Below are 57,671 nucleotides of genomic sequence, written 5' to 3' on the forward strand. Positions count from 1 at the left end.
AGCGTGTGCTCGCCGTCGAGGACGAGGCGGTACTTCGCGTACGCGCCCGGCGACTTCACCGAGAACGCCCGGGTCTGACGGTCCCAGGCGAAGGACTCGCCGGAGCGCCGGTCCAGGGTCCGCCAGGTGGTGCCGTCGGACGAGCCCTGGAGCGTCCAGCCGGCCGGTGCCTTCGTCCGGTCCGCCGACGAGGTCAGGGTGTACTGGACCGCCTCGACGCCCTCGCCGGACACCGGCAGCTCCACCGAGGTCACCGCCGCGTCCGTCGCCGACGTGTCGTCGAAGAGCGCCCCGTCACCGGACAGGGCGTCCGCGCGCGGCGTCGGCACCCGGTCGTCCTGGGTGATCGACACCGGCGCCGCGTCCTTGCCGGTGCCCCACGCCGACGGCCTCGCGCCCATGTCGAACTCCAGGACGCCGCCCTTCGCGAGCAGCGCGTGGGGGAGCGAAGTGGAGTTCCAGCGCTTGCCGTTGACCTTCAGGCCCTGCACGTAGACGTTCTCCGTGCTGTTCTTCGGCGCCTTCACCACCAGCTCCCGCCCGTTCTCCAGGTGGACGGTCGCCTTCGTGAACAGCGGGGAGCCGACGGCGTACTCGCCGCTGCCCATCACCAGCGGGTAGAAGCCGAGCGAGGAGAAGAGGAACCAGGCCGACTGCTCGCCGTTGTCCTCGTCGCCGTGGTAGCCCTGCCCGATCTCGCTGCCGGTGTACAGGCGCTGGAGCACCTCGCGGACGTTCTTCTGCGTCTTGTACGGCTGCCCGGCCGCGTCGTACATGTACAGGGCGTGGTGGGCGACCTGGTTGGAGTGCCCGTACATGCCCATGCGGACGTCGCGCGCCTCGGTCATCTCGTGGATGACACCGCCGTAGGAGCCGACGAACTCCGGGGAGGCGGTCTCCGGGGTGGCGAGGTACTCGTCGAGCTTGTCGCCGAGGCCCTTGCGCCCGCCGTACAGGTTGGCCAGGCCCCGGCTGTCCTGCGGGGCGGTGAAGGCGTAGCCCCAGCCGTTGGTCTCCGTGTAGTCGTGGCCCCACACGCGCGGGTCGTACTTCGCGGAGTCCACGCGCCAGTTGCCCGCCGCGTCCTTGCCCTGGAAGAAGCCGGCCTTCGCGTCGAACATGTTGACGTAGTCCTGGGCGCGGTCGAGGAAGTACGCCGACTCCTCCCGGTACCGCTTCTCGCCGGTCTCCTCGTAGAGCTTCTCGCCCATCTTCGCGATGCCGTAGTCGTTGAGGTAGCCCTCCAGCGCCCACGACAGGCCCTCGTGCGTCTCGGTGCCGGTGTAGCCGAGGAACGGCGAGGTGGCCATGCCCTTGCGGCCCACGCCCGAGGACGGGGGCACCACGGTGGCGTTCTTGACGGCCGCGTCGTACGCCGCCTTCGCGTCGAAGTCGACGCCCTTGACGTAGGCGTCCGCGAACGCCACGTCCGAGGAGGTGCCGGTCATCAGGTCCGCGTAGCCGGGGGAGGACCAGCGGGAGGTCCAGCCGCCGTCCTTGTAGTGCTGCACGAAGCCGTCGACCAGCTCACCGGCCCTGGACGGGGTCAGGAACGAGTACGCGGGCCAGGTGGTCCGGTAGGTGTCCCAGAAGCCGTTGTTGACGTACACCTTGCCGTCCACGATCTTCGCGCCGGTGTGCGTCGGGGTGTCCGCCGCCGGCATCCTCTGGAACGGCGAGGCGTACTTGTACGTGCCGCCGACCTTCTCGTGGCCCGAGTTCGGGTACAGGTACAGCCGGTAGAGGCTGGAGTACAGGGTGGTCAGCTGGTCCCGCGTGGCGCCCTCCACCTCGACCTTGCCGAGGATCCGGTCCCACTGCTTCTGCGCGTTCTTCCGGACCTTGTCGAAGGAGGTGTGCCTCGGGATCTCCTGGCGCAGGTTGTCCTTCGCCTGGTCGACGCCGATCAGCGAGGTGGCCAGGCGCAGCGTGACCGTGCGGTCCTCGCCGGCGTCGAAGCGCAGGTGGCCCCTGACGCCGGCCGAGTCGCCGCCGGTGACCTTCCTGTCGAACTCGCCGTACACGAACAGCCGGGTGGCGCCCGTGGACAGGCCGGACTTCACGTCCGAGTAGCCGGTGAAGGTGCCCGTCTCCTCGTCCAGGGTCAGACCGGCCTGGTCGGTGACGTTGTCGAAGATCACGCTCGCGTCGTCACCGGGGTAGGTGAAGCGCATGATCGCCGCGTGGTCGGTCGGCGCCATCTCGGCCTCGAGCCCGTTCTCGAACTGCACCCCGTAGTAGTACGGCCGGGCGGTCTCGTTCTCGTGCCGGAAGGCCAGCTCGCGCGCCTCCCGGCCGGTGTCGGGGGTGCCGGAGGCGGCGGAGGGCATCACCTGGAAGGTCTGCCGGTCGCCCATCCACGGGCTCGGCTCGTGACTCGCGCTGAACGCCTGGAGCGTCGGCAGGTTGTCCGCGTTGTTGCCGCGCGCGTAGTCGTACAGCCAGCTCAGCGAGCCCGCGTTGGTCACCGGCGTCCAGAAGTTGAAGCCGTGCGGTACGGCGGTCGCCGGGATGTTGTTGCCGCGCGAGAAGCCGCCGCTGGAGTTGGTGCCGCGGGTGGTCAGCGCGTAGTCGGACAGGTGGGCCTCGGGACGTTCGGGCTTCACGGACCTGATGGCCACGTCGTCCAGCCAGCCGCGGAACTTCGCCGGGCCCTTGGGGGAGTCGTACGCCACCAGGATCCGGTCGACGGTCTTGCCGGCCGCGACGGTGCCGATGCCCGACTCCACGGCGTTCCACTGGTTGACGTAGAGCACCTTCGCGGCGCCCTGTCCGGTCGGCGTCAGCGCGAACCCGTGCTGGTCGGTGGCTCCCAGGTCGCTCAGGTAGGTGCCGTCGGTGAAGGCCAGGTCGACGGAGACGTTCGTGGCGTCGTAGTCGAGGTCGCCGTCCGCCATCGACGGGAAGATCTTGTACGACAGCTCGGTGCGGCGGTCGACCTTCACGTCGACGTCGAAGACCTTGTTGTACGAGTACGCCCGGCCGTCCGCGGTGTGCCGGCCGGCGTACCTGAGGGCGCGCTTGCCGGTGAAGCCGGCGCCCGCCCTGGCGGTCGGCGAGCCGCTCGGGCCGCGGTCGACGAGCGAGAGCATGTCCTGGGGGACGGGCGTGTCGCTGTCACCGGTGGACAGCTGCACGTCGGCGAGCTGGAGGATGTCCCCGCCGTTGTTCCTCGTGACCTCCAGCCGGAAGTGCCGGTACTCGGCCGCCTCGGCGAGATCGTAGGTCTTCGTCCGGAACCGCTCGCCGAAGGACTGCCCGGAACGGCTGTCGAGGGTCCGCCAGGTCGTGCCGTCCGCCGAGCCCTTCAGCGTCCAGTCGGCCGGGTCGCGTTCGTCGTGGTCGTTGGCCGAGGTGAGCGCGTACCTGGTGATGCGCACCGGCTCGTCCAGGTCGAACTCGGCCCAGCCGGTCCTGGCGAAGGTCAGCCACTTGGTGCTCGGCTCACCGTCGACGAGGTTCTCCTTCACCTCGCCGCCGCCGGTGTTCTCGTCGCTCGCCCGTACGCCGGTGACGCGGTCGGTGACGTTGCCCGGGATGCCCGTGCCGTACCCGCCGTCGACGCCCGCGGCGCGCCTGCTGCCGTCCGGGGCGGTCTCCACCGTGTTGAGCCAGTCCGGAACCGGGTCGTCCGCCTCGAACGAGGACGTGAATTCCCGGGTGGGAGCGGCGGGGGCCGCGGGCAGCGCGACCGCGGCCCCCTGCGCACCCGCCGCCATGACGAAGGCGGTCGTCAGCACGACCGCCGGACCCCATCTGTGCCGAACTCCGTACCGCATGTCCCAGCACCCTTCCCGCGCTCCCCGGAAGCGCTTTCCGAGGAAACGGACAACGTTGTCAGATTCGCAGCGCAAGGAACAGTAGCGCGTGAAGAGGCCAGTGGTGTCAAGGGTGTTGGCTATGGCGTCCGGGTCCGTCGCCCGTGGGATTTCCTTCAGGGGGCACGCGGTCCGCCCGTATTTCCGCCAGGTCTCAACTCGGAAAAGACGTGCCGGGAACCATGCATTCGATCTTGCTCCGTCGACCGGAAGTGGACTATACCTGTCGGCCACCGGGGGATCCGTGGGGGGAACCGCGAAAGCACACCGCCAAGGCGCCCGTACAGCAGTACCCGCACTTCCTGCACGACCCAGCGTGACCCGATCGCGGTGCCGGGGAGGATCCGGTTCACCGCCTGAGTCCTGGAGAAGGCGAGGACTTGAGCATGGGATCCACTTCCGCCGAGAACAACCGAACGGGCGTCGGCCGCCGCGATCTGATCAAGCGGTCCGCCGCGCTCGGCCTGATCTCCGTTCCGGCCATGGGCTTCCTGTCCGCGTGCGCGAGCGGCGGCGGGGACGACCAGAAGAAGGCCGAGTCCGGCAAGAAGACCGCCAAGAACCCCCTGGCCGTCAACGAGACCGCCCAGATGGAATTCGTCCTCTTCGACGGCGGTTTCGGCAAGGAGTACGCCGAGGACGCCGTCAAGGTCTATGAGAAGAACTTCCCCAAGGCCAAGGTGAAGTTCGCCGCCACGCAGAAGATCCAGTCCACGTTGCAGCCGCGCTTCAACGGCGGCAACCCGCCCGACCTCGTCGACAACTCCGGCGCCGAGCAGATGGACATGGGCGTACTGGTCGGCAAGAACCAGCTCGCCGACCTCACCCCGCTGCTGGACGCCCCCTCCTACGACGACCCGAACAAGAAGGTCCGCGACACGCTGCGCCCCGGCATCGTGGAGATGGGCCAGTTCGACGGCGAGAAGGTCTGGATCCTCTACTACGCCTACACGGTCTACGGCAACTGGTACTCCCAGAAGGCCCTGGACTCGCTCGACGCCGAGTACCCGAAGACCTGGGACGAGATGCTCGCCCTCTGTGAGAAGGCGAAGAAGAAGAACATGGCCGGCTGGACGTACGCCGGCAAGTACCCGTACTACCTGCCCTTCTCGATGTACCCGATGATCGCCAAGGTCGGCGGCGTCGAGGTGCTCGACGCCATCGACAACCTCGAGCCGAACGCCTGGAAGCACCCCGCGGTCAAGACCGTCTTCGAGGCCTACTACGAGCTCTACAAGAAGGGTTACGTCCTCAAGGGCACCCCGGGCCTGGACCACATCCAGTCGCAGACCGCCTGGGCCAAGGGCGACGCCCTGTTCATCCCGAACGGCTCCTGGGTGGAGAACGAGTCCGCGAAGGTCATCCCCGCCGACTTCCAGCTCTCCGTCTCGGCCCCGCCCGGCATCGACTCCTCCGACAAGATGCCGTTCGGCACCATCTGGGCCTCCGGCGGCGAGCCCTTCATCGTCCCGGCCAAGGCGGCCAACGGCGCCGGCGGCATGGAGCAGCTGCGCATCATGCTCGGCGAGGAGTCCTCGAAGAACTTCACGTCCAAGGTGAAGTCGCTGACCGCGTACAACGGCGGCACCGAGGGCATCGAGCTCACCCCGGGCCTCAAGTCCGGTGTGGCGGCGCTGGAACTGGCCGGCGAGAACGTGGTGAACCCGCGCCTGCAGGACTGGTACGTGCAGCTCCAGAAGGAGAAGATCGGCGTCGGCGGACTCGGCGAGATGATGGCCGGCCGCATCACCCCGGCCGAGGCCATCAAGAAGATCCAGGGCTACGCCGACGAGGCCGCCAAGGACGATTCGATCAAGCACTACAAGCACCAGTGAGGGCGTGTCACCAGGGCCCGGCCGGCCTCCCGTCGCCGGCCGGGCCCCGGCGGCGCCACCCGCGCGCAGATCGGGGTCGGTAGCAATGCAGCACGGCAAGTACCGGTTCATCGTGGGGTTCCTGGCGGTTCCCCTGGGGCTGTACGCGCTCTTCGTCGTCTGGCCGTTCATCCAGTCCATCTACTACTCGTTCACGGACTGGACGGGACTGAGTCCCGAGTTCGAGATGGTCGGCTTCGACAACTACTCGCGGATGCTCGACGACGACATCTTCTGGAAGTCGTTGCAGCACAGTGTGATGTTCGCCCTGCTGGTGCCGCTGGTCACCCTCGGCCTGGCGCTCTTCTTCTCGTTCATGATCAACGTGGGCGGACGCCACCGGCGCGGCGGACCGGTGATCACCGGTGTCCGCGGCTCCGGCTTCTACAAGATCGTCTACTTCTTCCCCCAGGTCCTGTCCATCGCGATCGTGGCCCTGCTGTTCGCGTTCGCGTACAACCCGGACAGCGGCGCGATCAACTCGCTGCTGCGCGGCATCGGCCTGGAGTCGATCCAGCCGCTGTGGCTGGGCGACCCGGACCTGGCGCTGTGGTGCGTGATGGCGGTGCTCGTCTGGTCCACGGTCGGTTTCTTCGTGGTCCTGTTCTCCGCGGGCATGGCGTCCATCCCGGCGGAGCTGTACGAGGCCGCGCTGCTGGACGGCGCCAACCGCGCGACGACCTTCTTCAAGGTCACCCTGCCGCTGCTGTGGGACACCGTGCAGTCCGGCTGGGTCTACATGGGCATCCTCGCGCTCGGCGCCGAGTCGTTCGCGGTCGTACAGATCATGACGACCGGCCCCGGCGGCCCCGACTACTCGACCACCGTCATGGTCCTGTACGTGTACCAGAAGGCGTTCCGTGACGGTCAGGCCGCCTACGCCACCACGATCGGCGTCGCCCTGCTCGTCGTCACGCTGGCCTTCGCCGCCGTCGTGATGCGGCTGGGCCGGCGCGAGCGGCTGGAGTTCTGATCATGAAGACGACCGAGACCCCCGCCCCCGTACCGGCCGAGTCCGGCCCCGTCGTCCGCAAGACCGAGGCCCCGCCCGGCGGACTCACCAAGGGGAAGAAGGAGGGCACCACCCTCAACGTCTTCTCCCACGGCGTCCTCGTCATCTGGGCGATCATGGTCGGGATGCCGCTGGTGTGGGCGGTGATGACCTCCTTCAAGGACGACGCCTCGATCTTCGGCTCGCCCTGGTCGCTGCCCGACAAGCTGAACTTCGACAACTGGTCGCGGGCCTGGTCCCAGGCCCACATGGGCGACTACTTCCTCAACACCGTCCTGGTGGTCGGCGGCTCGCTCGTCGGCACCCTGGTGCTCGGCTCCATGGCCGCCTACGTGCTGGCCCGGTTCGACTTCCCGGGCAACCGGTTCGTCTACTACTTGTTCATCGGCGGCATGAGCTTCCCGATCATGCTCGCGCTGGTCCCGCTGTTCTACGTGGTGGACAACATGGGGCTGCTGAACACCATCCACGGGCTGATCCTGGTCTACATCGCGTACTCGCTGCCCTTCACGGTGTTCTTCCTGACCGGGTTCTTCCGGACCCTGCCGAGCTCGGTGGCGGAGGCGGCGTTCGTGGACGGGGCCTCCCACACCCGGACGTTCTTCCAGATCATGCTGCCGATGGCCAAGCCCGGCCTGATCAGCGTGGGGATCTTCAACTTCCTGGGGCAGTGGAACCAGTACATGCTGCCCACGGTGCTGAACACCGACCCGGACAAGCACGTCCTCACCCAGGGCCTGGTCCAACTGGCGGTCAGCCAGGGCTACAAGGGCGACTGGTCGGGGCTGTTCGCGGGCCTGGTGATGGCGATGCTGCCGGTGCTGGCCGCGTACATCGTCTTCCAGCGCCAGGTGGTCCAGGGGCTCACGGCGGGCGCCCTGAAGTAACCCCCTCCCGCCCCTCGCGCATGCCGCTCCCGGAGTCCCGGGGGCGGCATACGCGTGCGTGTGCGGGGCACCCGGATGCGGTTCAACCTCTTGACGGGAGGCGACCCGAACGGCTCAGCTTAGAGTTCACTAGTTGGACATGGACGGGGCCTCATCGAAGCGGCCCCGCGCGCAGGAGGTCGTCGTGGAGACTCCCGGGTCGCAGTCGTCGCTGCACCGAGCCAACCTGGAACGGGTCGTACGAGCGGTACGGCTCGCCGGGTCGCTCACGCAGGCGGAGATCGCGAGGACGACGGGCCTGTCCGCGGCGACGGTCTCCAACATCGTCCGGGAACTGAAGGACGGCGGGACCGTCGAGGTCACACCCACCTCGGCGGGCGGCCGCCGGGCCCGCAGCGTCTCGCTGAGCGGGGACGCCGGCATCGTCATCGGCGTCGACTTCGGGCACACGCATTTGCGCGTCGCGGTCGGGAACCTCGCCCACCAGGTGCTCGCCGAGGAGTCCGAGCCGCTGGACGTCGACGCGTCCGCGGCCCAGGGCTTCGACCGGGCGGAACAGCTGGTCAGCAGGCTGATCGAGGCCACCGGCGTCGACCGGTCCAAGATCGCCGGCGTGGGCCTCGGCGTGCCCGGCCCGATCGACGTGGAGTCCGGGACCCTGGGCTCGACCGCCATCCTCCCCGGCTGGGGCGGCACCCGGCCCGCCGAGGAGCTGCGGGGGCGGCTCGGCGTGCCCGTGCACGTGGACAACGACGCCAACCTCGGCGCCCTGGGCGAGCTGGTCTGGGGCAGCGGCCGGGGCGTGCGCGACCTGGCGTACATCAAGGTCGCCAGCGGTGTCGGAGCCGGTCTGGTGATCAACGGCACGATCTACCGCGGGCCCGGTGGCACGGCGGGGGAGATCGGGCACATCACGCTGGACGAGGCCGGCCCCGTCTGCCGCTGCGGCAACCGGGGCTGCCTGGAGACCTTCGCGTCCGCACGCTACGTGCTCCCGCTGCTCCAGCCGAGCCACGGCACGGACCTGACGATGGAGGGCGTCGTGCGGCTGGCGCGGGACGGCGACCCGGGCTGCCGCCGGGTGGTCGCCGACGTCGGCCGCCACATCGGCAGCGGGGTCGCCAATCTCTGCAACCTGCTCAACCCCAGCCGCGTGGTCCTCGGCGGCGATCTCGCCGAGGCCGGTGAGCTGGTGCTCGGCCCGATAAGGGAGTCCGTCGGCCGCTACGCCATCCCCAGTGCGGCGCGCCAACTCTCCGTTCTCCCCGGGGCACTTGGGGGCCGTGCGGAGGTCCTCGGCGCGCTCGCCCTGGCCCTCAGCGAGATGGGTGATTCGACGCTTTTGGACGGAAGTGCGACCGGCGCCCTGCCCGTGGCGGCTCCTGCCTTCACTTAGAGAACGGATGGCACCGTTGCCATCTCGTTAAGGATTTACTTCTTGACGTCGCACGTGCGGCCGAGTTGACTTCCAGCCACCTCGGCCGCAACGACGCGGCCTCGTCAGGGAGGTTTCTGAAGTGAACACGCGTATGCGTCGTGCCGCCGTCGCCGTCGCCGCCACCGCGATGGCCGTCTCGCTCGCCGCTTGCGGCAGCGCCAAGGAGTCCGGCGACAAGACCGACTCGTCCGACTCCGCCGCCAAGAAGGGCGACGCGATCAAGATCGGTCTGCTCCTTCCCGAGAACCAGAACGCGCGGTACGAGAAGTTCGACAAGCCCTTGATCGAGAAGAAGGTCAAGGAGCTCACGAACAACAAGGGCGAGGTCGTCTACGCCAACGCCAAGCAGGACCCCACGCTGCAGTCGCAGCAGGTCGACACCATGGTGACCAACAAGGTCGACGTGCTGATCCTGGACGCGGTGGACTCCAAGGCCATCGCGGGCTCGGTCAAGAAGGCCAAGGACCAGGGCATCAAGGTCGTCGCCTACGACCGCCTCGCCGAGGGACCGATCGACGCCTACACCTCGTTCGACAACGTGACCGTCGGCAAGACGCAGGGCGAGGCCCTGCTGAAGGCGCTGGGCGACAAGGCCAAGGACGGCCAGATCGTCATGATGAACGGCTCCTCCACCGACCCGAACGCCAAGCAGTTCAAGGAGGGCGCCCACTCCGTCCTCGACGGCAAGGTCAAGATCGGCCGCGAGTACGACACCAAGGAGTGGAAGCCGGAGAACGCCAACGCCAACATGGAGGGCGCCATCTCCGCCCTCGGCAAGGACAAGATCGTCGGCGTCTACTCCGCCAACGACGGCATGGCGGGCGGCATCATCACCGCCCTGAAGGCCGCCGGCATCAGCAACGTCCCGGTCACCGGCCAGGACGCCGAACTCGCGGGCGTGCAGCGCATCCTCACCGGCGAGCAGTACATGAGCGTCTACAAGTCCTACCCGCAGGAGGCCACGGTCGCCGCCGAGATGGCCGTCGCCCTCGCGCAGGGCAAGGGCGTGGACTCCATCGCCAAGGACAAGGTCGACAGCGCCACCACCAAGGGCGTCCCGACGGTGCTCATCCCGGTCGTCTCGCTGACCAAGGACAACATCAAGGACACCGTCGTCAAGGAGGGTTACTACACCCTCGACGAGATCTGCTCGGGCAAGTACAAGGCCGCCTGCGACAAGGCCGGCCTGAAGTAGGCAGCCCCGCTCCCCGTACCGCCGCGAGCGCGTACGGGGCCGGCCGCACGCAGCTTCCTCCGGCGTCCCGCACTCATCAGCCCCGCAAGCTACGCGGGGCGCCGGACGGAACACCCCGCGGGTGTCTCCCGCCCCCCCACCCAGTCGTTCTGCACAACCTCCCGCCGGGTCAGGCGGCGAAGGAGATGGTTCACGTGTCCGCTACGCCCGTGCTGGCGTTGCGCGGGGTCTCCAAGCGATTCGGTGCCGTCCAGGCGCTCACCGACGTAGAGCTTGAGGTCCACGCCGGTGAGGTGGTCGCCCTGGTCGGCGACAACGGTGCCGGAAAGTCCACGCTGGTCAAGACGATCGCCGGCGTTCACCCCATCGATGAAGGCGCCATCGAGTGGGACGGCAAGCCCGTCTCCATCAACAAGCCGAACGACGCCCAGAACCTGGGCATCGCGACGGTCTACCAGGACCTCGCGCTGTGCGACAACATCGACGTCGTCGGCAACCTCTACCTCGGCCGGGAGCTGCGCAAGCGCGGCGTCCTGGACGAGGTGGAGATGGAGCGCCGCTCCCGAGAGCTGCTGGACACGCTGTCCATCCGCATCCCCAGCGTCCGCATCCCGATCGCCTCGCTCTCCGGCGGTCAGCGCCAGGTCGTGGCGATCGCCCGCTCCATGCTCGGCGAGCCCAAGCTGGTCATCCTCGACGAGCCCACCGCCGCCCTCGGCGTCGAGCAGACCGCCCAGGTCCTCGACCTGGTCGAGCGGCTGCGCGAGCGCGGCCACGCCGTCATCCTCATCAGCCACAACATGGCCGACGTCAAGGCGGTCGCCGACAAGGTCGCCGTCCTGCGCCTGGGCCGCAACAACGGCGTCTTCGAGGTCAAGTCGACCTCGCAGGAGGAGATCATCTCCGCCATCACGGGCGCCACGGACAACGCCGTGACCCGTCGTGCGGCGCGCACCAATGGGGAGATCAAGAAGTGAGCATCGACAAGACCTCCACCCCCGCCGGGGACCACGCGGTCGAGAACCCCGAGGCCGCCTCCGCCGCGGTCCCCACCGTCGACCCCCGACTGCTGGTGCGCGAACAGGGCTTCGCGGGCTACGTGGGCGAGTTCAAGCGGAAGATGAAGGCGGGCGACCTCGGGTCCCTCCCGGTCGTCGTCGGCCTGCTGATCATCTGGGCCATCTTCACCAGCCTGAACTCCAACTTCCTCACCGCCGGCAACTTCTCCGACATGTCGGTCGCCATGGTCGGCACCGGCATGATCGCCGTCGGCATCGTCTTCGTGCTGCTGCTGGGCGAGATCGACCTGTCGGTCGGCTCGGTCAGCGGTGTCGCCGGCGCCACCTTCGCGGTGCTGAGCGTCACGCACGGGATGAACGAGATACTGGCCCTGGTGCTGGCCGTCCTCACGGGCACCGTGGCCGGCGCGATCCACGGCTTCGTCTTCGCGAAGATCGGCGTCCCGGCCTTCGCCGTCACCCTGGCCGGCCTGCTGTTCTGGCAGGGCTTCATGCTGCAGATCCTCGGCAGCAACGGCACCATCAACCTGGACGCCGACGGTGTGGTCGCCAAGCTGACCAGCTACTACTTCAGCGACGTGGCCGCCGCCTACGGCCTGGCGATCGTCGTGACCGCGGGGTACTTCCTCACCGCGTTCTTCGACAACCGCCGCCGTGCCGCCGCCGGGGTGCCGTCCCGGCCGCTCAGCGAGATCATCGTCCGCACCGTGCTGCTGGCCGTGCTGGCCTTCGCCGTGGCGATCGTCTTCAACCAGTACAAGGGCCTGCCCCTGGCCGTGGTGATCTTCCTGGCGTTCCTGGCGCTCACGGACTTCGTGCTGCGCCGCACCGCCTACGGCCGCAAGATCTACGCGCTCGGCGGCAGCGTCGAGGCGTCCCGCAGGGCCGGCATCAACGTGGACCTGGTCCGCATCTCGGTCTTCGCGATCGCCGGCACCTTCGCGGCGATCGGCGGCCTGTTCGTCGCCTCGAAGATCGCCTCCGCCAACCAGGGCGCGGGCACCGGCGAGTTCCTGATGAACGTCATCGCCGCGGCCGTGATCGGCGGCACGTCCCTCTTCGGCGGCCGCGGCCGCACCTGGGACGCGCTGCTCGGTGTGATGGTCATCATCTCGATCCAGTACGGCCTCGCCCTGCAGGGCATCGCCTCTCCGGTCCAGTACATGATCACCGGTGGCGTCCTGCTGGCGACCGTCGTCATCGACGCGGTCACCCGCAAGACGCAGAAGACGGCCGGCCGCGCCTAGGGGTTTCTGTCCGGATCGGCCCGATCCGGACGGCGCTCCCCGACCGCACGGCCGTCCACGGTCCGCCCGCCCCACCCGGCTGAGCCACGGGTGGGGCGGGCGGACCGCTTTTCGCACGCGGTGCGTCAGCAGGCCCCGAGGTCCTGCCAGACACCCCACTGGCCGGTGGTGCCTGGCTCCTCGCCCGTCGTCCACCACTTGGCCTTCCAGGTGTGGCCCTTGTGCGACACCTGCTGCCCGCCCGTGTAGACCGTGGCCGAGGCCCACGGGGCCGCCGTGCACTGGCTTCCGCCGCCGGTGACGGTGAGGGCGTAGGCGGTGCTGTGGCTGCCGGACGGGCCGGTGCCGGTGACGGTGACGGAGTAGGTCCCCGAGACGGTCCCCGAGGTCGTGGCGAGGGTCAGCGTCGACGAGCCGCCGGCGGTGACGGAGGCGGGGCTGAGGGTCGCGGTGACCCCGGCCGGGACGCCGCTCACGCTGAGCCTGACCGTCTCCGCCTGTCCGGCCGTGACCGCGGTCTTCACCGTGGTGGTGGCCGATGCGCCCGCGGTCACCGTGCCGGAGGCCGGGGTGGCGGAGAGGGAGAAGCCGTTGCCCGGGGTGCTGCTGCCGCCGGTGAACGGCGCGAAAATGCGCGAGAAGTCCCAGGTGTTCTGCTGGATGCCGGAGCAGTTGTCCGCGGCGGCGCCGCCCGGGCAGCCGCCGTTGTCCCGCTGGAGCGCCCAGAAGGAGAGCGTGTCGATGCCCTTGGCGACGGCCCAGTCGTAGACCGTGCGGGCGTTGTCCAGGGTGAAGGTCTCCGCCGGGCCGAAGTCGTCGACGCCGATCATCTCGGTGACGCCGATCATGCCCCAGAGCTGGGCGTCGGTCCTGCCCGGGTAGAGCCGGGCGAGCTGGTCGTGCAGGCCCTGGGCCGCGGTCTGGGTGTCCCGGGCCATGTCGTGCTGCTGGTTGTCGTAGTAGTCGAAGGTCATGAGGTTCACGACGTCGACCCGGGTGCCGTTGCGCACGGCGTTCTCGAGGACCGCGAGACCGCCGGCGGCTAGTCCGCGGGTGGTCGTCGGCAGGGTGTAGGAGATCTCCACCTGGCGCCCCTGGGCCGCGGCCCGGTCCTGGACCAGCTTGATGGCCTTGTTGCGCCGGTCGATGCCGGCCGCGTTGTCCAGGGCGTCGACCTCGATGTCCATGTCGAGGCGGGAGACGTCGTAGGTGGTGATGACCTTCTCGTACGCGGCGGCGATCTGCTGGACGTCGGTGCAACTGTCGGCGATCTCGGTGCCGGTGGTGTCGGCCGTGTAACCGCCGAACGAGGGGATGACGTCGCCGCCGTTCGCCTGGATGGTCCTGATGTCGGCGCCGAAGGTCGCCGGGGCGACCGGCATCGAGGTGTCGCCGTTCCAGTACGGGGTGCAGGAGCCCTTGGCGGCGGTCTGGAGGAAGGCCATGGTCAGGTGCTTGGCACCCGACTGCGCGGCGAGGGCGGCGGGGCTCTCGCCGGTCCACGCCTCGAAGTACGGCGCGAAGACCCGGTCGGGCAGCGGGGTCGCCGCCTGGGCCGTGCCGGTGCCCGCCAGGGCGAGGCCCACCGCGGCCGCGGTGGTGACGGCCGCGGTGAGGGCCGCGCGGAAGGAACGCATGCGTCTCATGTCAGTCCCGGTGTGAGTGGGGGTGGATCGCCGATCCCCTTGCTGTGCTGGGGAGTTGCGGCTATCGGGATATCGCCCGGACAGCGGGGGGCGCAATGGTCTGGACCAAAATGGGACTAGACCAATCCTCTCGGCCGCCCGCCCCTCTCCCGCGCGACGTGGCCCCCGGGGGACTGGACCACCCCGGGTAAAGAGGTCATCAACCCCGGTCCGGCAAAACGGAAGGAACGGGAGAAAGCGCTCGTGGTGACGTAGAAGCCGCCGTCGTTGGGTACGGCCGTACGCGTGATGTACGACGCACCGCCCGGACACGTTCCGCCGGAGCGGAACATTAGACTCGACGAGCCCGGCAACAGCTCTACTTCAAGGAGGCACGGGTGCCGCTGCTGACCCGCATCACGGGACCGCGCGATCTGGACCGGCTCAGCCTGGAAGAGCTGGGCCGGCTGGCAGAGGAGATCCGGACCTTCCTCGTCGACGCCGTCTCCAAGACCGGCGGCCACCTCGGCCCCAACCTCGGCGTGGTGGAACTCACCATCGCCCTGCACCGCGTCTTCGAGTCCCCGATCGACAAGGTGCTCTGGGACACGGGCCACCAGTCCTACGTGCACAAGCTGCTCACCGGCCGTCAGGACTTCTCGAGGCTGAAGATGAAGGGCGGCCTGTCCGGCTACCCCTCGCAGGCCGAGTCCGAGCACGACGTCATCGAGAACAGCCACGCCTCCACCGTCCTCGGCTGGGCCGACGGCATCGCGAAGGCCAACCAGGTCCTGGGACACTACGACCGGCACGTCGTCGCGGTCATCGGTGACGGCGCGCTCACCGGCGGCATGGCCTGGGAGGCGCTGAACAACATCGCCACCGCCAAGGACCGCCCCCTCGTCATCGTCGTCAACGACAACGAGCGCTCCTACGCCCCCACCATCGGCGGCCTCGCCAACCACCTGGCGACCCTGCGCACCACCGACGGCTACGAGCGCTTCCTGGCCCGCACCAAGGAGGTCCTGGAGCGCACCCCGGTCGTCGGCCGCCCCCTCTACGACACCCTGCACGGCGCGAAGAAGGGCCTGAAGGACTTCATCGCCCCGCAGGGCATGTTCGAGGACCTGGGCCTGAAGTACGTCGGCCCCATCGACGGCCACGACATCGAGGCCCTGGAGTCCGCCCTCACCCGCGCCAAGCGCTTCGGCGGCCCCGTCATCGTGCACTGCCTCACCGAGAAGGGCCGCGGCTACCAGCCCGCCCTGGCGGACGAGGCCGACCGCTTCCACGCCGTCGGGAAGATCCACCCCGACACGGGCCTGCCCATCTCCACCTCCGGCGCCGACTGGACCTCCGTCTTCGGCGACGAGATGGTCAAGCTCGGCGAGGAGCGCGAGGACGTCGTCGCCATCACCGCGGCCATGCTCCAGCCGGTCGGCCTCGACAAGTTCGCCAAGGCCTTCCCCGACCGCGTCTACGACGTCGGCATCGCCGAGCAGCACGGCGCCGTCTCCGCGGCCGGCCTCGCGCACGGCGGCGTCCACCCCGTCTTCGCCGTGTACGCCACCTTCCTCAACCGCGCCTTCGACCAGGTGCTGATGGACGTCGCCCTGCACAAGTGCGGCGTGACCTTCGTCCTGGACCGGGCCGGTGTCACCGGCACCGACGGCGCCTCCCACAACGGCATGTGGGACATGTCGATCCTCCAGGTCGTCCCCGGCCTCAGGCTCGCCGCCCCGCGCGACGCCGACCAGGTCCGCGCCCAGCTGCGCGAGGCCGTCGAGGTGGACGACGCGCCGACCGTGGTCCGCTTCTCCAAGGGCGCCGTCGGCCCCGCCGTGCCCGCCGTCGGCCGCGTCGGCGGCATGGACGTGCTGCGCGCCCCCGGCACCGACACCCCGGACGTCCTGCTGGTCTCCGTCGGCGCCCTCGCGCCGATGTGCCTGGAGATCGCCGATCTGCTGAACAAGCAGGGCATCACCACCACCGTGGTCGACCCCCGCTGGGTCAAGCCCGTCGACGAGGCCATGGCCCCGCTCGCCGAGCGCCACCGCGTGGTCGTCACCGTCGAGGACAACTCGCGCGTCGGAGGCGTCGGCTCCGCCGTCGCCCAGGCCCTGCGCGACGCGGGCGTCGACGTACCGCTGCGCGACTTCGGCATCCCGCCGCGCTTCCTCGACCACGCCTCCCGCGCCGAGGTCCTGACCGAGATCGGGCTCACCGCGCCCGACATCGCCCGCCAGGTCACCGGCCTGGTGGCCAAGCTCGACGGCCGGTACGAGCGCACGGCCGCCGAGGCGGACCCGGTGGAGGCCGCGCGCGACTGACGTAGAGCCGGACGGGCAGGTTCTCCAGGCATTGCGGTGGTGAAACCTGCCCATCCGCGTGAATCCGCTCACGCCCGGGCATACGCACTACGCCCCTCACGATCATGTCGAGGACGGCAAGCGTCGGAGGTACCCGTGAGCAGCAGTCTCTTCAGGACCAAGAACATCGAGCAGTCCATCCAGGACACGGAGGAACCGGAGCACGCGCTCAAGAAATCCCTGTCCGCGCTGGATCTGACCGTCTTCGGCGTCGGTGTCATCATCGGCACCGGCATCTTCGTGCTGACCGGCACGGTCGCCAAGAACAACGCCGGACCCGCCGTCGCCCTGTCCTTCGTCGTCGCCGGTGTCGTGTGCGCGCTCGCCGCGCTGTGCTACGCGGAGTTCGCCTCCACGGTCCCGGTGGCCGGCTCCGCGTACACCTTCTCCTACGCCTCGCTCGGCGAACTGCCCGCCTGGATCATCGGCTGGGACCTGGTCCTGGAGTTCGCGCTCGGCACGGCGGTGGTCGCCGTCGGCTGGTCCGGCTACATCCGCTCCTTCATGGACAACGCCGGCTGGCGGTTCCCCGAGGTCCTCGGCGGCCGGGAGGGCGCCGACGGATTCGGTTTCGACATCCTCGCCGCCGCCCTGGTACTGGTGCTCACCGGCATCCTCGTCCTCGGCATGAAGCTGTCGGCCCGCATCACCACCATCGTCGTCGCCATCAAGGTGACCGTCGTCCTCATCGTGATCATCGCGGGCGCCTTCTTCGTCAGCGGCGCCAACTACGACCCGTTCGTCCCGGAGCCGCAGCCCGTCGAGGCGGGCGGGGGCCTGCACTCCCCGCTGATCCAGCTGATGTTCGGGTGGGCGCCGTCCAACTTCGGCGTGATGGGCATCTTCACCGCGGCGTCGGTCGTCTTCTTCGCCTTCATCGGCTTCGACATCGTCGCCACGGCCGCGGAGGAGACCAGGAACCCGCAGCGCGACATGCCCCGCGGCATCCTCGGCTCCCTGCTCATCTGCACCGTCCTGTACGTCGCCGTCTCGATCGTCGTCACCGGCATGCAGCACTACACGAAGCTGTCCGTCGACGCCCCGCTCGCCGACGCCTTCAAGGCGACCGGGCACCCCTTCTTCTCCGGCGTGATCAGTTTCGGCGCCGCCGTCGGCCTGACCACGGTGTGCATGATCCTGCTGCTCGGCCAGACCCGGGTGTTCTTCGCGATGAGCCGCGACGGACTGCTGCCGCGCTTCTTCTCCGTGGTGCACCCGAGGTTCCGGACCCCGTACCGGCCGACCATCCTGCTCGGCGTGATCATCGCGATCGTCGCGGGCTTCACCAGCCTCAGCGAGCTCGCCGAGCTGGTGAACATCGGCACCCTGTTCGCCTTCGTCGTCGTCGCGATCAGCGTGATCATCCTGCGCCGCACCCGCCCCGACCTGCCGCGTGCCTTCCGCACCCCGATGGTCCCGCTGCTGCCGATCGTGTCGGTGGCCGCCTCGCTGTGGCTGATGCTGAACCTGCCCGCCGAGACCTGGGTCCGGTTCGGCATCTGGATGGTGATCGGCTTCGTCGTCTACTTCCTCTACGGCCGCACCCACAGCCGCATGGCCCGCGGCGAGGACGCCCCGGCCGAGCGGTCCGGCGGCAGCACCCCGTAGCCACGCCGCGCACCGCACCGGCCCCGTACGCCCCTTGTCCCCGGGCGTGCGGGGCCGGACGGCGTACGGCCGGGCACGCGCGTCCGTACGCCCCGTCACGTCCCGCCGCGACCGTGCCGGGCGCCGGCCACCGGACGCGTCCGCCGCTCCCGCTCGCGGTACCGGCCCGCGCCGGCCGCCCGGGGCGGTCGTCAGGCCGGCCTGACCGTCCGGGGGCCCGCCACCTCCGCGCCCAGCTCCGTCACCCGGCGGCGCAGCTCGCGGTCCGCCGTCACCAGCAGGACGGGACGGTCGCCGGCCCGCGCGACCAGCTCGACCATGTGATCGTCCCCGCTGCCCGGCGCCGCCTCCACCCGTACGCCGGGCACGGAGTCCACACCACGGGCCGCGCCCTCGACGACGAGGACGATCTCCACCGGGCCGGGACGGCCCGGGACCCCGTCCGCCGCCAGCCGGTCGCGCAACCGCTCCGCGGCCCCGCGCCGGTCCCGCCACCATCCGTCGGGCACGGACCCCACGACGTTCGCGCCGTCGACGATCACGAGGAGGTGGCCGCTGTCGCTCATGGAGCCAGGGTCGCACGCGGCTCCACCCGGCCGGAGCGGGCCGGTCGACCGCATCATAAAATGATCAGGTGAATGGCGAGTGGCTCATACGCGGCCGGGACGGCCGACTCAGCGTCTACCTGGTCACCCAGGACGCTGTCCTGTGCCGTGCGGAACAGGTGCCCGGCGGTGCCTGGGACGCCCCGCGCAGGACGGGCGGGGACCAGCGGCTGCACCCGGGCCTGGCGGTCGGCCAGGGCGCCGACTCCTACGCACACCTGGTCGCCTGGCGGCCCACGACGCCCGGTGAGTCCGGACTGGTGCACTCCACCCACTTCCGGCCCCTGCTGGCCGCCCTGGACTGGGAGCCCGTCGGCCACCCGAACGGCAAGGGGGACCGCACCAGCAGGCCCGCCGTCGCGGTCGACGACCAGGGCCGCGCGCACGTCTTCGTGCGCAACGGCGGCGGCGGGCTCAGCGTGCGGGTCCAGAAGCAGAAGGGCGGCTGGGACCCGTGGCGCGACCTCAAGAGCGCCCAGCTCCAGGACGCGCCCGTCGCGGTGGCGGGCAGGACGGGACGCATCGAGGCGTACGCCTCCCGTCCCGGGAAGATCGTGCACTGGCGCCAGGACGAGCCCGGGGCCGGCTTCCGGATGGCGGACACGGTGGACGCCGAGGTCCGCCCGGGCACCCTGCGCGCCCTGGCCACCTCCGACGAGAACACCACGCTGTTCTTCACCGACACGTCCGGCACCCTCTGTGCCTGGCGCCCCGGGGCCGCTCCCGTGCCCCTGCTCCCCGCGGCGGGCCCCGGCCCGGTAGCGGCCGTCCGCTGCGAACTCGACGGCCGCGACTGCACGTTGCTGGCCCAGTGCACGCCCTCCGGCCGGGTCGCCTTCGCGGCGTACCCCGCCGAGCAGGAGTCGGCGGGCGCCTGGTGGACCGAGTCCGGGCCACGACTGCCCGCCGACGCCGAGGTCTCCCTCGCCCTGGACGCCGGCGACCGGGTGGTGGCGGCGGCCCTCTCCCCGTCGACGGGACAACTCCTGCTGACCCGCCGCAAGGACGAGCCGGGACTGGCGCTCACGGCGTGGCAGGCGGTCTGACGGAAGCGGAGCACCCGGCCCACCGCCTCCACCGCCTTCGGCGCGGAGGTCCTGTCGGTGCCCACGTGACCGAAGGGGGCGGGCCGCACGGATCGTCACCGTGCGGCCCGCCCCCTGTGCCAGGGGCGTTCCCTTACGCCGGAACGCTCGCCACGCCCGGCTCCAGGAACCGCTTCCCGTTCACCCGCTCCGACACGCCCTCGCGGTCCAGGTACGGCGTGATGCCGCCCAGGTGGAAGGGCCAGCCGGCGCCGGTGATCAGGCAGAGGTCGATGTCCTGGGCCTCGGCGACGACGCCCTCGTCGAGCATCAGGCCGATCTCCTGCGCCACCGCGTCCAGGACGCGGGTGCGGACCTGCTCCTCCGTCAGGACGGTGTCGCCCTGCCTCAGCAGCGCGGCGACCTCCGGGTCGAGCTCCGGCTTGCCGCTGTCGTAGACGTAGAAGCCGCGCTTGCCCGCCTCGACGACCGCCTTCAGGTTCGGGGAGACCGTGAAGCGGTCCGGGAACGCGCCGTGCAGCGTCTCGGAGACGTGCAGGCCGATCGCCGGGCCGACCAGCTCCAGCAGGACCAGCGGGGACATCGGCAGGCCGAGCGGCTCCACCGCCTTCTCCGCCACCTCGACCGGCGTGCCCTCGTCGATGACGTTCTGGATCTCGCCCATGAAGCGGGTCAGGATGCGGTTCACGACGAACGCCGGGGCGTCCTTGACGAGAACGGCCGTCTTCTTCAGCTTCTTGGCCACCGCGAACGCGGTCGCCAGCGAGGCGTCGTCGGTCTGCTCGCCGCGCACGATCTCCAGCAGCGGCAGGATCGCGACCGGGTTGAAGAAGTGGAAGCCGACGACCCGCTCGGGGTGCTGCAGCTTCGACGCCATCTCCGACACCGACAGGGAGGACGTGTTCGTCGCCAGGATCGCGTGCGCCGGGGCGACCGCCTCGACCTCCGCGAACACCTTCTGCTTGACGCCCATCTCCTCGAAGACCGCTTCGATGATGAAGTCGGCGTCCGCGAAGCCCTCGGCCTTGTCCAGGACACCCGTCACCAGGGCCTTCAGGCGGTTGGCCTTGTCCTGGTTGATACGGCCCTTGCCGAGCAGCTTGTCGATCTCGGCGTGGACGTAGCCCACGCCCTTGTCGACGCGCTCCTGGTCGATGTCTGTGAGGACGACCGGGACCTCCAGACGGCGCAGGAAGAGCAGAGCGAGCTGGGAGGCCATCAGGCCGGCGCCGACGACGCCCACCTTGGTGACCGGGCGGGCCAGCGACTTGTCCGGGGCGCCGGCGGGGCGCTTGCCGCGCTTCTGCACCAGGTTGAAGGCGTAGATGCCGGAGCGCAGTTCGCCGCCCATGATCAGGTCGGCCAGCGCCCGGTCCTCGGCGTCGTAGCCCTGCTGGAGGTCGCCGTTCTTGGCGGCGGCGATGATGTCCAGGGCGCGGTAGGCGGCCGGGGCGGCACCGTGCACCTTGCCGTCCGCGATGGAGCGGCCGCGCGCGACGGCCCGGTCCCAGGCCTCGCCGCGGTCGATCGCCGGACGCTCGACGGCGATCTCACCCTTGAGGACGGACGCCGTCCAGATCAGCGACTGCTCCAGGAAGTCCGCACCCTCGAAGATCGCGTCCGCGATCCCGAGCTCGTAGACCTGCCCGCCCTTGAGCTGCTTGTTCTGGTTGAGGCTGTTCTCGATGATGACCGAGACGGCCTTGTCGGCGCCGATCAGGTTCGGCAGCAGCGTGCAGCCGCCCCAGCCCGGGACCAGACCGAGGAAGACCTCGGGCAGCGAGAACGCGGGGAGCGCCGCCGACACCGTGCGGTAGGAGCAGTGCAGGCCGATCTCGACGCCGCCGCCCATGGCCGCGCCGTTGTAGTACGCGAAGGTCGGCACGGCCAGCGTCGCGAGGCGCTTGAAGACGTCGTGGCCGCCCTTGCCGATGGCCAGCGCGTCCTCGTGCCGCTTCAGCAGCTCGACGCCCTTGAGGTCGGCGCCGACCGCGAAGATGAACGGCTTGCCGGTGACGCCGACGCCGACGATGTCGCCGTCCGCGGCCTCCTTCTCGACCTGGTCGATCGCGGCGTCGATGTTCGCCAGCGACTGCGGGCCGAGGGTGGTCGGCTTGGTGTGGTCGTGACCGTTGTCCAGGGTGATCAGGGCGAAGCGCCCGGCGCCCAGGGGCAGGTCGAAGTGGCGCACGTGCGCCTGCGTGACGACCTCGCCGGGGAACAGCTCGGCCGCACCCTTCAGCAGCTCTGCGGTGGTGCTCACTTGTCCCCCTCGAAGTGCGGGTTCTCCCAGATGACCGTCGCGCCCATGCCGAAGCCGACGCACATGGTGGTCAGGCCGTAGCGGACGTGCGGCTGTTCCTCGAACTGGCGGGCCAGCTGCGTCATCAGACGGACGCCGGAGGAGGCCAGCGGGTGGCCGAAGGCGATGGCGCCGCCGTACTGGTTGACGCGCGCGTCGTCGTCGGCGATGCCGTAGTGCTCCAGGAACGCGAGGACCTGGACGGCGAAGGCCTCGTTGATCTCAAACAGGCCGATGTCCGAGATGGACAGGCCCGCCTGGGCGAGGGCCTTCTCCGTGGCCGGGATCGGGCCGTAGCCCATGACCTCCGGCTCGACGCCCGCGAAGGCGTACGAGACGAGGCGCATCTTGACCGGCAGGCCGTTCTCGCGGGCGAAGTCCTCGCTCGCGATGAGGGACGCGGTGGCGCCGTCGTTCAGACCGGCCGCGTTGCCCGCGGTGACCCGGCCGTGCACGCGGAACGGCGTCTTCAGACCGGCCAGGTTCTCCAGCGTGGTGCCCGGGCGCATCGGCTCGTCGGCGGTGACCAGGCCCCAGCCCGTCTCACCGCCCTCGGGGCTGGTGCGGCGCACCGAGATCGGCACCAGGTCGGCCTGGATCTGGCCGTTGGCGTACGCCTTGGCGGCCTTCTCCTGGGAGCGCACGGCGTACTCGTCGGCGCGCAGCTTGGTGATGCTCGGGTAGCGGTCGTGCAGGTTCTCGGCGGTCATGCCCATGAACAGGGCGGACTCGTCGACCAGCTTCTCGCTGACGAACCGCGGGTTCGGGTCGACGCCCTCGCCCATCGGGTGGCGGCCCATGTGCTCGACGCCGCCCGCGATGGCGACGTCGTACGCGCCGAAGGCGACCGAACCGGCCACCGTGGTGACGGCGGTCAGGGCGCCCGCGCACATGCGGTCGATGGAGTAGCCCGGGACCGAGGTGGGCAGGCCCGCGAGGATGCCGGCGGTGCGGCCGATGGTCAGGCCCTGGTCACCGATCTGCGTGGTCGCGGCGACGGCGACCTCGTCGATCTTCTTGGGGTCGAGACCGGGGTTGCGGCGCAGCAGCTCCCGGATCGCCTTCACGACCAGGTCGTCGGCGCGGGTCTCGTGGTAGATGCCCTTCGGGCCCGCCTTGCCGAACGGGGTGCGGACGCCGTCGACGAAGACGACGTCCCTGACGGTACGAGGCACGATGGCTCTCCTCCAGGGTGCGGGATGGCACTGCACTGCTGCGGCACGCTGAGCGTGCGCTCAGGCCCATGCTACTTATGAGTAACGTAGCTGCCCAGCCCCCCGGGCCCAAGCGGCGAAGGTCACACCCGCAGGCCGGGCGGACATCACCCCGTCGGCGGTACCCGCGGGGCGGGGCGCCGCCGGAACGGTCCCGCGCCCCCGCCCCCCGTCCGTCAGGCCTGCTCCGCCTCCCGGGCCAGGGCCGCCACCAGTACCGGCGTCACCTGTTCCACCTGCCAGGGCCGGGCGCCGTGGGCGGTGAGGGCCGCGGCCACGGAGTCCCGGTCGGCCGGCTTCGGCGGCTCCCAGCAGACCCTGCGCACGGTGTCCGGGGTGATCAGGTTCTCCTGCGGCATGTTCAGTTCCTCGGCCAGTGCCGACACCTCCGCCCGCGCCGCGGACAGCCGGGCGGCGGCCGCCGGGTCCTTGTCGGCCCAGGCGCGCGGCGGCGGGGGACCGGTCACCGGCTGGCCCGGCTGGGGCAGTTGCGACTCCGCGAGGCCCTTGGCCCGGTCGACCGCGGCCTGCCACTGCTCCAGCTGCCGGCGGTTCACCCTCCCGAAACCGCCGAGCGCCCCGAGCGCGTGCGCGTTGGCCGGCAGGGCGAGCGCGGCCTCCACGATGGCCGCGTCCCCGAGCACCTTGCCGGGGGAGACGTCCCGGCGCTGGGCGATCCGGTCCCGGGTCTGCCACAGCTCCCGGACGACGGCGAGCTGCCGGCGCCGGCGCACCTTGTGCATGCCGGACGTGCGGCGCCACGGGTCCTTGCGGGGCTCGGGCGGCGGGGCCGAGGCGATCGCGTCGAACTCCTGCCAGGCCCACTCCAGCTTGCCCTGCCGGTCCAGTTCCTTCTCCAGCGCGTCGCGCAGGTCGACGAGGAGCTCGACGTCGAGGGCGGCGTAGCGCAGCCACGGCTCGGGCAGCGGGCGGGTCGACCAGTCGACGGCCGAGTGGCCCTTCTCCAGGACGAAGCCCAGCACGTTCTCGACCATCGCGCCGAGGCCGACCCGGGGGAAACCGGCGAGCCGGCCGGCCAGCTCGGTGTCGAAGAGGCGGGTGGGGACCATCCCTATGTCCCGCAGGCAGGGCAGGTCCTGGGTGGCCGCGTGCAGCACCCACTCGGCTCCGGAGACCGCCGCGCCCAGCTCCGACAGGTCGGGGCAGGCCACGGGGTCGATGAGCGCGGTGCCCGCGCCCTGGCGGCGCAACTGCACCAGGTAGGCGCGCTGGCCGTAGCGGTAGCCGGAGGCGCGCTCGGCGTCGACGGCGACGGGGCCGCTGCCGGCGGCGAAGGCGGCGGTCACCTCGGCGAGGGCGGCCGCGTCGGCGATCACCGGCGGAACTCCCTCGCGCGGTTCGAGCAAGGGGGTCGGCGCCTGACCCGCAGAAGATCCGGCGTCGTCCGGAGGGGCGCCTCCGGTGGTTCGCAGGGAAGGGTCTGCTGCGGTTTCGTGGGCGTCGGTCACCGGTCAAGGGTATCGGTGTATGCCCGGTACCCGCCGACGGAACGTTCCGTCGGCGGATACCGGGGGATCGTGAACCGGACAGGCCGGTGAAAGACCGGGCTCATGGGGGAGGGGGTGGTCGGGGAGCGGACGGGGGTCGGGGCGGTCAGTGGATGATGCCGGTCCGCAGGGCCACCGCCACCATGCCGGCGCGGTCTCCCGTGCCGAGCTTGCGGGCGATGCGGGCCAGGTGGCTCTTGACGGTCAGGGCGGACAGGCCCATGGAGACGCCGATCGCCTTGTTCGACTGGCCCTCCGCGACCAGTCGCAGCACCTCGACCTCGCGGCCGGAGAGCTCGCGGTAGCCGCCCGGGTGGCTCGGGGCACCCGGGGGGCGGCGGTGCAGTCGGGCGGCGGCGCCCCCGATGGGGGCGGCACCGGGCCGGGTGGGGAGCCCGATGTTGGTGCGGGTGCCGGTGACGACGTAGCCCTTCACACCGCCGGCGAGGGCGTTGCGGACGGCGCCGATGTCGTCGGCGGCGGACAGGGCGAGCCCGTTGGGCCAGCCCGCGGCGCGGGTCTCGGACAGCAGGGTGAGGCCGGAGCCGTCGGGGAGGTGGACGTCTGCGACGCAGATGTCACGGGGGTTGCCGATGCGGGGACGAGCCTCCGCGACGGACGAGGCCTCGATGACATCGCGCACACCGAGCGCCCAGAGATGGCGGGTGACGGTGGAACGGACGCGCGGGTCGGCCACGACCACCATGGCGGTCGGCTTGTTCGGGCGGTAGGCGACCAGGCTTGCGGGCTGCTCGAGGAGAACGGACACCAGGCCTCCTGGGGTGAGGGACGGGGCCGGCTCCTGGGGGACGAAGCCGGGACGAACCGTGCTTTCAAGGTCACAGTCGTCTTCGGCACCGAACCCGTCCGCCTTTAGGGAATGATCACGATCTGGTGAGTAACAATCCGAGCAATTCGGACACGCGGTCGATCATTCGAAGATCGAACGGTTTCAATCTCTGTCGATACGAGGCCGAAAGTGGCCGTATCGACAAAGTGACCGAAGGGTCGGCGTGCGTCCACGGCGTGATCGGCCGACACCGGCTCCCGGCGGGACCGCGGACCTGGCGGAACCGTGGCCCTGGCGTGACTGCGGTCCTGGCGGAACCGTGCCCCTGGCGGGACTGCGGCCCTAGCGGGACTGCGGTCCGCGCCGCTGCGGCAGCGTGACGATCGACGCGTCGCCCGGACCGGCCGGCGGCAACCCCGCGACCTGGGCCAGCAGATCGCACCACGACGCGAGATGGGCGGCGGTGTCCGGCACCCCGCCCAGGCCCTCGCGGGGCGTCCAGGAGGCCCGGATCTCGATCTGCGAGGCGGGCGGACGCGCCGACAGCCCGCCGAAGTAGTGGGAACTCGCCCGGGTGACGGTGCCGCTGGGCTCGCCGTAGGTCAGGCCGCGCGCCTGGAGGGCGCCCGTGAGCCAGGACCAGCACACGTCCGGCAGCAGCGGATCCGCGGCCATCTCCGGCTCCAGCTCGGCGCGCACCAGGGTGACCAGCCGGAAGGTGCCCCGCCAGGCGTCGTGGCCGGCCGGATCGTGCAGCAGCACCAGCCGCCCGTCGGCCAGGTCCTCGTCACCGTCGACGACCGCGGCCTCCAGCGCGTACGCGTACGGCGCGAGCCGCTGCGGCGCACGCGTCGGCTCCACCTCGACCTGCGGCCGCAGCCGCGCGGTCCTGAGGGCGTCGACGGCGGCCGTGAACGGCGGCGGTGCCCCACCGCCCGGTTGCCGCGCGCCCCCCTCGGCGTCCTTCGGTTCGTCCATTCCGCCAGCGTCGTCCGACAGTCGTCCCTGAGCCGCAGCCATGCGGGGAAGATTAAGCGGAACGGCGTCCCGGCGCAGGGAGGAACACCCGCGTGCGGGCGCGATGTCCGGATCACGTGGTATCGCGGGGGCGCGCCGGGACCCCGGCGGGGGTGCGCGCGCCCCGGCCCCGCCCGCCCGCACCCGGGGGCGGGCGCGGGCCCGGGGACATGCGAGACTTGCCGCTGTGAGTGCCAACCAGAGCCCCGCGGGCAAGCAGCCGACCGCCACGTACGACTCCGCCTTCCTCAAGGCGTGCCGGCGTGAGCCGGTGCCGCACACGCCCGTGTGGTTCATGCGGCAGGCCGGCCGCTCACTGCCGGAGTACCGCAAGGTGCGCGAGGGCATCCCGATGCTCGAGTCCTGCATGCGGCCGGAACTGGTCACCGAGATCACCCTCCAGCCGGTGCGCCGGCACGGCGTGGACGCGGCGATCTTCTTCAGCGACATCGTGGTCCCGCTCAAGGCCATCGGCATCGACCTCGACATCAAGCCGGGCATCGGCCCGGTCGTCGAGAAGCCGGTCCGCACCCGCGAGGACCTGGCCCGGCTGCGCGACCTGACCCCCGAGGACGTCTCGTACGTCACCGAGGCGTACGGCCTGCTCACCCGCGAGCTCGGCGCCACCCCGCTGATCGGCTTCGCGGGCGCCCCGTTCACCCTCGCGAGCTACCTCGTGGAGGGCGGCCCGTCCCGCAACCACGAGCACACCAAGGCCCTCATGTACGGCGACCCCGAGCTGTGGGCCGACCTGCTGGACCGGCTCGCCGACATCACGGCCGCCTTCCTCACGGTGCAGATCGAGGCGGGCGCGAGCGCCGTCCAGCTCTTCGACTCCTGGGTCGGCGCCCTCGCCCCCGCGGACTACCGCCGCTTCGTGCAGCCCGCCTCCCGCAAGGTGTTCGAGGCCGTCGCCGGGTACGGCGTGCCGCGCATCCACTTCGGTGTGGGCACCGGCGAGCTGCTCGGCGACATGGGCGAGGCCGGCGCGGACGTCGTCGGCGTCGACTGGCGCGTCCCGCTGGACGAGGCCGCCCGCCGCGTCGGCCCCGGCAAGGCGCTCCAGGGGAACCTGGACCCCGCCGTCCTCTTCTCCTCCCGAGAGGCGGTCGAGGCCAAGACCCGCGAGGTCCTCGACGCGGCGGCGGGCCTGGAGGGCCACGTCTTCAACCTCGGCCACGGCGTCCTGCCGTCCACCGACCCGGACGCGCTGACCCGGCTCGTGGAGTACGTCCACACCCGAACCGCCCGCTGACCCCCGCGCACCACCCGCGCGGCGCGCGCCGCGCGGGTCAGGCGGCGAGCAGCACGGCGACGACCTGGGCGGCGAGCAGTCCCCCGTAGAAGCAGACCGGGGTGGGCGAGAACGCCGCCTTCACCGCTCCCGCGCGTTCCCGGCCCGGCTCCACGTCCATCGCGAACGGCTCCACGGCCACCTCCGGACGCCGCACCCGGTCGTACAGGCGCCGGTACAGGCGCTCCCGGTACATGAAGTAGCCGTCGAGGAGCCAGAACGCCAGGACCGGCGCCAGACTGACCGCCGCGACGGCCCGGTCGTCGGCGCGGACGGCGAACGCGAGCAGCGCGCCGGTGACCGTCAGCGACCAGCCCTTGATCAGGAACGAGTTGTTGCCCATCCGGGCCACGACCATCTGGATCAGCTCGAGATGCTTGATCCGGCCTTCGTCCAGCACCGGGCCGTCCCCCGCCGCCATCGGTTCCCCCAAGCCGTCGACCAGTCCGGCCCGGAGCATACCCGCCCCCGCGGGGGCGGCGGTCGAGGTCTCCTTCGCGCCCACCGGCATGCAGGCCGCCGCCGACACTGCCGGAAACCGGCAATGCGCGCACGGGGGCCGCCCGGGCAGCATGGACCGCGGGGAGCACATCGGATGGTTCCGGTGCCGGTCACACGGGTGGCCGACGCCGGAACCCGGGGGGAGGCCGGGCGATGCGGACGGTGATCACGGCCGCCACCGGCCCGCCCACCCTCGTGCTGACCGCGGCCCTCGTCGTGGTCGTGTGCTTCTGGCTGCTGGTCGCCGCGGGAGCGGCCCGCGCCGACGCCTTCGACACGGACCTGGATCTGCGCGCATGGCGCATGGACGGGGTGCCCGTGTCGGTCGCGCTGTCCCTGCTGACGTCGCTCGCCTGGTGCGCGGGCGTCGGCGCCGCCGTCCTGCCGGCCCTCGTCCTGCCGCCGGGGCCCGGCACCGGACTGCCGCGCCTGCTCCTCCCCTTCGCGGCCCCGTTCGCCGCCTGGCCGGCCACCCGGCTGCTCGTACGCCGGCTGCGCCCGCCCCGCCCCGCCGCACCCGCCCCGGAACGTTCCGGCGGCAGGCGCCCGGACCCCCGCCGGGAAACCGCGCGCGACGCCGTGTCCGGGGCGTACGGCCGTACGGAGGGCGCGCACCGCGCGGACCGGGCCGCCGGAGCGGGGCCTCCCGCGGCGCCCGGGTCCCGCTACCAGCCCGGTCGCGCCCGTCTGCCGAACAGCAGTCCGCGCGGCTCCGGCGGGGGCGGAGTACCGGGCCGCAGCGGCCAGGCGAGCAGCATGCCGGCCAGGAAGCCGACGACATGGGCCATGTACGCCACGGTGCCCGCGTCGGTGACGGCCCCGCCGGACGAGTAGACCGCCTGGAGCCCGAACCAGAAGCCCAGCACGATCCAGGCCGGCAGACGCAGCGGCAGGAAGATCAGGAAGGGGACGAGGACCCAGACGCGGGCCTTGGGGTACAGCACCAGATAGGCGCCGAGCACCCCGGCGATCGCGCCCGACGCGCCGATCAGCGGAGCGGTCGAGTCCGCGTCGAAGAGGGCGAAGCCGTAGGTCGCCGCGTAGCCGCACACGCCGTAGAACAGCAGGTAGCGCAGGTAGCGCAGGTGGCCCATGCGGTCCTCGACGTTGTTGCCGAAGATCCACAGGAAGAGCATGTTGCCCAGCAGGTGCAGCCAGCCCCCATGCAGGAACATCGCCGTCAGGACGCTCAGCTCGGGGGACTTGTCGTAGTCCGGCGGGCCGATCACGCAGCCCGGCCCCCGCGGGCCCACCCCGGTCTCGCCGGTCGGCACCAGCCGGGGCAGCCGGTGCTGCAGCAACTCCTGGGGCACCGCCGCGTAGTGGTCCAGGAACGCCTGGAGATGGCACATCTGCGCGAGACCGCCCCCGCCCGTCACCGAACCGGTCATGCCGGGGGTGAACAGGAAGACCAGGACGTTCGCGAGGATCAGGGCATACGTCACCCAGGGCGTACGGCGCGCCGGGTTCACGTCATGGACGGGGATGACCACGGGTCACTACTGCCCGCTCGACGGGCGGTGAATCGGTACGCCCCCCGAACACCCCCGTCCGTGGGCGCGCACGTCCTCCCGACCGCCCCGGCGCCGGCGACCGCCCCGGCGTCCGTGCCGTCCCCGCCCTCGCGCTCCCCGGCCGAGCGGGCGCGGCAGGCCGGCGGCCGGACCGACGGCGCGGTGCGACCCGGGGCCGTCAACGGCGCTGTTCCACCGCCCTCGCCGCCTTGCGGGCCGCCACCAGCACGGGGTCCCACACCGGGGAGAACGGCGGCGCGTACCCCAGGTCCAGGGACGTCATCTGCTCCACCGTCATCCCGGCGGTGAGGGCCACCGCGGCGATGTCGACCCGCTTGCCCGCGCCCTCGCGGCCGACGATCTGCACGCCGAGCAGCCGACCGGTGCGCCGCTCGGCGAGCATCTTCACCGTCATGGGGGAGGCGCCCGGGTAGTACCCGGCGCGGCTGGTGGACTCGACGGTGACCGAGACGAACCGCAGTCCCGCCCGCAGCGCGTCCTTCTCGCGCAGCCCGGTCCGCGCGATCTCCAGGTCGCAGACCTTGCTGACCGCCGTGCCGACCACGCCCGGGAAGGTGGCGTAACCCCCGCCCGCGTTGGTGCCGATGACCTGCCCGTGCTTGTTGGCGTGCGTGCCCAGCGGGATGTGCCGCTCCTGCCCGGAGACCAGGTCGAGCACCTCCACGCAGTCGCCGCCGGCCCAGACGTTCTCGTGCCCGCGCACGCGCATCGCCAGGTCGGTCAGCAGTCCGCCGTGGGCGCCGAGCGGCAGACCGGCCCCGGCGGCGAGCGAGGTCTCGGGGCGCACGCCGATGCCGAGCACCACCACGTCCGCCGGGTACTCGGCGTCCTCGGTGGCCACCGCGCGGACCCGGCCGTCGTCACCCGTCAGCACCTTGGTGACCTCGGCGTCGTTCACCATGGTGATGCCGAGGCCCTCCATCGCCTCGCGCACCATCCGGCCCATGTCCGGGTCGAGCGTCGACATCGGCTCCCGGCCGCGGTTGACGACCGTCACCTCGTACCCGCGCTTGATGAGCGCCTCGGCCATCTCCACGCCGATGTACCCGGCCCCGACGACCACCGCGTGCCGTCCCCGCGTGCGGGCCAGCGTGTCGAGCAGCGCCTGCCCGTCGTCGAGGCTCTGCACCCCGTGCACGCCGGGCGCGTCGCCCCCCGGCATGTCGGGGCGGATCGGACGGGCGCCGGTCGCGATCACGAGCTTGTCGTACGGCGTCCAGGTCTCCGCGCCCGAATCGACGTCACGCGCGCGCACCCGCCCGCCGTCGACGTCGATCTCCGTCACCTCGGTGCGCATCCGCAGGTCGATGCCGCGCGAGCGGTGCTCCTCGGGCGTGCGGGCGATCAGACGGTCCCGTTCGGGGACGTCGCCGCCGACCCAGTAGGGGATGCCGCACGCCGAGAACGAGCTGAAGTGACCGCGCTCGAACGCCACGATCTCCAGTTCGTCCGGATCCCTCAGCCGGCGTGCCTGCGACGCCGCGGACATCCCCGCGGCGTCGCCGCCGATCACGACCAGCCGCTCCCGCGCGCTCCTCGCGCCGCCGGCCCCGTCCGTCCCGCTCGCACCGCTCATGCTCATGCGAACACGCTACGCGGGCGCGGCGTTTCCGTTCCGCTCGCCCGTCCCTTCGGCGGGCGTGCCCCCCGGTACCGGCCGGGCCGTCGGCAGCGGACCGGCCGCCGTCGTCACCGGCGGGGCCTCGGGGCGGCGCGGCAGCCGGGGCCGCACCACCCGCAGCCACAGCAGCGCGAGCAGCGCCGCCACCGCGGCGAACGGCAGGACCGCGCCGAACACCACCGCCACCCAGCGCAGCATCGTCACGAACGCGTCCCAGCCGCCCGCCAGCGCGTCCGTGAACCCCGGGTCGTCGTCCCCGGCGGCCTCCTTCTCCACCGGCGTCCCGGACAGGGAGAGGGTGATCGTGGCCAGGCTGGTGCGGTCCTTCAGGGACGCCTGCCGGGCGAGCAGCGCCTCCAGCTCGGCCTGACGGGAACTCAGCTCCCCCTCCAGCGTCACCACGTCGCTCAGCCTGGTGGCGCGGTCCATCAGCTCGCGCACCCGGGCCACGCTGGCGCGCTGCGACGCGATGCGGCTCTCCACGTCCACGACCTGGTCGGTGACGTCCTCCGCCTTCGCGTCGCGCTCCAGGAGCGTGCCGGCGCCCTCCAGTTCGGTCAGGACGTCCTGGTACGCGCCGACGGGCACGCGCAGGACGAGCCGGGTCCGTTCGCGGCCGTCCTCGTCCCGGCTGGTGGTCTCGTCCCCGACGTAGCCGCCCGCGTTCTCGGCCGTGGCGCGCGCCCCCTCCAGCGCCTTGGGGACGTCCTCGACCCGCACCGTCAGGGAGGCGGTGCGGATGATGCGGCTCGCGGTGGCCTTCGGCGGCGCGGTCGCCCCGGAGCGGTCCGACTCCGGGCCCGCCGCGCCCTTGCCGTCGCCGTCGTTCGCCGGGGCGGCCGCCTTGGCGTCGCTCGCGCCGCCGGAGTCGCCGCCGTCGGCACTGCATCCGGTGAGCGCGAGGGCCGCGGCCAGCAGGACGGCGGCCGCGGCCGGAACGGCTCGCAGGGAAGGTGGTGTACGCACAGGGCCCCCCGGGGTCGGTGTCGACTGTCGTTCCTATGACGTCGCGAGGGGCGCGGACGACGGCGCGGAACGGTCGCGAAGAGGTCACGGTCCGGACTCGCCCGCCCGGACCCGTCCGCGGGCACGCGGCACCCGGCCTGGCGGCCGGGGAGCCGGCGGGGTCTGAGAGGCTTGGGGCATGTGCGCAAGCGAGATCCCGGCGGGCCCGACACCCGCGGACACGGGGCACGTCGTCGTCATCGGGGCCGGCATCGCCGGACTGGCCGCCGCCCACCGGCTGCTGGAGCGCGGGGCCCGCGTGACCGTGCTGGAGGCCTCGGACCGCGTCGGCGGCAAGCTGCTGCCCGGCGAGATCGCCGGCGTCCGGGTCGACCTCGGCGCCGAGTCGATGCTGGCCCGCCGCCCCGAGGCCGTCGGCCTCGCCCGCGCGGCCGGTCTCGCCGGCCGGCTCCAGCCGCCGGCCACCGCGTCGGCCTCGCTGTGGACCCGCGGCGCGCTGCGCCCCATGCCCAAGGGCCACGTCATGGGCGTCCCCGGCACCGCCGCCGCCCTGGCCGGCGTGCTGTCGCCGGAGGGCCTCGCCCGCATCGAGCGCGACGCCGAGCTGCCCCGCACCGAGGTCGGCGACGACGTGGCGGTCGGGGAGTACGTGGCGGCGCGCCTGGGCCGCGAGGTCGTCGACCGGCTCGTCGAGCCGCTGCTGGGCGGGGTCTACGCGGGCGACGCGTACCGCCTCTCGCTGCGCTCGGCCGTCCCCCAGCTCTTCGAGGCCGCCCGCACCCACACCTCCCTGACCGAGGCGGTGCGCGCCCTCCAGGGCCGCACGGCCACCTCCCCGCCCGGCGGCCCGGTGTTCATGGGCATCGAGGGCGGCATCGGCACCCTCCCGCTCGCGGTCGCGGAGTCGGTGCGGGCGCGGGGCGGCGAGATCGTCACCGGGGCGCCCGTGACGCAGCTGCGCCGCACCGCTCCGGACGGCGGCTGGCGGGTCGTCGCCGGCGACCGGGTGCTGCACCCCGGGGCGGTAGTCGTCGCCGTGCCCGCCCGGCCCGCCGCCGAGCTGCTGCGCGCCGAGGCCCCCGCCGCCGCGGCCGAGCTGTCCGCGGTGGAGTACGCCTCGATGGCCCTGGTCACCCTCGCCTACCGCCGCCGCGACGCCGCCGCCCTCCCGGAGGGCAGCGGCTTCCTCGTGCCGCCGGTCGACGGGCACACCGTCAAGGCGTCCACCTTCGCCTCCCGCAAGTGGGGCTGGATCGCCGACGAGGACCCGGAGCTGGTCGTCCTGCGCGCCTCGGTGGGCCGGTACGGCGAGACGGAGATCCTCGGCCGCGACGACGACGGGCTCGTCGCCGTGTCCCGGCACGACCTGGAGGAGGCCACCGGCCTGGCCGCCGCTCCGGTCGCCACCCGCGTCACCCGCTGGCAGGACGGCCTGCCGCAGTACCCCGTCGGCCACCACGCGCGCGTGGCCCGCGTCCGCGCCCACGTCGCGAAGGTCCCGGGCCTCGCCGTGTGCGGCGCCGCCTACGACGGCGTCGGCATCCCGGCGAGCATCGCGAGCGCGTACGCGGCCGTCGACCAGATCCACGGGGACCCGCGCGGTGTGGACGAGCTCACCGCCCACCCGGTGCAGAGCCTGCACGGCGGAGCGGGAGAATAGGGTCATGAGTGACGACGCCACCACCCCCGCCGCCGACCGGATCCCCAACAAGGGCAAGCTGGCCAAGGACCTCAACGAGGTCATCCGCTACACCCTCTGGTCCGTCTTCAGGCTCAAGGACGTGCTCCCCGAGGACCGCGCGGGCTACGCCGACGAGGTCCAGGAGCTGTTCGACCAGCTCGCCGCCAAGGACGTGACGGTCCGCGGCACCTACGACATCTCCGGGATGCGCGCCGACGCCGACCTCATGATCTGGTGGCACGCCGAGACCAGCGACCAGCTCCAGGAGGCGTACAACCTCTTCCGCCGCACCAAGCTGGGCCGCGCGCTCACGCCGGTCTGGTCGAACATGGCGCTGCACCGCCCCGCCGAGTTCAACCGCTCGCACATCCCGGCGTTCCTCGCCGACGAGACGCCGCGCAACTACGTCAGCGTCTACCCGTTCGTGCGCTCCTACGACTGGTACCTGCTGCCCGACGAGGACCGCCGCCGCATGCTCGCCGACCACGGCAAGATGGCCCGCGGCTACCCGGACGTGCGCGCCAACACGGTCGCGTCCTTCTCGCTGGGCGACTACGAGTGGCTCCTCGCGTTCGAGGCCGACGAGCTGGACCGCATCGTCGACCTCATGCGCCACCTGCGCGGCTCCGAGGCCCGCATGCACGTCCGCGAGGAGGTCCCGTTCTACACGGGGCGCCGCAAGGACATCGCCGAGCTGGTGGCCGGGCTGGCCTGACCCGGCGCGACGCGCTCCTTCTCGAACGCGTCGGAGGGACGGGCCGGGGCGGGCCGCGGCCCCTGGGCGAAGCCCTTCGGGTCCTGGCAGGACAGCGGCGCGCAGGGGGCGACGCCGCGCGGGGCGTAGCCGACCAGGTCGTACGCCGCCGCGATCCGCCTCCACTGCGGCGTCAGGCCGGTGAGCGGGACGTACAGCGAGCCGGTGCCCGGCCCGCCCGCCCGGTGGGCCAGGGCGCCCCGCCCCGGCACCTCGCGCCCGCTGTCGTGCGGGTCCTCGCGCGTGGCCCGCACCCGGCTGACGGTGAGCGTGATCCGCTCGCCGTCGGGGTGCGCGTAGTCGAGGGGGACGGTGACGGTGCCGCAGCGCAGGGCGGCGGGCAGGTCCTTTGCCCCCGGGCACCTGCCGAACGCGATGCCGGTCCCGGCGGCGCGCGCGGCGGCCACGGCCGTGCCGCGCGCCCCGGGGGTCACGGGCGCCCCCGGGCCCGTCCGCCCCAGGGGTCACGGTCCCGGGGCGGTGGCGAGGGCGCTCAGCAGCAAGGTCCCGGCGGCCGGGAGGGGGACGGCAGCTCGCATCGGGTGTCCCTTCGGTGCGCGACGGCGACGGAAGGGATGTTTCGTCCGGTGACCGGGCGAGGCGAGCACCGCCCTTGGGTGTCGGCGCCGGATGCCGCCGTACGCGGTGCCGGGCGTCCGGCTCAGCCCTGCCGCTCGCGGTGTTCCCCGAGGTACTCCTCCCGGTGCGCGAAGGCCGCCCGCAGGTCCGGTTCACCGACGGCGTGGACGCCGCGTACGGCGACGGACGTGAGGTACGTGCGCTCGTCCGCCGTGCCGTCGGCCTCCCGGGCGAGCGTGCCGAGCAGCCGCTGTCCCGCCGGTGAGGCCCAGCGCGAGTACGGGTGGACCTCCATCCGCGCGATCGCCAGGGAGCTCAGGGTCAGGACGAGCGGCAGCGCGAACCACAGGGCGATCAGGTGGCGCGGCACGTCCGCCGGGACGGGCAGCGCCAGCGCGGCGGCGCCCAGCGCGCACACGGTCAGCGCGGCGAGCCGCACCCGCCGGACCCCGGCCGCGATGCTGCGGGCCCCGTCCGGCACGGCGAGGCCCGCGCCGACCAGCCGGTCCGCCAGGGCCCGTACCGCGTCGGCGGTGTCGGCGGCGGCCCGCACCGGCGCTATCCGGGACTGCCCCTGCGGCCCTATGGCCCCGATGACCGACCGTTCCATCTCGTCCCGGCCGCGCGGATCGACGACCGTCGCCCAGCCGGTGTGCGCGAGCAGCAGGCGACGCTGGCGCGCCATGGACACCAGCGTCAGGTCGGCGACCCGCCGGGGACCGCCGGACAGGAACGCCGCCTCGTACAGCGTCAGGGCGTGCGCGTGGCCCGCGGCCCCGGTGTCGGAGGCGGCCGCGCGCACGGCGGCCAGGCACAGCCGTGTGCAGGCCGCACCGGCGACGACCCAGGCCGGCAGCAGGAGGAGAACCCAGAACATGCCGTACTTCTATGCCAGGGGATCACGCCGGCGCCATGCCCTTTTCACATTCCGGGACGCGGTGTGGCCGGTGCGTGACGTTCCGTCCGGCGGCGTCCGCGGTCCGCTCAGCGGCGCAGCAGCACCCGCCGGGCCGCGCGGGCCCACCGGGCCCCGGGCCGCCCCGGTCGCGGCGCCGGCCCCGACCGCTCCAGCCACCACGTCCGCAACTCCCGCCGCGCGCGGGCGTCGCGGGGCCGGCCGTCCCGCAACAGCAGCCCGGCGAACTCCAGCGCGTCCCGCCGGTACCCGCCGGTCATCGGACGGCCCTGGGCGTACGCGAGGAAGGCGGGCCGGTACTCCGTGCCGAGGATCACCGGCAGTTCCGGCGCGACCTTCGCGACCACGTCCGCCCGCTTCCCGGCGAGCGCCCGCGCCTGCACCCCCAGCCGCACCCGGTCGAACCCCTCGGGCACGGGCGTGCCGGCGACGAGGGAGGACAGCAGCGCGGCCTGCGCGAGGGCGAGGCGCTGACGCACGGCGTCGGGGACGGCGGGGACCTCCCCCCTCCGCGGCGCGGGTGCGGGCCCGGTGGGAACCGCGCCCGACGCCCGCCCCTTGTCCACCGCCGCCCGGATCGCCTCCACCTCGTCCTCCAGCTCGGCGCCCTCGGGGAAGTTCTCGTCGCGCTCCAGCAGCACCCCGGGCGGCGCGACGCGCGAGGCGAGGTCGGTCAGGATGTCCAGCACCGGCCGCGGCACGGGGTGGGCGTGGCTGTCGTGCCAGACGCCGTCGCGCTCGAAGCCGCCCGCGACATGGACGTAGGCGATGGCCTCCACGGGCAGTTCGCGCAGCGCCTCGGACGGGTCCTCGCCGCGGTTGACGTGGTTGGTGTACAGGTTCGCCACGTCGATCAGCAGCCGTACGCCGGTCCGTTCGACCAGCTCGTACAGGAACTGTCCCTCCGTCATCTCCTCGCCCGGCCAGGAGATCAGCGCGGCGATGTTCTCCACGGCGAGGGGCACGGGCAGCGCGTCCTGGGCGGCGCGCACGTTCTCGCACAGCACGTCGAGGGCGTCCCGGGTGCGCGGCACGGGCAGCAGGTGCCCCGCCTCCAGGTGCGGGGAGGCGGACAGCGGCCCGCCCGCACGGACGAACGCGATGTGCTCGGTGACCAGCGGCGAGCCCAGCACCTGAGCCCGTTCGGCCAGGGCCGCCAGCCTGCCCGCGTCGGGCCGCTCGGCGCCGCCGAGGCCGAGCGACACGCCGTGCGGCACGACGGTGACGCCGCGCTCGCGCAGCCGCAGCAGGGATTCCGGCAGATGACCGGGGCAGAGGTTCTCGGCCACGGCCTCGACCCAGTCGATGCCGGGCATCCGCTCCACGACGTCCGCGATCTCCGGCCGCCATCCGATGCCGGTTCCCAGTCGCTCCATGGTCCGTCCCTCCCCGTCGGTTCGACGGGGATATGGCCCGGGGCGTCCGGCGCCAACCCCGGGCTGAGCATGTTCAGAGCAACATCTGAGGTTCGCGGCCCGGGGCGCTACCGCAGCGCCGGGTGGTCCGCCACCACCGTGCACGAGCCCGGCGCGATCTCCGTGAACCCGGCGTCGCGGACCACCGGCAGGCCGCTGGTGGTGAGGCCGTCCCAGCGGGCCGGGTCCGCGGTGCGCACGGCCAGCGGGAAGCCCGCGTCGCGCCAGGCCGCCCGCTCCTCGCCGGACAGCTCCCACCAGGCGAGCTGGGCGCCGTGGCCGGCCTGGGCCATCGCCTTGCCGGCCGACATGTCCAGGCCGGGGTTCGTCCAGAGGACGGGGGCCGACGGGTCGGCGCCGGCCGGGGGCTCCGGGTCGTCGAGGTCGGTGCCGGAGACCTGGAGGCGGGCCAGGTCCTTCGGCCAGCCGTCCAGCGGGACCGGCGGGAAGACCCGCACCTCGGCCGTCTTCCCGTGCACCGTGATGCCCGGCAGCGCCCCGGCCCGCCGCCACTCGGCGCCGCGCGCCCGCCGCACCACCTTGCGGATGCGGGCGTCCTGCCAGTCGCGCATCGCCCGCGCCCACTCGCCGTCGCCGGTCGACCGCTCGTCGCCGAGCATCACCAGCACCGCGCGCGCCGCGGTCTCCAGGGCGTCCGTACGGGCCGGTGGCGCCGCCCGCTCGATGCGGACGACCAGCGGCAGCACGAACTGCGGGGCGAGGTCGCGGTCGCCGGGCTCGGCGCGGAAGGGACTGTCGGGGACGGGTGTCGTCGGCTCGTTGCTCACGCCCCCAGTCTGCCAACCCGCCCGCCGGTCACCCCGAGCAGGCGGTCCGCTGGGCCTCCTGCCATTCGCACCGGGGGCACAGGGTGATGCCCTTGTACGACTCCGGGTGCTCCGTCGGCTCCCGGCACAGCACGCACTCGGCGTACGGCGGTCCGTCGGCCGTGGGCGGGCGGGCCGCGTCGATCAGACAGTAGTCCTCGTCGCTGCTCATGCCTCCAGCGTAGGACGGTCAGCGCCGTCCGTCCGCCGCGCCGATCAGCTCGGACACCTTCACGAAGCGGTAGCCCTGCTCGCGCAGTTCGGGCACGATCGCGCGCACCGCCCGCTCGGTCACCGGGGCGGCGCTGCGGGTGCAGTGCATGACGACCACCGAACCGGGCCGTACGCCGTCCAGCACCTGCCGGGCCACCGCGTCGGCGTCCGTCGCGAACGCGTCCCCGCTCACCACGTCCCACTGCACGGCCGTGACGCCCGCGGGGGTGAGCTCCCCGAGGGCCGTCCTGTCGTAACAGCCGCCGGGGAAACGGAAGTAGGGCATGGGGTCCGGCACCCCGGCCTTCGCGAACGCCGTGTACGCCCGCTCCAGGTCCGACCGCATCCGCTCCCGGGGCACGGTCGGCAGGCCGTAGCAGTCGTCCGTGTAGGCGTAGTGGCTGTAGGAGTGGTTGGCGATCTCGAACTGCGGGTCCAGGCCGAGGGAGCGGGCCTCGTCCGGGTACTCCTCGGCCCATCGCCCGGTCATGAACACCGTGGCCGGCACCTTCAGCCTCCGCAGGGTCGCGATCAGTTGCGGGTTGTCGAACCGTTCGCCCGCCGCCGCCCGGGGTCCCTGGTCCGCGGTCATGTCGGCGTCGAAGGTGAGGGCGACGGTCCTGCCGCCGGTGCGCGGACCGTGCTCGAAGACGGGGGTGAGGCCCGCGGGTCCCGGCGCGAGGGTGGGCGGACGCGAGGGGACGGCCTTCGAGGGACCCGCGGAGGAGGCGGACGGCACCGGGCGGGGGGCCTGCCGGGAACCGGCCGCTCCGCAGGCGGCGAGGGCCACGGAGGCGGCGGCGACGGCGCACAGTGCGGCGATGCGACGTACAAGAATGGTCACCGCACGAACGTATGAGTATGTTGTTCGGTTTGTACGACTATGTGTCGTGTCGTGCCCGAGGGGTCACCCTCCCGGGTCAGGCGGGTCAGATGTCCCGCCGCTCCAGCGGCTTGGTCGCCGGACCCTGGATCACCGTGCCGTCCGTGGCGAACCGCGAGCCGTGGCAGGGGCACTCCCAGGCGCGCTCCGCCGCGTTGAAGTCGACCAGGCAGCCCAGGTGGGTGCAGCGCGGGGAGACCGCGTGCAGGGCGCCGTCGTCGTCCCGGTAGACCGCCAGGCGGTGGCCGTCGACCCGGACCACGGCCCCCTCGCCGGGCGGCAGGGCGTCCACCGGAGGCGCGGGCCTCAGCCGGTCGCCGACGAAGTGGCCGGCCACCTGCGCCTGCGTCTTGAGGAACTGCGGCGCCTCCCGCACCTGCGTCTTCAGCCGCCGCGGGTCGTACAGCCCGCTCCAGGCGCACTCCCGGCCGGTGATCCACGCCGTCAGCAGCAGGCCCGCCATGATGCCGCCGCTCATGCCCCAGCCGCCGAACCCGGTGGCCACGTACGTGTGCCGCGCGCCCTGGTGCAGCGGTCCCACCATGGGCACGGTGTCGGTGGGATCGATGTCCTGCGTGGCCCAGGCGTGGGTGAGGTCCACGCCGGGGAAGCGGTCGCGGGCCCAGGCCGAGAGCCGGCCGAACCGCTCGCGGGTGTCCCCGGTGCCGGGCGTGAAGTGCTCGCCGGTGACGATCAGCAGCCGCCGGCCGTCGTCGAGGGGCGCGGTGCGCACCGACCGGGTGCCCTCGTCCGGCGTGATGTACATCCCGTCGACGTCCCGGTCCGCTCCGACCGGCCCGGCCACGACCAGCTCGCGGCGCGGGGAGAGCCGGGCGAACAGCAGCGCCCGGTCGAACACCGGGTAGTGGGTGGCGACCACGACGTCCCGGGCGGTGACCGACGCGCCCGTGCCGGCCGACACCCGGCACGGCTCGCCCTCGTCCAGACCGTGGACGGTGGTGTCCTCGAAGATCCGCCCGCCGCGCGCCTCCAGGTCCTCGGCGAGGGCCAGCAGGTACTTGCGCGGGTGGAACTGCGCCTGCCCGGTCACCCGGACGGCGCCCGCGACCGGGAACGGCAGCCCGGTCTCCGTCACGAACGACGCCGGCAGCCCCGCCTCCTTCGCGGCCTCGGCCTCGGCCCGCAGCTCGTCCACGCGGCCCGCGTCGCACACGTACGTGTACGAGCTGCGGCTCTCCCACTCGCAGTCGACGCCCAGCTCGTCCACCAGGGCGGCGGCGTGCTCGACCGCCTCCGTCTGCGAGCGCGCGTACAGCCGGGCGCCCTCGGGGCCCCGGGTGCGGCGCAGCTTGTCGTAGACCAGCGTGTGCAGGACGGACACCTTGGCGGTGGTGTGGCCGGTGACGCTCGCGGCGATCCGCCCGGCCTCCAGCACCACCACGCTCCGTCCGGCCCGCGTCAGCTCGTACGCCGTGCTCAGCCCGGCGATCCCGCCGCCGATCACCACCACGTCGGCCTCGATGTCCTCCGCCAGCGGCGGACGGGGGGCACCCGGTGCCGTTTCCAGCCAGTACGAGCCGCTGACCTGCGTGTTCTCCGTCATGCGGCGCCGGGTACCCCACGTTCACGCCGCCCTCACCTGCGCCAGGGACCGGTCACCGCGAAGGTCGTTCCCGGGGTGTAGCAGTTGACGTACATGGTGTCGCCGTCGGGCGAGAACGTGACCCCGGCGAACTCGCCCCACTCGGGCTCCTCGGCCGTGCCGATGTTCTGCCGGCCGCGGGCCATCGCGTACACCTCACCGCGCCGGGTCACCCCGAAGACGTGCTGGGCGCCGTTGCCGTCCTCGCAGACCATGAGGCCGCCGCTGGGCGCCAGGCAGATGTTGTCCGGGGACTCGCCGGGCAGCTGGACGTCGGTGTCCGGGCCGAAGACGATCACCAGGGTCAGACGGCGCCGGTCCGGGTCGTACCGCCAGATCTGGCCGTAGTGGTCGGCTGCCGAGCCCTCGGCGCTGTGGGCGAAGGACGACACGAAGTACACGCTGCGTCCGCCCCAGTAGCAGCCCTCCAGCTTCTGCGCGTGGGTGATGCCGCCCCGGCCGAAGTCCTGGAAGCGGATCGGCGTCGTGGTGGCCAGCGGGTCGGGCACGTCGACCCACTCGACGCCGTCGAACTCGGCGCCCGTCTCCTGGATCGAGGACAGGTCGGACACGCCGGGCACGCGCATCGCCTGGAGCCTGCCGCCCGCCCGCAGCGAGCCCGTGCCGCCCAGCGGCTTCTTCGGCAGGAACCGGTAGAAGAGCCCGAAGGGCCGCTCGAAGGCGTCCTCCGTCTCGTACACGACGCCCCGCTCGGGGTCGACGGCGATCGCCTCGTGCTGGAAGCGGCCCATCGCGGTCAGCGGCACCGCGCCGGTGCGGTGCGGGTCCACCGGGTCGACCTCGAAGATGAAGCCGTGGTCCTTGGTGTAGCCGTTGGTGCCCGCCTTGTCCTCGGTCTCCTCGCAGGTCAGCCAGGTGTGCCAAGGAGTGGGGCCGCCCGCGCAGTTGACGGCCGTACCGGCGATCGCCACCCGCTCGGACAGGACGCGGTTGCGGGAGTCCAGGGTCAGCGCCGTGCACCCGCCCTTGCCCGCCGGGTCGTACGTCAGGCCCTCGACGGCGGGGACGGGGATCCTGCCGTTGGCGCGGTTCTCGTGGTTGCGGACCAGGTGGGTGCGGCCCCGGCCGCCCGGAGAACGCCCGGGAAAGGCTGCCATGCCGTCGTGGTTGGACGGGACCGGGCCCTCACCGGAGCGCAGCGGGTCGCCCTCACGGGACAGGACCTGGTAGCGGAAACCTTTCGGCAGGTCCAGCAGGCCGTCGGGGTCGGGGACCAGGGGGCCGTACCCGCCGTGGCCCGGGGGCTGTGCGGCGGCGGTGCCCGCGAAGAGGTCGGAGAGGGCTCCGGTGAAGGCGATGCCGGCTCCGAGCGCACCGGAGCGGGCGAGCACCTGACGTCGTGTTGCGGACATGGGGAAACCTTCCTGCTGGCGGACAGGACTGTGACCCCGCCGTGTCTATCACCTGCCGGGAGTCCCGGGAACCACGCGTGTAGCACGTGTCACCGGCCGTCACCGCTCCACGGGCCGTTCCTGGGCCTTCTCCAGGAACCGCAGCAGCTCCACCGGGAAGGGCAGGACCAGCGTCGAGTTCTTCTCCGCGGCCACCGCGACCACGGTCTGCAGCAGGCGCAGCTGAAGGGCGGCCGGCTGCTCGGACATCTGCTCCGCCGCCTCGGCGAGCTTCTTCGACGCCTGGAGCTCGGCGTCGGCGTTGATGATCCGGGCCCGCCGCTCCCGGTCGGCCTCGGCCTGCCGGGCCATGGAGCGCTTCATCGTGTCGGGCAGGGAGACGTCCTTGATCTCGACCCGGTCGATCTGCACGCCCCAGCCGACCGCCGGACTGTCGATCATCAGCTCCAGGCCCTGGTTGAGCTTCTCCCGGTCGGAGAGCAGGTCGTCCAGTTCGCTCTTGCCGATGATGGACCGCAGGGAGGTCTGCGCCATCTGGGAGACGGCGAACCGGTAGTCCTCGACCCTGACGAGGGCGTTGGCCGCGTCGACCACCTTGAAGTAGACGACGGCGTCGACCCGCACGGTCACGTTGTCGCGGGTGATGCCCTCCTGCGCGGGCACCGGCAGCGTGACGATCTGCATGTTCACCTTGTGCAGCCGGTCCACGAACGGGACCACCATCGTGAACCCGGGCGGACGCACCTCCCCCGCGAGCCGTCCGAGCCTGAAGACCACTCCGCGCTCGTACTGCTTGACGACCCGCGCCGCCGAGACGACGTAGAGAACCCCGGCGCTTCCGACGACGGCCACCGCGGTCAGCAGCTCCTGGAGCATGACGGCCTCCTCGCCCAGAGGTCCGATTCGTCTGCTCCTGCAACGATATGCCCGGTGCCCGTTCCGGGGCCATGCCCGCAGGCAACGCCCGGAACGGGCACCGGTACGAGCGCCGGGCACGGCGCCCGACAGGCGTCACACCGCGGCCCCGGCCGGTTCCGTGACCTTCACCGGCTCCGTGCCGGCCGCGCTGTGCCGCTCGGCCCAGCTCTCCAGCGCGGTGCGGCAGGCGTGGTCCAGGTGGTGCAGGCCGGACAGGTCCAGCTCGACGGGACGGTCCTGCGGGAGCGCCTCCAGGCTTTCCATGATCCGTGGCAGCCGCAGGAAGGTCGCGTTGCCCGTCAGGTGCGCCTGGACGGGGCCGGCCCCCTTGTCGACGACCTCCAGCCTGAGGTGCGAGGCATCCCAGGCGGTCTTGGCCACGGACAGGGCCAGGCCGATCAACACGCCCTCGAACATGTTCACCGCGACGATCGACACGGCCGTGACCACCAGGATCAGCGCCTCGCCCCGGTGCCCGCGCCACAGCGACACGATGCCGCGGAACGGGATCAGCTTCCAGCCCGCGTGGACCAGGACGCCGGCCAGCGCGGGCAGCGGGATCAGCGCCAGTGCGGACGGCAGCAGCGCGGCGAACAGCAGCAGCCACACGCCGTGCAGCACCCGGGACGCCTTGGTCCGCGCGCCGGCGCCCACGTTGGCGGAGCTGCGCACGATGACCGCGGTCATCGGCAGCGCGCCGAGCAGACCGCACACCGAGTTGCCGGCGCCCTGCGCCATCAGCTCCTTGTCGTACTCGGTGCGCGGGCCGTCGTGCAGCCGGTCCACCGCGGCGGCGCTGAACAGGCTCTCCGCCGACGCGATCAGGGTGAAGGCGGCGATCGTGCCGAGCAGCCCCACGTCCGCCAGCCCGCCGAAGGCGTCCGCGCCGGGCGGCTGGACCGAGTCCAGCAGGCCGTTCACCTCGACGGTCGCCACCGGCAGTCCGAAGACCGCCGTGACCGCCGTGGCCAGTCCGACCGCGCCCAGCGCGCCCGGCACGGCCCGGACCCGCCGGGGCAGCCGCTTCCACAGCACCATCACCGCGATCGTGCCCGCGCCGAGCGCGAGCGAGGTGAGCGCCTCGGTGCTGCCCAGCGCGTCGGCGGCCGCCCCGGGCAGCCCGATGATCTTGTCGATGCCGGAGGCGGGCGCCTCCAGCCCGGCCGCCGAGTAGAGCTGGCCGGCGATGAGCACGAGGCCGATGCCGGCCAGCATGCCCTCGACGACCGACAGGGAGATCGCCCGGAACCAGCGTCCGAGCCCGAGTGCGCCCATCGCGAGCTGGAGCAGCCCGGCGGCCAGCACGATCACGCCGAGCGCGGGCAGTCCGTAGGTGTCGACCGCGCCGAAGACCAGCACGGTCAGGCCGGCGGCCGGACCGGACACCTGAAGGCTGCTGCCCGGCAGGAATCCGGTGACCAGGCCGCCCACGATGCCGGTGACGAGGCCGAGTTCGGCCGGGACGCCGGAGGCGACGGCGACGCCCACGCACAGCGGGAGGGCGACCAGGAACACGACGAGCGAGGCGGTGAGGTCCTGCCGCCAGTGCGGGAACTTGGATATCGCGTCCACGGCGCCGCTCACAGGGTCTCGAACGTGTCGGTGTCCGCGCGGTGCTCGCGCACGGTTCCGGTGTGGACCTCGTAGTACCAGCCGCGCAGGCGCAGCCGGCCGTCGGTCAGCCGCCGCTCGACGCACGGGTAGGAGCGCAGCCGCAGCAACTGGGCCAGGACGTGGTGCCGCACGGCGTCGGCGACCGTGGGGTCGGCGGGGTCGCAGGGCTCCGGCCGGTCCGCGGACCGTGCCAGCCAGTCGCGCACGGCGGGTACGGCGGTCAGGTCGTCGCCGCGCACCAGTGCGCCGACGGCACCGCAGTGCGAGTGGCCGCAGACCACGATGTCGGTGACGCCGAGCACCTCGACGGCGTACTCGATGGTGGCCGCCTCGCCGCTGGGGTGCCCGGCACCGTACGGCGGGACGATGTTGCCCGCGGTGCGCAGCTCGAAGAGCTGGCCGGGGCGGGCGCCCGTGATCAGGGCCGGTACGACCCGGGAGTCGGAGCAGGTGATGAACAGGACTTCGGGTGACTGGCCTTCGGCGTGCCCGGCGAACTCCTCCGGGCGTTGTCCGAACGTGCGGGCGTTGTCGATGAGGGTCTGCATGACGGGGTCATTCCTCCTGGCGCGCAGTGGGGGCGCGTCGGACCGGCAGGGACGGAGTGGGGGGTGCTCCGTCGCTCAGCAGCGGAAGACCTGGAGGGCCGCGGGGGAGCGGTCCGGGGCGGATCTCGAGCGGCGCTCGTGCGCGCGGCCGGGCAGCAACCGCTCGGGTGCGGTGGTGGCGCGCTGCCGGGCCGGGGAGTCCTCGGGGGCCTCGGGCTCCGGCGCGGCGGTGGCGCGGTGCCGGTCGCGGACGCGCACCGGGCCGTGCGTGTTCCCGGAGCGGCCGGGCTCGTGGCAGGTGACGGTCTCGTCGTGCAGCGCCGTGTCGGCGGGGGTGGACCCCGCGAACGCCGACGGGGCATTGGCCACGGCATCACGGCTCGTGTGCGCGTATGCGAAGGACGGCGCGGGTGCGAAGAACTGGAGGGCGAACAGGACGGCGGCGAGGAGCGGAAGCAGGGCGCGCGGCCCCCCACCTCGGAACATGCGTCCCCCTCCGGCCGGCCCATGTCTCTTGTGCACACCAACGCATGGTCAACGCTTGGTCAAGAAACACGTTAACCCTGCAAGGGGCTTTGCAGGGTTAACGGGACGTTACGAGCCGAAGAGAGCCTGAAAATCGAGGTCGGTCGGCCAGAAACGGACGGTGGGTCAGTCCGCGTCGACGAGACGTCCCGCGTCCCGGGCCAGGGCGGTGAGGCGGGAGATCGCCCGGAAGTACTTCTTGCGGTAGCCGCCCTTCAGCATCTCCTCGCTGAACAGCCGGTCGAAGGGCAGCCCCGAGGCCAGGACGGGCACCTCGCGGTCGTAGAGCCGGTCGGCGAGGACGACGAGCCGCAGGGCCGTCGACTGGTCCGGCACCGGGCGGACCCCGGTGAGGCACACGGCCGAGACGCCGTCGGTCAGTGCGCCGTAGCGGCTGGGGTGGACACGGGCCAGGTGGTCGAGGAGGGCGGGGAACGCGTCGAGGGAGGCGCCGTCCGTCTCCTGCGCCGCCCGGGTCACCTGCTCGTCGGAGTACGGCGCCGGGGCCTCGGGCAGGCCGCGGTGGCGGTAGTCCTCGCCGTCGATGCGCAGGGCGCGGAAGTGGGCCGACAGGCCCTGGATCTCGCGCAGGAAGTCGGCCGCCGCGAAGCGGCCCTCACCGAGCTTGCCCGGCAGCGTGTTGGAGGTGGCGGCGAGCGCGACGCCGGCCTCCACCAGCCGGGCGAGCAGGCTGGAGACGAGGACGGTGTCGCCCGGGTCGTCGAGCTCGAACTCGTCGATGCACAGGAGGCGGTGCCCGGAGAGGGTCCGCACGGTCTGCTGGAAGCCGAGGGCGCCGACGAGGTTGGTCAGCTCCACGAAGGTGCCGAAGGCCTTGCGGGAGGGCTCGGCGGGGGTGGCGTGCCACAGGGAGGCCAGCAGGTGGGTCTTGCCGACGCCGTAGCCACCGTCGAGGTAGACGCCGCGGGGGCCGGCGGGGGGCTTGGGGGCCTTGCTCCGGCCGAAGCCGAGGAAGCCGCGCCTGCCGGTGGCCGCGCCGGGGGCTTCGCCCAGCCCGGCGGCGAAGCCCTCCAGGACCTGGACGGCCTCGCTCTGGCTGGGCTGGTTCGGGTCCGGGATGTACGTGCTGAAACGGACCGAGTCGAAGCGAGGGGGCGGCACCATCTCGGCGACCAGGCGGTCCGCCGGGACGTGCGGCTCGCGGGCGCACAGGGACAGCGGGGTCGCCCCGGCTATCGGGGTGGGGCCGGAGGGGGAACCGGGGGCGGCGGAGGAGGATGACACGGTCGTCAATGGTAGGGCCTGTCCGGTGGGTGTCCGGTGCGGCGGCGCGGTGACCCGCGGCTGCGGCCCCCGGTCGCCCGGCGTCGCGGCGGGGCGGGGCCGGGACGCGCGGCCCGGCGCCTGCGGGGCGCCTCCCCGGAGAGGACGCCCCCCGGGCCGTTCGGGCACGGGGGAGAGGCGCGGCCGCCCGCGGCCGGGGGGAGGGGACACGGCGGCCGAGGTGTGGGTGTCCGGGGCGGGAGGAGGTGGCGGGGGCCGGGATTCGCAGGTGGGAGGCGTGGAACACTGCACGGCATGCGACGTCTGTTCCCTGTGACCGATCCGACAGCAGAGCGCGACTCCGCCGGGACCGACCGGGAGTGGAGCCTCGCCGAGCTGGCCGCCGCCTACGCGTACCCCGAGCCGGACGCGCGGCAGGGGGCCTGGCTGCGGGCCAACATGGTCTCCACCCTCGACGGGGCCGCCCAGCACGACGGCCGCTCCCAGCCCATCTCCAGCGCGGCCGACATGCGGATCTTCGGCACCCTGCGGGCGCTCGCGGACGTGGTGGTCGCCGGCGCCGAGACCGTACGCCAGGAGGGGTACCGGCCCGCACGCGCGCGTGCGGAGTTCGCGGAGCTGCGGCAGGCTGCCGGGCAGGGTCCGGCGCCGGTGATCGCGGTGGTCAGCGCGAGCCTGGAGCTGGACTTCTCCCTGCCGCTGTTCACCTCGCCGCTGGTGCCCACCCTGGTCCTCACCGGCGCCGCGGCGGCCCCGGACCGGATCGCGACCGCCGAGAGGGCCGGCGCCCGGGTGGTGATCGCCGGCGACGGCGTCGGCGTGGACCCCGCCCGCGCCGTCCGCGCGCTCGCCGAGCTCGGCCACACCCGGCTGCTGACCGAGGGCGGCCCGCGGCTGCTGGGACAGTTCATCGCGGCCGGCGTCCTCGACGAGCTGTGCCTGACCGTCTCCCCGATGCTCACCGCGGGCGACGCCCAGCGGATCGCGGGCGGTCCCCCGGTCGAGGTGCCGCGACGGTACGCCCTGGCGTCCCTGTTGGAGGAGGAAGGTTTCCTCTTCAGCCGGTACCGGCGCGACTGAGCCGGGGCGACGGCGGCCCGGACAGGGGCTCGGCCGTTGGCGCGCAGCCGGGGACCGCATGCGGAATTGATCGTTCCACTCGGCCCGCGCCGGGCACACTGAATCCGGCAGTACCCGTGCGATCACGGGGAAGGATGGTTTCCGCAGGGTCCGGCACGCCTGCGGAGGGTGGGCCCACGGGCCCTCGAAGGAGAAGGGGCGCCTGGTGTTCACAAGCGTTTTGATGATCGAGAAGGCCCTGACGTCCGCCGACGTGGAGTTCGTCACCACCTTGCACGGGGACGAGCCGGTCGCCTTCCACGTGCTGCTCCAGCCGCGCGGCGACCAGGCCGACCGGCTGCTGCGGGCCATCGACGACATCGCCCTCGGCGAGCTCGACGAAGCCGTCCGCGAGGGCGAGACCCCGGAGGGGGAGGAGGCGCTGAGCGTCGGGCAGCGGGCGCTGGAGGTGTCCCTCACCGCCCTGCGCGCCTCCGGAGCCGAGGCCGTGGGCAGCCTGATCGAGGACCACCCGCTGGACGCGCTCAGGTCGCTCGTGGGGGAGACCGGCGCCGACGAGGTGATCGTCCTGACCGACCCGCACTACGTGGAGGAGTTCTTCCACCGGGACTGGGCCTCGCGGGCGCGGCACAAGGTCGGCGTACCGGTCCTGAAACTGTTCTCCCACAGCAAGGCATAGGCTGGGGCCGCGCCCCCGCCGGGGGCGCGCCCACCGCCGTACCGGCCGCCGGCGCCCGCCGGCACCCACGTCGTACCCACCCGTGACACCTCTGGGGAGAACAGCGCATGGCACCCGGCCTTCCTACCGCCATGGACCGACCGCACTTCATCGGCATCGGCGGCGCCGGGATGTCGGGCATCGCCAAGATCCTCGCCCAGCGCGGGGCCGCGGTGGCGGGCAGCGACGCCAAGGACTCCGCGACCGCCGAGGCGCTGCGGGCGCTGGGCGCGACCGTGCACATCGGGCACGCGGCGGAGCACCTCGCGGACGACGCGAGCTGCGTTGTCGTGTCCTCGGCGATCCGCGAGGACAACCCGGAGCTGGCCCGCGCGGCCGAACTGGGCATCCCGGTCGTGCACCGCTCCGACGCCCTCGCCGCCCTGATGGACGGCCTGCGTCCGCTCGCGGTCGCCGGCACCCACGGCAAGACCACCACCACCTCGATGCTGGCGGTCTCGCTGTCCGCGCTGGGCCGCGGCCCGTCGTACGCGATCGGCGGCGACCTGGACGCGCCCGGTTCCAACGCCCTGCACGGCGACGGCGAGATCTTCGTCGCCGAGGCGGACGAGAGCGACCGCAGCTTCCACAAGTACGCCCCCGAGGTCGCCGTCGTCCTCAACGTCGAGCTGGACCACCACGCCAACTACGCGTCCATGGACGAGATCTACGAGTCCTTCCAGACCTTCGCCGGGAAGATCGTCCCCGGCGGCACGCTGGTGATCTCCGCCGACCACGAGGGTGCCCGGGAGCTGACGCGCCGGCTGGCCGGCTCGGTGCGGACGGTGACGTACGGCGAGTCCGAGGACGCCGACGTGCGCGTCCTGTCGGTCGTCCCGCAGGGCCTCAGGAGCGAGGTCACCGTGCTGATGGACGGCACGGAGCTGACCTTCGGGGTCTCCGTCCCGGGCCGCCACTACGCGCACAACGCGGTCGCCGCCCTCGCCGCCGGCGTCGCCCTGGGCGTCCCCGCCGCCGAGCTGGCCCCCGCCCTGGCCGCCTACACGGGCGTCAAGCGGCGCCTCCAGCTCAAGGGCGAGGCGGCCGGTGTGCAGGTCGTCGACTCCTACGCGCACCACCCCACCGAGATGACGGCGGACCTGGAGGCCATGCGCGCCGCGGTCGGCGACGCCCGCATCCTGGTCCTCTTCCAGCCGCACCTGTTCTCCCGCACCCAGGAGCTCGGCAAGGAGATGGGCCAGGCGCTCGCCCTGGCCGACTCGTCGGTGGTCCTCGACATCTACCCCGCCCGCGAGGACCCGGTCCCCGGCGTCACCAGCGAGCTGATCATCGAGGCGGCGCGGGCGGCGGGCGCGGACGTCACGCCGGTCCACGACAAGGACCGGGCGCCCGCGGTGGTCGCGGGAATGGCGAAGGCCGGTGATCTCGTTCTCACCATGGGCGCGGGCGACGTCACCGACCTCGGACCGCGCATCCTGGACCAGCTGTCGAGCACGGGTAAGTGAGGGGCTGAGGACTCATGGCGTACGACGTCGAGAAGCCGGACGAACAGTGGCGCGCGGAACTGGCCCCGGCCGAGTACGCCGTCCTGCGCCAGGCGGCCACGGAACCCGCCTTCACCGGTGAGTACACCGACACCGAGACCGAGGGCGTCTACTCCTGCCGCGCCTGCGGCGCCGAACTGTTCACCTCGGAGACGAAGTTCGCCTCGCACTGCGGCTGGCCGTCCTTCTTCGACCCGAAGGACACCGACGCGGTCGAGCTGATCGAGGACCGGTCCCACGGGATGGTGCGCACCGAGGTGCGCTGCGCCCGCTGCGGCTCCCACCTCGGGCACGTCTTCGAGGGCGAGGGGTATCCGACCCCGACCGACCAGCGGTACTGCATCAACAGCATCGCGCTGAGGCTGGAGCCCACCGAGGGCTGACGGCACCTGACGCGCACACGGGGCGCGGGCTCGCGGTCGACGCCGTGAGCCCGCGCCCCGCTGCTCGTGCCGAGCGCCTTCGGCCGGCCCGCGCCGCCGCCACGGCGACGCCGGCACCGTCCGAGGACGCGTACGCGTCGCTCACGGTCGGCAGGCCACCGGGCCGGCCCGGTGGGTCCGCGGGGCGCGGCGCCGGGAAGTCCTCGGTCAGCCCCCGGGGACCGCCGCCTCGACGTGGGCGAGCTGGGCGGCGAGGAGCTCCTCGAACGCGGCGCGGCGGTCCGCTCCGAGGGGGCGGACGTCGCGGGCGAAGTGGGCCAGGGCCGGGAAGCGCGCGGGGTCGGCGCCGAGAACCGCCACGCGGAACAGCTCCATGCCCTGCTCGTGCTCCTGCGGGGTGACGGTGCTGACCCCGGCCTCGGAGGCGATCAACGCGGCGATGAGGACCGCCAGCCGGTGGTAGCTCGCCGGGATCTCCTCGTCGGGCAGTCCCGACGCGCGCAGGGCCTGGAGCACCTCTTCCATGACCAGCCGGGAACCGGCGCCGCTCGACGCGTAGCGCCCCCAGACCGAGGCGAGCTGGGGCTGCCGGCCGAAGGCCTCTCTCAGGCGCAGGGCCAGGGACGTGATGCGCTGCTTCCAGTCGCCCTCGGGACGGTGGCCGTCCATCGCGGCCAGGAGGATCCGGTCGGCGACCGCGCGCAGCAGTTCGGTCTTGCTGCGGAAGTGCCGGTACAGGCTCGACGAGTCGGTCCCGAGGGCCGCGGCCAGCTTGCGCACGCTGAACGACTCCGCGTCGCTCGTGCGCAGCAGCTCCGCCGCCGCGTCCAGGATCTCCTCGGTCGTCCAACGCCTTCGACCGGCCATCTCGCTCCCCTCTCCGGTGTCAGCTTACCTGTGCACTTGGTGTTGCACGCACCGCGTGCATAATGAGTGCAGGAGCATGTGGGGCGGGCCCGCATGCCACTCGTGCCCTGTTCGTCCGGGTCAGGCGGCCGATGCGGACCGCGTCCCGGGGAACACGAGAGGACGCATGACGTGACGAACCCACTGGATCGCGCGGCGCTCGACGCCGCCCTCGACCTCGTCCACCGCGCCGGTATGCCGGGCCTGTTCGCCGAGGTCAGGGACGGCGACCAGGTCTGGCGCGGCGCCGCGGGGACCGCCGATGTCTCCACCGGCCGCCCCGTCACCGCCGACATGCGGCACCGCGTCGGCAGCATCACCAAGACCTTCACCGCGGCGGCGGTGCTCCAGCAGGCCGAGAGCGGCCGGATCGGTCTCGACACCCCGATCGGCCACTACCTCCCGGCGCTGGTCCCCGGCGGGCGCGGTGACACGATCACCGTCCGGATGCTGCTGAACCACACCAGCGGCCTCGCCGAGTACCTCCCGTACGCCTACCCGTCCCTCAAGGCGTTCCCCGCCCTCGCGGAGACCGGGCCCGAGAGCCTGGACGACCACCGGTTCACGCGGTTCGACCCCGCCGAACTGATCGGGATGGGGGTCACCGCGCCCGCCGTCGGCGCCCCGGGCGGCACCCCGGGGGTGTACTCCAACACCAACTACCTGCTCCTCGTCCGGCTCCTGGAAGAGGTGACCGGCACCACGGCCGAGCGGTACATCACCCGGCACGTCATCGAGCGGGCCGGGCTCCGGGACACCGGACTCCCCGACGGGCCGTACGTCGGCGGGCCGCACTCGCGGCTCTACGAGGCGTGGTTCGGCATGATCGACCCGCCGCGCGACTACAGCGTCTACGACATGTCGTGGGTGGGACCCTCCGCCTCGCTGACGTCGACCGTCGCGGACCTCAACCGCTTCTACGGCATGCTGCTGGCCGGGGAGATCGTCGCCCCGTCGTCGCTGGCGCAGATGCAGCGCACCGTCCCGGTCGTCTCCCAGGAGGGAAGGACGATCGACTACGGCCTCGGCCTGCACCCGATGGAGGGGCCCGGACGGAGCACCTTCTGGGGCCACGGCGGCACGGTCTGGGGCGGTGGGGCGCTGGCCATGACCCGTGCCGACGGCAGGCGGCGGATGGCGGTCGCGGTGAACATGCAGAGGTGGAACAGGCTGGACTCCTCCGGCACGCCGCAGCCCCACCCCATCGACGACGCGCTCGCGGCCCTGTACCGGGTGGCGATGCACGGCTGACCGGGCCGGGCGGCGCCGGTCGCCGCCCGGCCGCCACCGGTGGCCCGGCCGGGGCGGGCGCCGGTGTGAACACCCCCGTACGGGGAAGGAGTCGCCCCGAACCGAAGGGCCCCGCGACACCCCCGTCTACACTCGACCGGCGACGGCCCCACCGACCGCGGCCGGAGCGGGCAGCTTCTGCCAGACCCGAAGGGCATTCGGCGCTTTGATACGGATGGAATCAGTCACCAAGCGGTATCCGGACGGCACGGTGGCGGTCGACCGGCTGTCGCTGGAGATCCCCGACGGGTCGATCACCGTCCTCGTCGGCCCCTCGGGCTGCGGCAAGACGACGACCCTCCGCATGATCAACAGGATGGTCGAGCCCACCGAGGGCACCATCCTCCTCGACGGCGCGGACATCCAGCGCCGGCCGGTCACCGAACTGCGCCGGTCCATGGGGTACGTCATCCAGAACGCCGGCCTCTTCCAGCACCGGACGATCCTCGACAACATCGCCACCGTGCCCCGCATGCTCGGCTGGGGCAAGCAGAAGTCCCGCGCCCGGGCGGCCGAGTTGATGGAACGGGTCGGACTCGACACCTCCCTCGGCAAGCGGTACCCGTACCAGCTCTCCGGTGGACAGCAGCAGCGCGTCGGCGTGGCGCGGGCTCTCGCCGCCGACCCTCCGGTGCTGCTCATGGACGAGCCGTTCTCGGCCGTCGATCCTGTGGTGCGCAAGGGTCTCCAGGACGAACTGCTGCGCATCCAGGACGAGTTGGGCAAGACCATCGTCTTCGTCACGCACGACATCGACGAGGCCGTCAAACTCGGCACCATGGTCGCGGTGATGCGCACCGGCGGCCGGCTCGCCCAGTTCGCTACGCCCGCCGATCTGCTCTCCGACCCCGCGGACGCCTTCGTCGAGGACTTCCTCGGCGCCGACCGCGGCATCCGGCGGTTGTCCCTCTTCCCTTCCGCCGCACTGGAGCTGACGACCGACGCCGTCGTGCCGATCGACGCCGGCGCCGAACGCCTCGCCGCGCCGGACGCCCCCTACCTCCTCGTGACCGACGCCGACGGCAGACCCCTCGGCTGGGGCGAGCCGCGCGACCTGACCGCCGGGGACATCGCGCCGGACGCCCTCCTGCCGTACGGGCGGCCGTTCGTGCCCGGCACCGACTCGCTGCGGGCCGCCCTCGACTGTGCCGTGCTCTCGCCCACCGGCTGGGCCGTCGCCGTGGACGCCGACGGCCGGGTGACCGGCGTCGTCTCCCAGCAGACCATCGGCGAGGCGATCCGCACCGCCCGCGCCTGGCGCGCCGACGACGCCGAGGTCGCCTCGTGAGCGGCTTCTTCGACATCCCGAGCGACCTGCAGAACACCTACTCCGGCCTGATCGGCCTGCACCTGCGCGAGGCGCTGCTGCCGGTCCTGGCCGGGCTGCTGCTCGCGCTGCCCGTCGCCCAGCTCTGCGTGCGCCTGCGCTGGCTGTACCCGCCCGTGCTCGGCCTGACGACCGTGTTCTACGCCATCCCGTCGCTGGCGGTCTTCGTCGTCCTCATCGACTACACCGGCCAGACCGAGCTGACGGTGATGATCCCGCTGGCCGTCTACAGCCTGGTCGTGCTCGTCCCCGCCATCGTCGACGGCGTGCGGTCGGTGCCGCAGGAGACGCTGGCCGCCGCGACCGCCATGGGCTTCGGGCCCGTACGGCGCTACCTCCAGGTGCAGTTGCCGATCGCCGTGCCCGCGATCCTCGCCGGGCTCCGGGTGGCCACCGCCTCCAGCATCTCCCTGGTCAGCGTCGGCGCCCTCATCGGCAACCAGGGCGCCCTCGGCAACCTGCTCGCGGACGCCCAGAAGTACGACCGGCCCGAACTCGCGGTCAACTCCGTGGTCACGACGGCCGCCCTGGCCGTCCTGTGCGACGCGGCGCTGGTCCTGGCCCGGACGCTGCTGACCCCGTGGATGCCGCGCGGCACCCGCCGGCGCGCCAAGGACGGCGCCGCCCCGCCGGCCGAGCAGCCCGCGGCGAAGGAGGCGACCAGGTGAACGTACTGAACTTCGTCAACGCCTTCTTCAGCGACAGCGCCCACTGGCACGGCTACGACGGCATCCCGCAACGCCTGCTGGAGCACGTCCAGTACACGCTGCTCGCCCTCGTCCTCGCCGCCGCGATCGGCCTGCCCGTCGGGCTGATCACCGGGCACACCGGGCGGGGCGGCAACGCCGTCGCCTTCGTCGCCACCGCCGCCCGGGCCCTGCCGAGCTTCGGCCTGCTGGTGCTGATCGCCGTCGTGGTGGGCATCGGCCTGCTGCCGGTGATGATCCCGCTGGTCGTCCTCGCCGTACCGCCGATCCTGGTCACCACCTACGAGGCGGTCCGCTCCGTCGACCCCGCACCGGTGGACGCCGCGCGGGGCCTGGGCATGCACGAGGCGGGCATCCTGTTCCAGGTCGAACTGCCGGTCGCCCTGCCGCTGGTCCTCAGCGGACTGCGCTCGGCGGCCATCCAGGTCGTCTCGACGGCCACCATCGCCGCCTACGTCAGCCTGGGCGGGCTCGGCCGGTACATCATCGACGGGCTCTACCAGCGCGACTACGAGAAGGTGGTCGGCGGCGCCACCCTGGTGGCCCTCCTGGCACTGGTCACGCTCGCCCTGTTCTGGGCCGCGGGCCGGCTCGCGGTGTCGCCGGGAGTGCGCAGGCGCTGACGTCCGGACACGGACGTACAAGAAACCGTGACCCGGCCGTGGTTGACTGACCGACAAGCGGCTCGTTTGGATCAGTGGATGACTTCTACCGCGAAGAGCAGCAGGTCCAGGACGAGGCACACCGGCGCGGCGGCCGTCGCGCTCACCGCCGCGGCGGCGCTCCTCGCGGGCTGTTCCTCGTCCGACGACACCTCCGACAACCCGCTGGCCGGGGAGAAGGCGAAGGCCGGCACCGTCGTCGTCGGCTCGAACAACTTCGCCGAGAGCACCCTGCTCGCCGACATCTACGGCGAGGCGCTCAAGGCCAAGGGCCTCAAGGTCACCTACAAGCACAACATCGGCAGCCGCGAGACCTCGTACGGCCTGATGAAGAACGGCTCGGTCACGGTGCTGCCGGAGTACAACGGCTCCCTGCTGGCCTACCTCGACGCCAAAGCCGAACAGAAGTCCGCCGACGCCGTGAACGCCGCGGTGAAGGACAGGCTCGACAAGAGCCTCACGCTGCTGGAGGCGTCGCCGGCCGAGGACAAGGACTCGGTCGCCCTCAACGCCGAGACCGCGAAGAAGTACGGCCTCACCGCCGCGTCCACCCTCGCCGACCTGAAGGAGGCGGCCCCCGAGCTGGCGATCGGCGGTTCGCCCGAGTTCCAGACCCGGCAGCAGGGCCTCAAGGGCCTGGAGTCCGTCTACGGGCTGAAGTTCAAGTCCTTCAAGGCCCTCGACGCGGGCGGCCCGCTGACCCAGTCGGCGCTGGCCAAGAACACCGTGCAGGCCGCGGACGTCTTCACCACGGACCCGACCATCGTGAAGGAGGGGTTCGTCGTCCTGAAGGACCCGGAGAATCTCTTCGGGTTCGCCAACGTGACCCCGCTGGTCCACAAGGAGGGGCTGCCCCAGGAGGGCGTCGCCGCGCTGAACGCGGTCTCCGCCGAGCTGGACACCAAGACCCTCCTCGACCTGGACGCGCAGGTCCAGCTGGACAAGAAGGACCCCCTCGACGTGGCTGAGGAGTGGCTGAAGTCCGTAGGTCTCGTCTGACGCCCACGGCGCCGCGGCTTCGGCCGCGGCGCCGTCCGCCCGGTCGTCCTCGGGCCGGTTCGCCGGCCCGCTGCTCCAGCGGCCGCGCGGACCGCGCGGCGCGCGCCCGCTTCCTGCGCCGTCGCCGTCCGCGCCGGGACTCCTGGTTCGGCAGCCACCCGAAGACGAGGCAGCTGCCGGTGCAGCCGAGGAGAAGGCCGACGAGGAAGCCGCCCGGGTCGGAGGTCAGCCAGGTGCCCAGGGAGGCCAGCACGCCGATGAGCGAGGAGAAGAGCCGCTGGGCCGGGGTGACGAGGGCGAGCAGTCCGCACAGCAGCATGACGACCGGCAGCAGGTAGCCGGCCACGCCCTGCACGCCGACGTGCAGGACGACCTTCAGCGACGCCTTCATGGTCACGCCGGCGACGGGATCGCCTTCACCGGCCGGCACTTCACCAAGGTGTCCGGTTGCGGACTCCGTTTCGCCGACGGGTACTTCACCGCCGCCTGCGCCCCGGTCACCGACGGGG

49 protein-coding genes and 1 pseudogene (2 of these 50 cut by a window edge) are annotated in these 57,671 nt (G+C 72.5%); 23 read left to right on the top strand and 27 right to left on the bottom strand.

What is annotated here, in order from left to right; all coding sequences use genetic code 11:
- Positions 1-3,779 carry the 5' portion of a GH92 family glycosyl hydrolase gene (locus tag ACZ4V6_RS20170; protein ID WP_467829115.1) on the bottom strand. Its footprint begins 25 nt before the window's first position, so the window shows 3,779 of its 3,804 coding nt (coding positions 1-3,779); its start codon is at positions 3,777-3,779; the stop codon falls past the left edge of the window.
- A gap of 425 nt (positions 3,780-4,204) precedes the next feature.
- On the opposite strand from ACZ4V6_RS20170, the gene ngcE reads away from it, so the two are divergent.
- From ngcE to ACZ4V6_RS20205, 7 genes are all read left to right on the top strand, one after another.
- Positions 4,205-5,653 carry an N-acetylglucosamine/diacetylchitobiose ABC transporter substrate-binding protein gene (ngcE, locus tag ACZ4V6_RS20175; protein ID WP_467829118.1) on the top strand — a complete coding sequence of 483 codons (1,449 nt, stop codon included), beginning with the start codon at positions 4,205-4,207 and terminating at the stop codon, positions 5,651-5,653.
- A gap of 85 nt (positions 5,654-5,738) precedes the next feature.
- Positions 5,739-6,665, top strand: a complete 927-nt coding sequence (locus ACZ4V6_RS20180; protein ID WP_467829121.1) for a carbohydrate ABC transporter permease — start codon at positions 5,739-5,741, stop codon at positions 6,663-6,665.
- A gap of 2 nt (positions 6,666-6,667) precedes the next feature.
- Positions 6,668-7,591 carry a carbohydrate ABC transporter permease gene (locus ACZ4V6_RS20185; protein WP_467829124.1) on the top strand — a complete coding sequence of 308 codons (924 nt, stop codon included), beginning with the start codon at positions 6,668-6,670 and terminating at the stop codon, positions 7,589-7,591.
- A 184-nt stretch (positions 7,592-7,775) separates the two neighbouring features.
- Positions 7,776-8,987 (top strand): ROK family transcriptional regulator, encoded by a 1,212-nt coding sequence (locus ACZ4V6_RS20190; protein WP_467829643.1) that lies wholly within the window; start codon positions 7,776-7,778, stop codon positions 8,985-8,987.
- Positions 8,988-9,120: 133 nt separating this feature from the next.
- Positions 9,121-10,224 carry an ABC transporter substrate-binding protein gene (locus ACZ4V6_RS20195; RefSeq protein ID WP_467829645.1) on the top strand — a complete coding sequence of 368 codons (1,104 nt, stop codon included), beginning with the start codon at positions 9,121-9,123 and terminating at the stop codon, positions 10,222-10,224.
- Positions 10,225-10,409: 185 nt separating this feature from the next.
- The gene (locus ACZ4V6_RS20200) at positions 10,410-11,201 is read left to right on the top strand and encodes an ATP-binding cassette domain-containing protein (protein WP_467829126.1); all 792 of its coding nucleotides are present in this window, start codon (positions 10,410-10,412) and stop codon (positions 11,199-11,201) included.
- Positions 11,198-12,490 (top strand): sugar ABC transporter permease, encoded by a 1,293-nt coding sequence (locus ACZ4V6_RS20205; protein WP_467829128.1) that lies wholly within the window; start codon positions 11,198-11,200, stop codon positions 12,488-12,490. The genes ACZ4V6_RS20200 and ACZ4V6_RS20205 overlap by 4 nt, the downstream gene beginning before the upstream one ends.
- A gap of 125 nt (positions 12,491-12,615) precedes the next feature.
- On the opposite strand, the gene ACZ4V6_RS20210 is transcribed toward ACZ4V6_RS20205, so the two are convergent.
- Positions 12,616-14,136, bottom strand: a complete 1,521-nt coding sequence (locus tag ACZ4V6_RS20210; RefSeq protein WP_467829131.1) for a chitinase — start codon at positions 14,134-14,136, stop codon at positions 12,616-12,618.
- A gap of 377 nt (positions 14,137-14,513) precedes the next feature.
- Between ACZ4V6_RS20210 and dxs the strand changes: the two genes are divergently transcribed.
- Both dxs and ACZ4V6_RS20220 read left to right on the top strand, forming a co-directional pair.
- Positions 14,514-16,445: a 1-deoxy-D-xylulose-5-phosphate synthase gene (dxs, locus tag ACZ4V6_RS20215; protein ID WP_467829133.1), complete on the top strand. Its 1,932-nt coding sequence runs from the start codon at positions 14,514-14,516 to the stop codon at positions 16,443-16,445.
- A 135-nt stretch (positions 16,446-16,580) separates the two neighbouring features.
- A complete protein-coding gene (locus ACZ4V6_RS20220; RefSeq protein ID WP_467829136.1) occupies positions 16,581-18,092 on the top strand; it encodes an amino acid permease in 1,512 nt (503 codons plus the stop codon).
- Positions 18,093-18,283: 191 nt separating this feature from the next.
- Here the strand turns inward: ACZ4V6_RS20220 and ACZ4V6_RS20225 are convergent, their stop codons facing one another.
- Positions 18,284-18,658, bottom strand: coding sequence for a PIN domain-containing protein (locus ACZ4V6_RS20225; protein WP_467829137.1), 375 nt, complete (start codon positions 18,656-18,658; stop codon positions 18,284-18,286).
- A 68-nt stretch (positions 18,659-18,726) separates the two neighbouring features.
- Between ACZ4V6_RS20225 and ACZ4V6_RS20230 the strand changes: the two genes are divergently transcribed.
- Entirely contained in the window at positions 18,727-19,743 is a 1,017-nt protein-coding gene (locus ACZ4V6_RS20230; RefSeq protein ID WP_467829139.1) for a PLL family lectin, read from the top strand.
- A 133-nt stretch (positions 19,744-19,876) separates the two neighbouring features.
- On the opposite strand, the gene ACZ4V6_RS20235 is transcribed toward ACZ4V6_RS20230, so the two are convergent.
- The 5 genes from ACZ4V6_RS20235 to ACZ4V6_RS20255 form a co-directional block, all read right to left on the bottom strand.
- Positions 19,877-22,006: a 3-hydroxyacyl-CoA dehydrogenase NAD-binding domain-containing protein gene (locus tag ACZ4V6_RS20235; RefSeq protein WP_467829142.1), complete on the bottom strand. Its 2,130-nt coding sequence runs from the start codon at positions 22,004-22,006 to the stop codon at positions 19,877-19,879.
- Positions 22,003-23,220 carry a thiolase family protein gene (locus ACZ4V6_RS20240; RefSeq protein WP_077797937.1) on the bottom strand — a complete coding sequence of 406 codons (1,218 nt, stop codon included), beginning with the start codon at positions 23,218-23,220 and terminating at the stop codon, positions 22,003-22,005. The genes ACZ4V6_RS20235 and ACZ4V6_RS20240 overlap by 4 nt, the downstream gene beginning before the upstream one ends.
- A gap of 215 nt (positions 23,221-23,435) precedes the next feature.
- Positions 23,436-24,728 (bottom strand): HRDC domain-containing protein, encoded by a 1,293-nt coding sequence (locus tag ACZ4V6_RS20245; protein ID WP_467829145.1) that lies wholly within the window; start codon positions 24,726-24,728, stop codon positions 23,436-23,438.
- A gap of 145 nt (positions 24,729-24,873) precedes the next feature.
- Positions 24,874-25,536 carry a response regulator transcription factor gene (locus ACZ4V6_RS20250; RefSeq protein WP_077797935.1) on the bottom strand — a complete coding sequence of 221 codons (663 nt, stop codon included), beginning with the start codon at positions 25,534-25,536 and terminating at the stop codon, positions 24,874-24,876.
- 363 nt (positions 25,537-25,899) lie between these two features.
- Positions 25,900-26,577 carry a DUF3000 domain-containing protein gene (locus ACZ4V6_RS20255; protein ID WP_467829149.1) on the bottom strand — a complete coding sequence of 226 codons (678 nt, stop codon included), beginning with the start codon at positions 26,575-26,577 and terminating at the stop codon, positions 25,900-25,902.
- A 184-nt stretch (positions 26,578-26,761) separates the two neighbouring features.
- On the opposite strand from ACZ4V6_RS20255, the gene hemE reads away from it, so the two are divergent.
- Positions 26,762-27,829 (top strand): uroporphyrinogen decarboxylase, encoded by a 1,068-nt coding sequence (hemE, locus tag ACZ4V6_RS20260; RefSeq protein WP_467829151.1) that lies wholly within the window; start codon positions 26,762-26,764, stop codon positions 27,827-27,829.
- Between the two features lie 37 nt (positions 27,830-27,866).
- On the opposite strand, the gene ACZ4V6_RS20265 is transcribed toward hemE, so the two are convergent.
- From ACZ4V6_RS20265 to ACZ4V6_RS20280, 4 genes are all read right to left on the bottom strand, one after another.
- Positions 27,867-28,328 (bottom strand): hypothetical protein, encoded by a 462-nt coding sequence (locus ACZ4V6_RS20265; protein ID WP_467829154.1) that lies wholly within the window; start codon positions 28,326-28,328, stop codon positions 27,867-27,869.
- A gap of 706 nt (positions 28,329-29,034) precedes the next feature.
- Positions 29,035-29,862, bottom strand: a complete 828-nt coding sequence (locus tag ACZ4V6_RS20270; protein ID WP_467829156.1) for a rhomboid family intramembrane serine protease — start codon at positions 29,860-29,862, stop codon at positions 29,035-29,037.
- Positions 29,863-30,061: 199 nt separating this feature from the next.
- Positions 30,062-31,486, bottom strand: a complete 1,425-nt coding sequence (locus tag ACZ4V6_RS20275; protein WP_467829158.1) for an FAD-dependent oxidoreductase — start codon at positions 31,484-31,486, stop codon at positions 30,062-30,064.
- A gap of 9 nt (positions 31,487-31,495) precedes the next feature.
- The gene (locus ACZ4V6_RS20280) at positions 31,496-32,491 is read right to left on the bottom strand and encodes a DUF4349 domain-containing protein (protein WP_467829159.1); all 996 of its coding nucleotides are present in this window, start codon (positions 32,489-32,491) and stop codon (positions 31,496-31,498) included.
- Between the two features lie 178 nt (positions 32,492-32,669).
- On the opposite strand from ACZ4V6_RS20280, the gene hemG reads away from it, so the two are divergent.
- Both hemG and hemQ read left to right on the top strand, forming a co-directional pair.
- Positions 32,670-34,151 carry a protoporphyrinogen oxidase gene (gene hemG / locus ACZ4V6_RS20285; protein WP_467829162.1) on the top strand — a complete coding sequence of 494 codons (1,482 nt, stop codon included), beginning with the start codon at positions 32,670-32,672 and terminating at the stop codon, positions 34,149-34,151.
- A 4-nt stretch (positions 34,152-34,155) separates the two neighbouring features.
- A complete protein-coding gene (gene hemQ, locus ACZ4V6_RS20290) occupies positions 34,156-34,887 on the top strand; it encodes a hydrogen peroxide-dependent heme synthase (RefSeq protein WP_467829165.1) in 732 nt (243 codons plus the stop codon).
- Here the strand turns inward: hemQ and ACZ4V6_RS20295 are convergent.
- The 13 genes from ACZ4V6_RS20295 to zapE form a co-directional block, all read right to left on the bottom strand.
- Positions 34,836-35,360 (bottom strand): hypothetical protein, encoded by a 525-nt coding sequence (locus tag ACZ4V6_RS20295; RefSeq protein ID WP_467829167.1) that lies wholly within the window; start codon positions 35,358-35,360, stop codon positions 34,836-34,838. The two genes, hemQ and ACZ4V6_RS20295, sit on opposite strands and share 52 nt — an antisense overlap.
- Before the next feature lie 227 nt (positions 35,361-35,587).
- A complete protein-coding gene (locus ACZ4V6_RS20300; protein ID WP_467829170.1) occupies positions 35,588-36,382 on the bottom strand; it encodes a TIGR04222 domain-containing membrane protein in 795 nt (264 codons plus the stop codon).
- 107 nt (positions 36,383-36,489) lie between these two features.
- A complete protein-coding gene (locus ACZ4V6_RS20305; RefSeq protein ID WP_467829172.1) occupies positions 36,490-37,797 on the bottom strand; it encodes an MbnB/TglH/ChrH family RiPP precursor modification enzyme in 1,308 nt (435 codons plus the stop codon).
- 107 nt (positions 37,798-37,904) lie between these two features.
- The gene (locus ACZ4V6_RS20310; protein WP_467829174.1) at positions 37,905-38,624 is read right to left on the bottom strand and encodes a peptidyl-tRNA hydrolase; all 720 of its coding nucleotides are present in this window, start codon (positions 38,622-38,624) and stop codon (positions 37,905-37,907) included.
- Positions 38,625-38,652: 28 nt separating this feature from the next.
- Positions 38,653-38,835 (bottom strand): hypothetical protein, encoded by a 183-nt coding sequence (locus tag ACZ4V6_RS20315; protein ID WP_467829177.1) that lies wholly within the window; start codon positions 38,833-38,835, stop codon positions 38,653-38,655.
- An 18-nt stretch (positions 38,836-38,853) separates the two neighbouring features.
- The gene (locus tag ACZ4V6_RS20320; RefSeq protein ID WP_467829179.1) at positions 38,854-39,720 is read right to left on the bottom strand and encodes a polysaccharide deacetylase family protein; all 867 of its coding nucleotides are present in this window, start codon (positions 39,718-39,720) and stop codon (positions 38,854-38,856) included.
- 85 nt (positions 39,721-39,805) lie between these two features.
- A complete protein-coding gene (locus tag ACZ4V6_RS20325; RefSeq protein WP_467829181.1) occupies positions 39,806-41,323 on the bottom strand; it encodes an FAD-dependent oxidoreductase in 1,518 nt (505 codons plus the stop codon).
- Positions 41,324-41,355: 32 nt separating this feature from the next.
- Positions 41,356-42,735, bottom strand: a complete 1,380-nt coding sequence (locus tag ACZ4V6_RS20330; protein ID WP_467829183.1) for a PhoX family protein — start codon at positions 42,733-42,735, stop codon at positions 41,356-41,358.
- A 99-nt stretch (positions 42,736-42,834) separates the two neighbouring features.
- Positions 42,835-43,611 carry a slipin family protein gene (locus ACZ4V6_RS20335; RefSeq protein ID WP_467829186.1) on the bottom strand — a complete coding sequence of 259 codons (777 nt, stop codon included), beginning with the start codon at positions 43,609-43,611 and terminating at the stop codon, positions 42,835-42,837.
- Positions 43,612-43,746: 135 nt separating this feature from the next.
- On the bottom strand, positions 43,747-45,225 hold the full coding sequence (locus ACZ4V6_RS20340) for a SulP family inorganic anion transporter (RefSeq protein WP_467829189.1): 1,479 nt from the start codon (positions 45,223-45,225) through the stop codon (positions 43,747-43,749).
- An 8-nt stretch (positions 45,226-45,233) separates the two neighbouring features.
- The gene (locus tag ACZ4V6_RS20345) at positions 45,234-45,815 is read right to left on the bottom strand and encodes a carbonic anhydrase (RefSeq protein WP_467829191.1); all 582 of its coding nucleotides are present in this window, start codon (positions 45,813-45,815) and stop codon (positions 45,234-45,236) included.
- A gap of 75 nt (positions 45,816-45,890) precedes the next feature.
- Positions 45,891-46,301 carry a hypothetical protein gene (locus tag ACZ4V6_RS20350; RefSeq protein ID WP_467829194.1) on the bottom strand — a complete coding sequence of 137 codons (411 nt, stop codon included), beginning with the start codon at positions 46,299-46,301 and terminating at the stop codon, positions 45,891-45,893.
- A 165-nt stretch (positions 46,302-46,466) separates the two neighbouring features.
- Positions 46,467-47,585, bottom strand: a complete 1,119-nt coding sequence (zapE, locus tag ACZ4V6_RS20355; RefSeq protein WP_467829196.1) for a cell division protein ZapE — start codon at positions 47,583-47,585, stop codon at positions 46,467-46,469.
- Between the two features lie 294 nt (positions 47,586-47,879).
- Here zapE and ACZ4V6_RS20360 point away from each other — a divergent pair, with 294 nt between their 5' ends.
- The 4 genes from ACZ4V6_RS20360 to msrB all read left to right on the top strand — a co-directional run bounded on the left by ACZ4V6_RS20360 (position 47,880) and on the right by msrB (position 51,271).
- Positions 47,880-48,665 carry a pyrimidine reductase family protein gene (locus ACZ4V6_RS20360; protein WP_467829199.1) on the top strand — a complete coding sequence of 262 codons (786 nt, stop codon included), beginning with the start codon at positions 47,880-47,882 and terminating at the stop codon, positions 48,663-48,665.
- Positions 48,666-48,870: 205 nt separating this feature from the next.
- Entirely contained in the window at positions 48,871-49,344 is a 474-nt protein-coding gene (locus ACZ4V6_RS20365) for an indole-3-glycerol phosphate synthase (protein WP_467829201.1), read from the top strand.
- Between the two features lie 107 nt (positions 49,345-49,451).
- Positions 49,452-50,849 (top strand): UDP-N-acetylmuramate--L-alanine ligase, encoded by a 1,398-nt coding sequence (murC, locus tag ACZ4V6_RS20370; RefSeq protein ID WP_467829204.1) that lies wholly within the window; start codon positions 49,452-49,454, stop codon positions 50,847-50,849.
- Between the two features lie 14 nt (positions 50,850-50,863).
- Positions 50,864-51,271: a peptide-methionine (R)-S-oxide reductase MsrB gene (gene msrB / locus ACZ4V6_RS20375; RefSeq protein WP_467829206.1), complete on the top strand. Its 408-nt coding sequence runs from the start codon at positions 50,864-50,866 to the stop codon at positions 51,269-51,271.
- A gap of 207 nt (positions 51,272-51,478) precedes the next feature.
- On the opposite strand, the gene ACZ4V6_RS20380 is transcribed toward msrB, so the two are convergent.
- Positions 51,479-52,138 (bottom strand): TetR/AcrR family transcriptional regulator, encoded by a 660-nt coding sequence (locus ACZ4V6_RS20380; protein WP_467829208.1) that lies wholly within the window; start codon positions 52,136-52,138, stop codon positions 51,479-51,481.
- A gap of 171 nt (positions 52,139-52,309) precedes the next feature.
- Here ACZ4V6_RS20380 and ACZ4V6_RS20385 point away from each other — a divergent pair, with 171 nt between their 5' ends.
- The 5 genes from ACZ4V6_RS20385 (at position 52,310) to ACZ4V6_RS20405 (ending at position 57,162) form a co-directional block, all read left to right on the top strand.
- On the top strand, positions 52,310-53,428 hold the full coding sequence (locus ACZ4V6_RS20385; protein WP_467829211.1) for a serine hydrolase domain-containing protein: 1,119 nt from the start codon (positions 52,310-52,312) through the stop codon (positions 53,426-53,428).
- 205 nt (positions 53,429-53,633) lie between these two features.
- Entirely contained in the window at positions 53,634-54,755 is a 1,122-nt protein-coding gene (locus ACZ4V6_RS20390; protein WP_467829214.1) for an ABC transporter ATP-binding protein, read from the top strand.
- Positions 54,752-55,462 carry an ABC transporter permease gene (locus tag ACZ4V6_RS20395; RefSeq protein WP_467829218.1) on the top strand — a complete coding sequence of 237 codons (711 nt, stop codon included), beginning with the start codon at positions 54,752-54,754 and terminating at the stop codon, positions 55,460-55,462. The genes ACZ4V6_RS20390 and ACZ4V6_RS20395 overlap by 4 nt, the downstream gene beginning before the upstream one ends.
- Positions 55,459-56,124, top strand: a complete 666-nt coding sequence (locus tag ACZ4V6_RS20400; RefSeq protein WP_467829220.1) for an ABC transporter permease — start codon at positions 55,459-55,461, stop codon at positions 56,122-56,124. Before ACZ4V6_RS20395 ends, ACZ4V6_RS20400 begins: the two co-directional genes overlap by 4 nt.
- Positions 56,125-56,202: 78 nt before the next feature.
- Positions 56,203-57,162 (top strand): ABC transporter substrate-binding protein, encoded by a 960-nt coding sequence (locus ACZ4V6_RS20405; protein WP_467829223.1) that lies wholly within the window; start codon positions 56,203-56,205, stop codon positions 57,160-57,162.
- Positions 57,163-57,214: 52 nt separating this feature from the next.
- Here ACZ4V6_RS20405 and ACZ4V6_RS20410 read toward each other — a convergent pair.
- Positions 57,215-57,559 (bottom strand): annotated as a pseudogene (locus ACZ4V6_RS20410) (DUF6114 domain-containing protein); the annotation flags it as partial.
- On the opposite strand from ACZ4V6_RS20410, the gene ACZ4V6_RS20415 reads away from it, so the two are divergent.
- Positions 57,524-57,671: the 5' portion of a hypothetical protein gene (locus ACZ4V6_RS20415; RefSeq protein WP_467829226.1), read on the top strand. The gene runs 23 nt beyond the window's last position; 148 of the gene's 171 nt are visible here — the first part of the coding sequence; its start codon is at positions 57,524-57,526; its stop codon lies beyond the right edge, outside the window. The pseudogene ACZ4V6_RS20410 and the gene ACZ4V6_RS20415 sit on opposite strands and share 36 nt — an antisense overlap.

It is taken from the genome of Streptomyces sp. NPDC029152, from assembly GCF_055564355.1.

Bases quoted from the DNA above. Each gene is read 5' to 3' on its own strand.
- ngcE (WP_467829118.1), top strand. From the start codon at position 4,205: ATGGGATCCACTTCCGCCGAGAACAACCGAACGGGCGTCGGCCGCCGC.
- ACZ4V6_RS20180 (WP_467829121.1), top strand. From the start codon at position 5,739: ATGCAGCACGGCAAGTACCGGTTCATCGTGGGGTTCCTGGCGGTTCCC.
- ACZ4V6_RS20185 (WP_467829124.1), top strand. From the start codon at position 6,668: ATGAAGACGACCGAGACCCCCGCCCCCGTACCGGCCGAGTCCGGCCCC.
- ACZ4V6_RS20195 (WP_467829645.1), top strand. From the start codon at position 9,121: ATGCGTCGTGCCGCCGTCGCCGTCGCCGCCACCGCGATGGCCGTCTCG.
- ACZ4V6_RS20200 (WP_467829126.1), top strand. From the start codon at position 10,410: ATGGTTCACGTGTCCGCTACGCCCGTGCTGGCGTTGCGCGGGGTCTCC.
- ACZ4V6_RS20210 (WP_467829131.1), bottom strand. From the start codon at position 14,136: ATGAGACGCATGCGTTCCTTCCGCGCGGCCCTCACCGCGGCCGTCACC.
- ACZ4V6_RS20225 (WP_467829137.1), bottom strand. From the start codon at position 18,658: ATGAGCGACAGCGGCCACCTCCTCGTGATCGTCGACGGCGCGAACGTC.
- ACZ4V6_RS20255 (WP_467829149.1), bottom strand. From the start codon at position 26,577: ATGGCTGCGGCTCAGGGACGACTGTCGGACGACGCTGGCGGAATGGAC.
- ACZ4V6_RS20265 (WP_467829154.1), bottom strand. From the start codon at position 28,328: ATGCTCCGGGCCGGACTGGTCGACGGCTTGGGGGAACCGATGGCGGCG.
- ACZ4V6_RS20275 (WP_467829158.1), bottom strand. From the start codon at position 31,486: ATGAGCATGAGCGGTGCGAGCGGGACGGACGGGGCCGGCGGCGCGAGG.
- hemG (WP_467829162.1), top strand. From the start codon at position 32,670: ATGTGCGCAAGCGAGATCCCGGCGGGCCCGACACCCGCGGACACGGGG.
- hemQ (WP_467829165.1), top strand. From the start codon at position 34,156: ATGAGTGACGACGCCACCACCCCCGCCGCCGACCGGATCCCCAACAAG.
- ACZ4V6_RS20300 (WP_467829170.1), bottom strand. From the start codon at position 36,382: ATGTTCTGGGTTCTCCTCCTGCTGCCGGCCTGGGTCGTCGCCGGTGCG.
- ACZ4V6_RS20305 (WP_467829172.1), bottom strand. From the start codon at position 37,797: ATGGAGCGACTGGGAACCGGCATCGGATGGCGGCCGGAGATCGCGGAC.
- ACZ4V6_RS20315 (WP_467829177.1), bottom strand. From the start codon at position 38,835: ATGAGCAGCGACGAGGACTACTGTCTGATCGACGCGGCCCGCCCGCCC.
- ACZ4V6_RS20325 (WP_467829181.1), bottom strand. From the start codon at position 41,323: ATGACGGAGAACACGCAGGTCAGCGGCTCGTACTGGCTGGAAACGGCA.
- ACZ4V6_RS20330 (WP_467829183.1), bottom strand. From the start codon at position 42,735: ATGTCCGCAACACGACGTCAGGTGCTCGCCCGCTCCGGTGCGCTCGGA.
- ACZ4V6_RS20335 (WP_467829186.1), bottom strand. From the start codon at position 43,611: ATGCTCCAGGAGCTGCTGACCGCGGTGGCCGTCGTCGGAAGCGCCGGG.
- ACZ4V6_RS20345 (WP_467829191.1), bottom strand. From the start codon at position 45,815: ATGCAGACCCTCATCGACAACGCCCGCACGTTCGGACAACGCCCGGAG.
- ACZ4V6_RS20350 (WP_467829194.1), bottom strand. From the start codon at position 46,301: ATGTTCCGAGGTGGGGGGCCGCGCGCCCTGCTTCCGCTCCTCGCCGCC.
- ACZ4V6_RS20360 (WP_467829199.1), top strand. From the start codon at position 47,880: ATGCGACGTCTGTTCCCTGTGACCGATCCGACAGCAGAGCGCGACTCC.
- murC (WP_467829204.1), top strand. From the start codon at position 49,452: ATGGCACCCGGCCTTCCTACCGCCATGGACCGACCGCACTTCATCGGC.
- msrB (WP_467829206.1), top strand. From the start codon at position 50,864: ATGGCGTACGACGTCGAGAAGCCGGACGAACAGTGGCGCGCGGAACTG.
- ACZ4V6_RS20380 (WP_467829208.1), bottom strand. From the start codon at position 52,138: ATGGCCGGTCGAAGGCGTTGGACGACCGAGGAGATCCTGGACGCGGCG.
- ACZ4V6_RS20405 (WP_467829223.1), top strand. From the start codon at position 56,203: ATGACTTCTACCGCGAAGAGCAGCAGGTCCAGGACGAGGCACACCGGC.